The sequence below is a fragment of the Nostoc sp. NMS2 genome, assembly GCF_017115105.1.
Taxonomy (GTDB): domain Bacteria; phylum Cyanobacteriota; class Cyanobacteriia; order Cyanobacteriales; family Nostocaceae; genus Nostoc.
Map to the genome: position 1 here is coordinate 1 of NZ_JABXKH010000131.1, position 56,284 is coordinate 56,284.

The 56,284-nt window shown below is 41.9% G+C and carries 64 protein-coding genes and 2 pseudogenes (1 of these 66 cut by a window edge); 37 read left to right on the forward strand and 29 right to left on the reverse strand.

All coding sequences use genetic code 11. The features are described from left to right. Positions 1-417: 417 nt before the first annotated feature. Entirely contained in the window at positions 418-1,254 is an 837-nt protein-coding gene (locus HWQ36_RS22815) for an SPFH domain-containing protein (protein WP_292706702.1), read from the forward strand. 168 nt (positions 1,255-1,422) lie between these two features. Here the strand turns inward: HWQ36_RS22815 and folP are convergent, their stop codons facing one another. Next, positions 1,423-2,283, reverse strand: coding sequence for a dihydropteroate synthase (folP, locus tag HWQ36_RS22820; protein WP_292706704.1), 861 nt, complete (start codon positions 2,281-2,283; stop codon positions 1,423-1,425). Between the two features lie 177 nt (positions 2,284-2,460). Next, positions 2,461-3,192: a triose-phosphate isomerase gene (tpiA, locus tag HWQ36_RS22825; RefSeq protein ID WP_292706931.1), complete on the reverse strand. Its 732-nt coding sequence runs from the start codon at positions 3,190-3,192 to the stop codon at positions 2,461-2,463. Positions 3,193-3,446: 254 nt separating this feature from the next. On the opposite strand from tpiA, the gene HWQ36_RS22830 reads away from it, so the two are divergent. From HWQ36_RS22830 to HWQ36_RS22845, 4 genes are all read left to right on the forward strand, one after another. Next, entirely contained in the window at positions 3,447-4,928 is a 1,482-nt protein-coding gene (locus HWQ36_RS22830; protein WP_292706706.1) for a GTP-binding protein, read from the forward strand. Between the two features lie 154 nt (positions 4,929-5,082). After that, positions 5,083-5,424 (forward strand): photosystem II reaction center protein Psb28, encoded by a 342-nt coding sequence (gene psb28 / locus HWQ36_RS22835; RefSeq protein WP_292706708.1) that lies wholly within the window; start codon positions 5,083-5,085, stop codon positions 5,422-5,424. A gap of 282 nt (positions 5,425-5,706) precedes the next feature. Then, positions 5,707-6,219 carry a molybdenum cofactor biosynthesis protein B gene (locus HWQ36_RS22840; protein WP_292706710.1) on the forward strand — a complete coding sequence of 171 codons (513 nt, stop codon included), beginning with the start codon at positions 5,707-5,709 and terminating at the stop codon, positions 6,217-6,219. A 122-nt stretch (positions 6,220-6,341) separates the two neighbouring features. Further along, on the forward strand, positions 6,342-8,093 hold the full coding sequence (locus HWQ36_RS22845) for a diguanylate cyclase (RefSeq protein WP_292706712.1): 1,752 nt from the start codon (positions 6,342-6,344) through the stop codon (positions 8,091-8,093). Between the two features lie 513 nt (positions 8,094-8,606). On the opposite strand, the gene mraY is transcribed toward HWQ36_RS22845, so the two are convergent. Then, positions 8,607-9,710: a phospho-N-acetylmuramoyl-pentapeptide-transferase gene (gene mraY / locus HWQ36_RS22850; protein WP_292706714.1), complete on the reverse strand. Its 1,104-nt coding sequence runs from the start codon at positions 9,708-9,710 to the stop codon at positions 8,607-8,609. Between the two features lie 80 nt (positions 9,711-9,790). Next, the gene (locus HWQ36_RS22855; RefSeq protein ID WP_179074097.1) at positions 9,791-10,027 is read right to left on the reverse strand and encodes a DUF3134 domain-containing protein; all 237 of its coding nucleotides are present in this window, start codon (positions 10,025-10,027) and stop codon (positions 9,791-9,793) included. Between the two features lie 242 nt (positions 10,028-10,269). On the opposite strand from HWQ36_RS22855, the gene HWQ36_RS22860 reads away from it, so the two are divergent. From HWQ36_RS22860 to mdh, 5 genes are all read left to right on the forward strand, one after another. Then, positions 10,270-10,854: a PAP/fibrillin family protein gene (locus HWQ36_RS22860; protein ID WP_163930107.1), complete on the forward strand. Its 585-nt coding sequence runs from the start codon at positions 10,270-10,272 to the stop codon at positions 10,852-10,854. Positions 10,855-11,167: 313 nt separating this feature from the next. After that, a complete protein-coding gene (locus HWQ36_RS22865) occupies positions 11,168-11,383 on the forward strand; it encodes a photosystem I reaction center subunit IV (RefSeq protein WP_292706717.1) in 216 nt (71 codons plus the stop codon). 250 nt (positions 11,384-11,633) lie between these two features. After that, complete coding sequence (locus HWQ36_RS22870) at positions 11,634-12,500, forward strand: DNA-formamidopyrimidine glycosylase (RefSeq protein WP_292706718.1); 867 nt, start codon at positions 11,634-11,636, stop codon at positions 12,498-12,500. A gap of 248 nt (positions 12,501-12,748) precedes the next feature. Beyond that, positions 12,749-12,964 carry an NAD(P)H-quinone oxidoreductase subunit O gene (locus HWQ36_RS22875; RefSeq protein ID WP_292706719.1) on the forward strand — a complete coding sequence of 72 codons (216 nt, stop codon included), beginning with the start codon at positions 12,749-12,751 and terminating at the stop codon, positions 12,962-12,964. 79 nt (positions 12,965-13,043) lie between these two features. Beyond that, a complete protein-coding gene (mdh, locus tag HWQ36_RS22880; protein ID WP_292706721.1) occupies positions 13,044-14,018 on the forward strand; it encodes a malate dehydrogenase in 975 nt (324 codons plus the stop codon). 151 nt (positions 14,019-14,169) lie between these two features. Here the strand turns inward: mdh and HWQ36_RS22885 are convergent, their stop codons facing one another. Together HWQ36_RS22885 and HWQ36_RS22890 are read right to left on the reverse strand one after the other, a co-directional pair. Next, positions 14,170-14,502: a translation initiation factor gene (locus HWQ36_RS22885; protein ID WP_292706723.1), complete on the reverse strand. Its 333-nt coding sequence runs from the start codon at positions 14,500-14,502 to the stop codon at positions 14,170-14,172. 94 nt (positions 14,503-14,596) lie between these two features. Beyond that, entirely contained in the window at positions 14,597-15,091 is a 495-nt protein-coding gene (locus HWQ36_RS22890) for a hypothetical protein (RefSeq protein ID WP_292706725.1), read from the reverse strand. A gap of 338 nt (positions 15,092-15,429) precedes the next feature. Here HWQ36_RS22890 and HWQ36_RS22895 point away from each other — a divergent pair, with 338 nt between their 5' ends. Genes HWQ36_RS22895 through HWQ36_RS22905 form a run of 3 tightly spaced genes read left to right on the forward strand, consistent with a single transcriptional unit; the run spans position 15,430 to position 19,459 of the window. Next, positions 15,430-16,077: a hypothetical protein gene (locus tag HWQ36_RS22895; protein WP_292706727.1), complete on the forward strand. Its 648-nt coding sequence runs from the start codon at positions 15,430-15,432 to the stop codon at positions 16,075-16,077. Between the two features lie 39 nt (positions 16,078-16,116). Further along, positions 16,117-18,033, forward strand: coding sequence for a hypothetical protein (locus HWQ36_RS22900; RefSeq protein ID WP_292706729.1), 1,917 nt, complete (start codon positions 16,117-16,119; stop codon positions 18,031-18,033). A gap of 10 nt (positions 18,034-18,043) precedes the next feature. After that, the gene (locus HWQ36_RS22905; protein WP_292706731.1) at positions 18,044-19,459 is read left to right on the forward strand and encodes a DUF1802 family protein; all 1,416 of its coding nucleotides are present in this window, start codon (positions 18,044-18,046) and stop codon (positions 19,457-19,459) included. 106 nt (positions 19,460-19,565) lie between these two features. On the opposite strand, the gene HWQ36_RS22910 is transcribed toward HWQ36_RS22905, so the two are convergent. After that, positions 19,566-19,928, reverse strand: coding sequence for an aspartyl protease (locus HWQ36_RS22910; RefSeq protein WP_292706733.1), 363 nt, complete (start codon positions 19,926-19,928; stop codon positions 19,566-19,568). Further along, a complete protein-coding gene (locus HWQ36_RS22915) occupies positions 19,925-20,242 on the reverse strand; it encodes a hypothetical protein (RefSeq protein ID WP_292706734.1) in 318 nt (105 codons plus the stop codon). The genes HWQ36_RS22910 and HWQ36_RS22915 overlap by 4 nt, the downstream gene beginning before the upstream one ends. A 272-nt stretch (positions 20,243-20,514) precedes the next feature. On the opposite strand from HWQ36_RS22915, the gene HWQ36_RS22920 reads away from it, so the two are divergent. Next, positions 20,515-21,177, forward strand: a complete 663-nt coding sequence (locus HWQ36_RS22920) for a Nif11-like leader peptide family natural product precursor (protein WP_292706736.1) — start codon at positions 20,515-20,517, stop codon at positions 21,175-21,177. 267 nt (positions 21,178-21,444) lie between these two features. On the opposite strand, the gene HWQ36_RS22925 is transcribed toward HWQ36_RS22920, so the two are convergent. From HWQ36_RS22925 to HWQ36_RS22935, 3 genes are all read right to left on the reverse strand, one after another. Next, entirely contained in the window at positions 21,445-23,031 is a 1,587-nt protein-coding gene (locus HWQ36_RS22925) for a glucose-6-phosphate isomerase (protein WP_292706737.1), read from the reverse strand. Positions 23,032-23,308: 277 nt separating this feature from the next. Continuing rightward, entirely contained in the window at positions 23,309-23,566 is a 258-nt protein-coding gene (locus HWQ36_RS22930; RefSeq protein WP_292706738.1) for a cytotoxic translational repressor of toxin-antitoxin stability system, read from the reverse strand. 161 nt (positions 23,567-23,727) lie between these two features. Beyond that, positions 23,728-23,925 (reverse strand): hypothetical protein, encoded by a 198-nt coding sequence (locus HWQ36_RS22935; protein WP_292706739.1) that lies wholly within the window; start codon positions 23,923-23,925, stop codon positions 23,728-23,730. Between the two features lie 205 nt (positions 23,926-24,130). Between HWQ36_RS22935 and HWQ36_RS22940 the strand changes: the two genes are divergently transcribed. The 5 genes and pseudogenes from HWQ36_RS22940 to HWQ36_RS22960 form a co-directional block, all read left to right on the forward strand. After that, positions 24,131-25,264 (forward strand): branched-chain amino acid ABC transporter permease, encoded by a 1,134-nt coding sequence (locus HWQ36_RS22940; protein WP_292706740.1) that lies wholly within the window; start codon positions 24,131-24,133, stop codon positions 25,262-25,264. Then, a complete protein-coding gene (locus HWQ36_RS22945; protein WP_292706742.1) occupies positions 25,254-26,036 on the forward strand; it encodes an ABC transporter ATP-binding protein in 783 nt (260 codons plus the stop codon). Before HWQ36_RS22940 ends, HWQ36_RS22945 begins: the two co-directional genes overlap by 11 nt. Before the next feature lie 11 nt (positions 26,037-26,047). Next, positions 26,048-26,279 (forward strand): annotated as a pseudogene (locus HWQ36_RS22950) (type II toxin-antitoxin system HicA family toxin). Further along, a complete protein-coding gene (locus tag HWQ36_RS22955) occupies positions 26,276-26,500 on the forward strand; it encodes a type II toxin-antitoxin system HicB family antitoxin (RefSeq protein WP_292706743.1) in 225 nt (74 codons plus the stop codon). The pseudogene HWQ36_RS22950 and the gene HWQ36_RS22955 overlap by 4 nt, the downstream one beginning before the upstream one ends. After that, positions 26,500-26,635 (forward strand): annotated as a pseudogene (locus HWQ36_RS22960) (ABC transporter ATP-binding protein); the annotation flags it as partial. The gene HWQ36_RS22955 and the pseudogene HWQ36_RS22960, both read left to right, overlap by 1 nt. A 173-nt stretch (positions 26,636-26,808) precedes the next feature. On the opposite strand, the gene HWQ36_RS22965 reads toward HWQ36_RS22960, so the two are convergent. From HWQ36_RS22965 to glpX, 4 genes are all read right to left on the reverse strand, one after another. Continuing rightward, entirely contained in the window at positions 26,809-27,399 is a 591-nt protein-coding gene (locus HWQ36_RS22965; RefSeq protein WP_292706745.1) for a Uma2 family endonuclease, read from the reverse strand. 43 nt (positions 27,400-27,442) lie between these two features. Then, on the reverse strand, positions 27,443-28,003 hold the full coding sequence (locus tag HWQ36_RS22970) for a metalloregulator ArsR/SmtB family transcription factor (RefSeq protein WP_292706746.1): 561 nt from the start codon (positions 28,001-28,003) through the stop codon (positions 27,443-27,445). 101 nt (positions 28,004-28,104) lie between these two features. Next, complete coding sequence (locus tag HWQ36_RS22975; RefSeq protein ID WP_292706747.1) at positions 28,105-29,391, reverse strand: glutamyl-tRNA reductase; 1,287 nt, start codon at positions 29,389-29,391, stop codon at positions 28,105-28,107. Between the two features lie 240 nt (positions 29,392-29,631). Next, a complete protein-coding gene (glpX, locus tag HWQ36_RS22980) occupies positions 29,632-30,669 on the reverse strand; it encodes a class II fructose-bisphosphatase (RefSeq protein WP_292706749.1) in 1,038 nt (345 codons plus the stop codon). Between the two features lie 354 nt (positions 30,670-31,023). Here glpX and HWQ36_RS22985 point away from each other — a divergent pair, with 354 nt between their 5' ends. From HWQ36_RS22985 to grxD, 8 genes are all read left to right on the forward strand, one after another. Beyond that, positions 31,024-31,596 carry a DUF981 family protein gene (locus HWQ36_RS22985; protein ID WP_292706750.1) on the forward strand — a complete coding sequence of 191 codons (573 nt, stop codon included), beginning with the start codon at positions 31,024-31,026 and terminating at the stop codon, positions 31,594-31,596. Positions 31,597-31,644: 48 nt separating this feature from the next. Next, positions 31,645-31,959 carry a glutaredoxin 3 gene (gene grxC / locus HWQ36_RS22990; RefSeq protein ID WP_099102680.1) on the forward strand — a complete coding sequence of 105 codons (315 nt, stop codon included), beginning with the start codon at positions 31,645-31,647 and terminating at the stop codon, positions 31,957-31,959. 232 nt (positions 31,960-32,191) lie between these two features. Next, a complete protein-coding gene (locus HWQ36_RS22995) occupies positions 32,192-32,377 on the forward strand; it encodes a hypothetical protein (protein ID WP_292706752.1) in 186 nt (61 codons plus the stop codon). Between the two features lie 72 nt (positions 32,378-32,449). Continuing rightward, a complete protein-coding gene (gene tadA / locus HWQ36_RS23000) occupies positions 32,450-32,935 on the forward strand; it encodes a tRNA adenosine(34) deaminase TadA (RefSeq protein ID WP_292706753.1) in 486 nt (161 codons plus the stop codon). 113 nt (positions 32,936-33,048) lie between these two features. Further along, the gene (locus HWQ36_RS23005; protein ID WP_292706754.1) at positions 33,049-33,807 is read left to right on the forward strand and encodes a 1-acyl-sn-glycerol-3-phosphate acyltransferase; all 759 of its coding nucleotides are present in this window, start codon (positions 33,049-33,051) and stop codon (positions 33,805-33,807) included. 558 nt (positions 33,808-34,365) lie between these two features. Further along, positions 34,366-34,974 carry a hypothetical protein gene (locus tag HWQ36_RS23010; RefSeq protein ID WP_094346144.1) on the forward strand — a complete coding sequence of 203 codons (609 nt, stop codon included), beginning with the start codon at positions 34,366-34,368 and terminating at the stop codon, positions 34,972-34,974. A 225-nt stretch (positions 34,975-35,199) separates the two neighbouring features. Further along, positions 35,200-35,457 carry a BolA family protein gene (locus tag HWQ36_RS23015; protein WP_069070136.1) on the forward strand — a complete coding sequence of 86 codons (258 nt, stop codon included), beginning with the start codon at positions 35,200-35,202 and terminating at the stop codon, positions 35,455-35,457. A 108-nt stretch (positions 35,458-35,565) separates the two neighbouring features. Then, positions 35,566-35,889 carry a Grx4 family monothiol glutaredoxin gene (gene grxD / locus HWQ36_RS23020; RefSeq protein WP_012410261.1) on the forward strand — a complete coding sequence of 108 codons (324 nt, stop codon included), beginning with the start codon at positions 35,566-35,568 and terminating at the stop codon, positions 35,887-35,889. A 543-nt stretch (positions 35,890-36,432) separates the two neighbouring features. On the opposite strand, the gene HWQ36_RS23025 is transcribed toward grxD, so the two are convergent. After that, a complete protein-coding gene (locus tag HWQ36_RS23025) occupies positions 36,433-36,681 on the reverse strand; it encodes a DUF6761 family protein (protein WP_012410260.1) in 249 nt (82 codons plus the stop codon). 737 nt (positions 36,682-37,418) lie between these two features. Between HWQ36_RS23025 and HWQ36_RS23030 the strand changes: the two genes are divergently transcribed. Beyond that, positions 37,419-38,192 (forward strand): response regulator transcription factor, encoded by a 774-nt coding sequence (locus HWQ36_RS23030; protein ID WP_012410259.1) that lies wholly within the window; start codon positions 37,419-37,421, stop codon positions 38,190-38,192. A gap of 88 nt (positions 38,193-38,280) precedes the next feature. Here HWQ36_RS23030 and HWQ36_RS23035 read toward each other — a convergent pair whose 3' ends face one another. The 4 genes from HWQ36_RS23035 to HWQ36_RS23050 all read right to left on the reverse strand — a co-directional run bounded on the left by HWQ36_RS23035 (position 38,281) and on the right by HWQ36_RS23050 (position 40,890). Beyond that, on the reverse strand, positions 38,281-39,048 hold the full coding sequence (locus HWQ36_RS23035) for an ATP-binding cassette domain-containing protein (protein WP_292706761.1): 768 nt from the start codon (positions 39,046-39,048) through the stop codon (positions 38,281-38,283). Positions 39,049-39,170: 122 nt separating this feature from the next. Then, positions 39,171-39,737: a hypothetical protein gene (locus HWQ36_RS23040; RefSeq protein ID WP_292706763.1), complete on the reverse strand. Its 567-nt coding sequence runs from the start codon at positions 39,735-39,737 to the stop codon at positions 39,171-39,173. Positions 39,738-39,854: 117 nt separating this feature from the next. After that, entirely contained in the window at positions 39,855-40,313 is a 459-nt protein-coding gene (locus tag HWQ36_RS23045; RefSeq protein WP_292706765.1) for a DUF4079 domain-containing protein, read from the reverse strand. Between the two features lie 196 nt (positions 40,314-40,509). After that, on the reverse strand, positions 40,510-40,890 hold the full coding sequence (locus tag HWQ36_RS23050) for a DUF1830 domain-containing protein (protein WP_292706767.1): 381 nt from the start codon (positions 40,888-40,890) through the stop codon (positions 40,510-40,512). A 703-nt stretch (positions 40,891-41,593) separates the two neighbouring features. Here HWQ36_RS23050 and HWQ36_RS23055 point away from each other — a divergent pair. The 4 genes from HWQ36_RS23055 (at position 41,594) to HWQ36_RS23070 (ending at position 45,596) form a co-directional block, all read left to right on the forward strand. Beyond that, positions 41,594-43,186, forward strand: a complete 1,593-nt coding sequence (locus tag HWQ36_RS23055) for a photosystem II high light acclimation radical SAM protein (RefSeq protein ID WP_292706769.1) — start codon at positions 41,594-41,596, stop codon at positions 43,184-43,186. 77 nt (positions 43,187-43,263) lie between these two features. Further along, positions 43,264-44,661, forward strand: a complete 1,398-nt coding sequence (locus tag HWQ36_RS23060) for a DICT sensory domain-containing protein (protein ID WP_292706771.1) — start codon at positions 43,264-43,266, stop codon at positions 44,659-44,661. Beyond that, positions 44,658-45,296: a pentapeptide repeat-containing protein gene (locus tag HWQ36_RS23065; RefSeq protein WP_292706773.1), complete on the forward strand. Its 639-nt coding sequence runs from the start codon at positions 44,658-44,660 to the stop codon at positions 45,294-45,296. Before HWQ36_RS23060 ends, HWQ36_RS23065 begins: the two co-directional genes overlap by 4 nt. 57 nt (positions 45,297-45,353) lie before the next feature. Next, a complete protein-coding gene (locus HWQ36_RS23070) occupies positions 45,354-45,596 on the forward strand; it encodes a hypothetical protein (RefSeq protein ID WP_292706775.1) in 243 nt (80 codons plus the stop codon). A 10-nt stretch (positions 45,597-45,606) separates the two neighbouring features. Here the strand turns inward: HWQ36_RS23070 and HWQ36_RS23075 are convergent, their stop codons facing one another. The 8 genes from HWQ36_RS23075 to clpS all read right to left on the reverse strand — a co-directional run bounded on the left by HWQ36_RS23075 (position 45,607) and on the right by clpS (position 49,168). Continuing rightward, the gene (locus tag HWQ36_RS23075) at positions 45,607-46,182 is read right to left on the reverse strand and encodes a Uma2 family endonuclease (RefSeq protein WP_292706777.1); all 576 of its coding nucleotides are present in this window, start codon (positions 46,180-46,182) and stop codon (positions 45,607-45,609) included. Between the two features lie 173 nt (positions 46,183-46,355). Beyond that, positions 46,356-46,739 carry a type II toxin-antitoxin system VapC family toxin gene (locus HWQ36_RS23080; protein WP_292706779.1) on the reverse strand — a complete coding sequence of 128 codons (384 nt, stop codon included), beginning with the start codon at positions 46,737-46,739 and terminating at the stop codon, positions 46,356-46,358. Then, positions 46,736-46,882 carry a DUF2281 domain-containing protein gene (locus HWQ36_RS23085; RefSeq protein ID WP_292706781.1) on the reverse strand — a complete coding sequence of 49 codons (147 nt, stop codon included), beginning with the start codon at positions 46,880-46,882 and terminating at the stop codon, positions 46,736-46,738. Before HWQ36_RS23085 ends, HWQ36_RS23080 begins: the two co-directional genes overlap by 4 nt. A gap of 9 nt (positions 46,883-46,891) precedes the next feature. Beyond that, the gene (locus tag HWQ36_RS23090) at positions 46,892-47,062 is read right to left on the reverse strand and encodes a hypothetical protein (protein ID WP_292706783.1); all 171 of its coding nucleotides are present in this window, start codon (positions 47,060-47,062) and stop codon (positions 46,892-46,894) included. Further along, a complete protein-coding gene (locus tag HWQ36_RS23095; RefSeq protein WP_292706794.1) occupies positions 47,063-47,293 on the reverse strand; it encodes a hypothetical protein in 231 nt (76 codons plus the stop codon). Between the two features lie 3 nt (positions 47,294-47,296). Continuing rightward, complete coding sequence (locus HWQ36_RS23100; protein ID WP_292706796.1) at positions 47,297-47,761, reverse strand: hypothetical protein; 465 nt, start codon at positions 47,759-47,761, stop codon at positions 47,297-47,299. Between the two features lie 145 nt (positions 47,762-47,906). After that, positions 47,907-48,731, reverse strand: a complete 825-nt coding sequence (locus HWQ36_RS23105) for a type II CAAX endopeptidase family protein (RefSeq protein ID WP_292706798.1) — start codon at positions 48,729-48,731, stop codon at positions 47,907-47,909. A 155-nt stretch (positions 48,732-48,886) separates the two neighbouring features. Then, positions 48,887-49,168 carry an ATP-dependent Clp protease adapter ClpS gene (clpS, locus tag HWQ36_RS23110; protein WP_012410249.1) on the reverse strand — a complete coding sequence of 94 codons (282 nt, stop codon included), beginning with the start codon at positions 49,166-49,168 and terminating at the stop codon, positions 48,887-48,889. A gap of 282 nt (positions 49,169-49,450) precedes the next feature. On the opposite strand from clpS, the gene HWQ36_RS23115 reads away from it, so the two are divergent. Beyond that, entirely contained in the window at positions 49,451-49,795 is a 345-nt protein-coding gene (locus HWQ36_RS23115) for a hypothetical protein (RefSeq protein WP_292706802.1), read from the forward strand. Positions 49,796-49,811: 16 nt separating this feature from the next. Further along, positions 49,812-49,961 (forward strand): hypothetical protein, encoded by a 150-nt coding sequence (locus HWQ36_RS23120; protein ID WP_292706804.1) that lies wholly within the window; start codon positions 49,812-49,814, stop codon positions 49,959-49,961. A gap of 451 nt (positions 49,962-50,412) precedes the next feature. Here the strand turns inward: HWQ36_RS23120 and HWQ36_RS23130 are convergent, their stop codons facing one another. Then, positions 50,413-50,616 (reverse strand): hypothetical protein, encoded by a 204-nt coding sequence (locus HWQ36_RS23130; RefSeq protein WP_292706805.1) that lies wholly within the window; start codon positions 50,614-50,616, stop codon positions 50,413-50,415. A gap of 470 nt (positions 50,617-51,086) precedes the next feature. Here HWQ36_RS23130 and HWQ36_RS23135 point away from each other — a divergent pair, with 470 nt between their 5' ends. The 3 genes from HWQ36_RS23135 to HWQ36_RS23145 all read left to right on the forward strand — a co-directional run. Then, positions 51,087-51,416 carry an STAS domain-containing protein gene (locus HWQ36_RS23135; RefSeq protein WP_292706807.1) on the forward strand — a complete coding sequence of 110 codons (330 nt, stop codon included), beginning with the start codon at positions 51,087-51,089 and terminating at the stop codon, positions 51,414-51,416. Positions 51,417-51,565: 149 nt separating this feature from the next. Continuing rightward, positions 51,566-54,313, forward strand: a complete 2,748-nt coding sequence (locus HWQ36_RS23140; RefSeq protein WP_292706809.1) for a TIGR03936 family radical SAM-associated protein — start codon at positions 51,566-51,568, stop codon at positions 54,311-54,313. 853 nt (positions 54,314-55,166) lie between these two features. Next, a protein-coding gene (locus tag HWQ36_RS23145; RefSeq protein ID WP_292706810.1) for an Rne/Rng family ribonuclease crosses the window boundary here: on the forward strand, positions 55,167-56,284 show its 5' portion. 1,045 nt of this gene lie beyond the right edge of the window; the window shows 1,118 of its 2,163 coding nt (coding positions 1-1,118); it begins with the start codon at positions 55,167-55,169; its stop codon lies off the right edge, out of view.

Here is a 56,284-nt window from a genome sequence, read left to right on the forward strand (position 1 = left end):
GGAGTCTTTGAGAAGCCTACACTTACCTGTACTCAGGAAGTGTAGGTACGTCACTGTCTGAAGCCAATTTCAACCCGATTTGTAGTGGAGTTTTTAAATTATTATTAAAATTTTACCTTAAGTTAATTAAACTTAAGTGAATATACTGGATGTCAATCCAGTCAGTCTGAAGATATCAGTACGAGTAATGTTGATTACATAAAGTAGTCCTTGCCAGGGTGCGATCGAGGTGCTTTAATAGCGATCGCATTCCGCAAAATAGTTTTACTTACAAAATATGTACAAGACCCGCAGCAACTCGATATTGCTACTGGTGTTCATAAAATTACAGACTCAAAACATTAAACTCTAAAGATATGACAAGCTAGTAGCATATCTTTGACACTAAATTCTCCCCAAAGCTGAATAGGAGCATACATGGAGCCAATTATTGCTATAGTTTTAGCCCTTATAGGTTATGCATTAGGTTCTGCAAAACTTATTAATCAAGGAAATGAAGCCCTAGTCGAACGCTTGGGACGGTATCATCGGAAACTTAAACCTGGGTTGAACTTTATTGTTCCCCTGGTAGATCAGATTGTGATGGAAGATACTACACGAGAGCAATTTTTAGATATCAAACCTCAGAATGTAATCACCCAAGATAATATTTACGTAGAAGTGGATGCTATTGTTTACTGGCGGATTCGAGATATTGAGAAAAGCTTTTATGCTATTGAGGATCTGCAAGGGGCATTGACACAGGTAACTACAACCACGCTCCGAGAAATCATTGCTCAGAATACTTTAGAGCAGACCAATGTTTCCAGGTCAGAGATGGACACAGCTATCTTAGACCAACTGAATAATATAACGACAGATTGGGGAGTTGATATTCTCCGGTTAGATATTCAGAGTATTACACTACCTGAGAGTGTGCGAAAGTCTAGGGAAGAGGAACAAGCCGCCGTAATCAAAAAACGGGCGCTGATTACCGAAGCAGAAGGGGAAAAGGAAGCTGCTATTAAGAAAGCAGAAGGAACTATGGCTTCAGTGCAAATCATTTCTCAAGCTCTCCGTTCCAATCCAGATAGTCGGGATATTTTGCGGTATCTTGTGGCTCAAGATTACGTAGATGCTAGTCAAAAACTTGGTGAGAGCAGTAATGCCAAAATTGTCTTTGTAGACCCAGCTAACTCAAGTGAAATGTTTCAGGAGTTGATAGCCGAGTCAGTAACTCAAGAAGGTAACGGCAAGAAAAACGAGGAACGGTAATACTTAAGAGTCAAACGATTTTGGATTTTGGATACTTCGACTTACCTCGGCTTCGCCCTTCGGCTACGCTCAGGACAGGCTCGGCACAAGTCGCTCAGTACAAGTTTTGGATTTTGGATTGACCCCATAGATAAATCTAGAATCTGGTTGCTCTGTAACATCAAGGAATTATTGGTAACACTGTGCTGTTTGCCTCAGTATTGTATCGGCTACTAGTGAAACATCGTGCATTTCTTGAACATCGTGAACTCGAAGGATATCAGCACCATTAAAAATAGCAGCACAACAAGCTGCTGCCGTTCCCCAAACTCGTGCTTTGGGATCTGGTTGATTTAAAATGCGACCAATGAAACTTTTACGGGATGCTCCTACTAAGATAGGACAGTTGAGTGTTGTTAGCGATCGCAAACCGCGAAAAATTTCTAAATTTTGCTCATAGTTCTTAGCAAAGCCAACACCAGGATCAATAATAATCTTATCCAGGTCAATACCCGCAGCAGTTGCTAACTCAATTTGTCGAGCCAAAAAACTATAAATCTCTCTGAGCAAATCTTGATAATCAGTTTGTTGTTGCATCGTCTGTGGTGTCCCCCGGATGTGCATCAAAATAATCGGCACACTTAACTCTGCAACTGTCGGCAACATTTCTGAGTCAAAAGTGCCGCCAGAAATATCATTAATAATATCCGCTCCAGCTTTTACAGATGCCCTAGCTACAGCAGCACGGGTTGTATCTACAGAAATCGGGACTGAAATTTCTGGTCTTAGCACCTGTAACACCGATAATACTCGGTCAAGTTCCTGTGCCAGAGTTATTTGCTTTGCCCCTGGCCGAGTTGATTGACCGCCCACATCAATTATGTCAGCACCAGCAGCTACCAGTGCTTGCGCCTGCACTAAAGCGGCAGAGGTAGTGTTAAACTCACCCCCATCACTAAAGCTATCAGGCGTTACATTCAAAATACCCATTAAATAAGTTCGCTGTCCCCACTCAAAACAGCGTCCTCGAATTATTAAGTTGTTTGGCATAAATCTACATTAGGCATTCCCATGCAGAGCATGGGAACGAAAAGAAGGCACATTAGGGAACTCCAATAAATAAATTATCCAATCTTGTGGGGTGGGCAACATGAGCGCCCAGTTTATATGGCGGGCAAGATGCCCACCCCACAATAATTAATTGAATATTTTTTATTTGGAAGTCCCTTACACTAAATGAAAATTCACAATCCGAGCGAAACTTTCAGGTTCTAAACTTGCTCCTCCCACTAAAACGCCATCGATTTCTGGTTGAGCCATGATTTCATCAATATTATTTGGCTTAACTGAGCCACCATATTGAATTGATACATTTGGATTACTCAACTGACTCCGAATTAAGCCAATTATTCGATTAGCTTCCACTGCTTCACAAGTGTCACCAGTGCCAATTGCCCAAATTGGCTCGTAGGCAATCACTAAATTATTCTGGTCTATATCTACCAAACCTTTGTCGAGTTGGAGAGCAATCAGTGATTCAGTTTCTCCGGCATCTCGTTGTTGTTTAGTTTCGCCAACACAGAGAATTGGAGTCAAACCAAACCTTTGAGCAGTTCGGAGGCGCAGATTAACGGTTGCGTCCGTTTCACCAAAGTATTGTCGTCTTTCGCTATGACCGACAATCACAAAACGCACACCACTTTCTGTCAGCATTGGGGCAGAAATCTCACCCGTATAGGCTCCAAATTCTTCCCAATGGACATTTTGTGCCCCCAGTTGGATGAGGCTACCGTGCAAACTCTTGGACAAAACACTCAAATTAGTGAAGGGAGGGCACAATATCACTTCTCGCCCTTGGGGGGTTTCCTCTAATTGGGGCAGAAATCCTTGTAAAAACTCCTGGGTTTCTGCCTGGGTTTTGAACATTTTCCAGTTGCCGGCAATAACGATTTTCCGCACAGGTAATTTAGTCAAGATCCTAACGCGCTATTTAGATGCATTTTTCAGTTTAGGACTTTTTGTTAGTCATTGGTCATTTGTCATTGGTCATTGGTCATTGGTCTATCCCTTCTTACTTCCCACTCAGCACTCAGCACTCCCCACTGATGAGGGTTATTCTCCTTTGAGCTACAAACCCCTGTTAAAAATAACTAGGATAAGAGACGGGGCTAATTTAAAAATCTAAAATTTAAAATCTAAAATCCAAAATTGACATGACTTCGACATTACCCGTGCCTGAACCTCATCAAAGCGATTCCGCTAACACTGACGCAAATTCTCTCAGTTGGGAGGAAGAATTGGATAGTGCTATTTTCAGTTTTGAAGACATTCAGACGGAACTGAACTATAAACAAGCACAAACGGCGCTGCGAAACTTGGTAGCCAATCTCGACCTCACCCCGCAAGAAAAAACTGGATTGGAAACGGAAATTGCTGATTTGGAAACCATGCTGGGGAAGTTAGACCGTATGGTGGTGCAGATTGCAGCTTTTGGTATGGTAGGACGTGGTAAGTCTTCGCTACTCAATTCTTTGATTGGACAAACAGTATTTGAAACAGGGCCGCTGCACGGTGTCACCCAGACTGCACAAACAGTTAATTGGAGTATTAGTGAGGAAGCAATTGGAGAAACTGAACGAGCTTTGCGGGTTACTCTCCCTGGTGTAGGTCAATCGCAGGTGGAATTAATTGACACTCCTGGGTTAGACGAAGTAGATGGTGCAACCCGGGCTGTGTTAGCTGAACAGATTGCAAAACAAGCGGATTTGATTCTGTTTGTGATCTCTGGCGATATGACGAAGCTAGAATACGCCGCTCTTTCTCAGTTGCGAGAAGCAGGTAAACCAATCATTCTGGTGTTTAACAAAGTAGACCAGTATCCCGAAGCTGACCGGATGGCAATTTATCACAAAATTCGGGATGAAAGGGTGCGGGAATTACTTACACCTTTAGAAATTGTCATGGCTGCGGCATCGCCATTGGTGAAAACGGCAATTCGTCGCCCTGATGGTACTAGGGGCATACAGTTGCGTACAGGAAACGCCCAAGTCGAGGAATTGAAGCTGAAAATTTTGGAGATTTTACACCGTGAGGGTAAAGCCTTGGTTGCTCTTAATACCATGCTTTATGCCGACGTTGTAAATGAGCAGTTAATCGAGCGAAAACTGATGATTCGAGAACAGAATGCTAATCGGTTGATTTGGAAGGCTGTGATGACTAAGGCATTAGCGATCGCACTTAATCCTTTAACTGTGGTAGATATTCTTAGTAGTGTGGTCATTGATATTGCTCTGATTTTGGGTTTATCTAAGCTTTATGGCTTCTCTATGACCGAAGCCGGTGCTATACAACTACTACAAAAAATCGCCCTGAGTATGGGCGGAATTGGTGCTAGTGAATTGTTGGCAAACTTAGGCTTAAGTGGATTGAAAACTTTACTTGGTATCTCTGCAACAGCTACGGCTGGTATTGCCCTTGGGCCTTATATATCAGTGGCACTCACCCAAGCGGGAGTCGCAGGTGTTTCTTCTTACGGTATTGGACAAGTGACCAAAGTTTATTTAGCCAATGGCGCGACTTGGGGGCCTGATGGGCCGAAAGCAGTAATTAATCGCATTTTGGCAAACCTGGATGAAACCTCAATTCTCAACCGAATTAAAGATGAATTGCTCCACAAGGTAAAACTCAGAAAGTGATGTAAGAACGCGGCCCTGTGACTTTAATACTGGATCAAGAGGTCGTTTAAGTATATACACTCAAAAAAATAATAACAGGAGCCTATAGACACTGGAGTTCTAATTGATGAGAGAATATTAAATTAACCATCATAAAAGTTTAAATCCATTCATCATGGCGAAAATCCAGTTTTCTAAAGGTCTTGACGAAGTAGTAATTCCAGAGGTGCGGCTGACGCGATCGCGTACTGGTGACAGTGGTACAGCCACGTTTATTTTTACAAATCCGAAGATATTAGATCAAGGTAGCACCGAAGACATTACTGGAATGTACTTGAGTGACGAAGAAGGCGAAATCGTTACCCGTGAAGTTAAGGCTAAATTTGTCAACGGGAAACCAGAAGCATTAGAGGCACTTTACGTGATGAAATCTGCCCAAGAATGGGAGCGCTTTATGCGCTTCATGGAACGGTATGCTGAAGAAAACGATCTTGGACTCAGCAAAGCTGAAAAATAGGGCGAATGGCGAATGGCGAATGGCTTATGTTGTTTTTTCATCACCGAGACAATTTTGGATTTTAGATTTTGGATTTTGGATTAAATCTAAATCTAGAATCCAAAAAACGGTTTCAAGCCCCTGAATTCATTCATAGAGAAACAAAAAACAATTCCTTTTTCAAGCCTCCGACTTCAGTCGTGGGGTCAATCCAAAATCGTCAATCCAAAATCCAAAATCGAGTGACCAATGCGCCATTCTCCGTGCCCAATTGCCCATTATTAAAAGTTAAAAGCTGAACCCATGACACAACAACCACATCCAGATTCGCTTGGGATTACGATAACTTGTGCTGTGGTTACTGTCAGTGATACACGCACGCCCGAAACAGACAAAAGTGGTCAGCTAATTCAGCAGTTACTTGTTGCTGCTAACTATGCTATCGGAGCCTACACGATTATCAAAGATGAACCAACACAGATTCAAGAGCAGATAGAAAATTTGGGTAAAAGCTCAAATTTGGATGCTGTAATTTTTAATGGTGGTACAGGTATTGCGCCAAGAGACACTACTTATGATGCCATTGACAAGTTATTGGAGAAAACTTTGCCGGGATTTGGTGAGTTATTCCGTTTTTTAAGTTATCAAGAAATTGGTTCGCGGGCGATCGCTTCTCGCGCTGTTGCCGGTGTTTATCAAGATAAATTAATCTTCTCGCTTCCTGGTTCCAGTAATGCTGTGCGGCTAGCGATGGAAAAACTGATTGTGCCTGAACTCACTCACTTGGTAAGTCAGCTTTGTAAGGGTTTGAAATAAGCATTTCAGAAAGCTTCCATAAAACTAAAGCATGAAGCACTGAAATCATCCTTTCTCTACTTACATCTTGTAACTACCCAGAATTATAGTGAAACGCATCAAATATTTATATCAGATCAGCAATGCAGCCTATTTACTGGAATTGCATCATTGCTCACGGCATCACTGCATTTTCATACTTTGGCATACCCATATTAACAGGGGTTTTCTTTGCCAAAACCAAGGCTACTATCCCTTCTAAGTTTAGACCAGCCTTTTTTTTGTCAGGTGGATTCGTACTAGTTTGCGGATTTCATCATCTTTTGACGATTTTTGAAACACATTCGGCAGTGTCGCTGTTGCACTTAGTTGTACTTGATGTAATGGCGTTTGTTTCAATATCTGCCTTACTCTACCTAATGCCAACTGCTTATCAAATTTTAGAGGCGATCGCCAAATCTCAAGAAGATACCCGCGAACTTCAACGCAGCCAGCAGATGCAACGGCTATTCCTAGATCAGGGTCCCTTTGCGGCCTATATTAAAGATGAGCAATCTAGAGCGCTTTACTATAACCAGGAAATACAGTCTAGATTTTCGGTAGATTCACAAGAATGGTTAGGGAAAACGGATAGTGAATTCTTGCCAGATCCAGAAGAGGGACGGCGGGTGATGGAAAACGATCGAGTCGTTTTGAAGACTCTACGCCCTTTGAAGCTGATTGAAGAGGTAAAAGTCTCTGGTAACAATCAGCCGTGCTACTGGCTATCCTTTAAGTTTCCATTTAACGATTACGCAACGGGCGATTGCCGCATCGGTGGCATTAGTATCGATATTACAGAATCTATAGAAGCCCAGCGATCGCTCACCGATCTAAATCGGCAACTAGAAGAAAAAACACTGAAATTAGAAGCAAAAAAACGGGAACTTATATATCTCTCAGATATGGCAGATATGCTTTATTGCTGCGAGTCTGAAGATGAGGTGTATCAAGTAGTCGCTTTAACCTGTTCCAAGCTGTTTCCTAATATGAGTGGTTGTATATATATAATTGCTAATTCTAAGAATTATGTTCAGATGAATAGTTTTTGGGGAGATAACAGAAGCAGTAAAGAAATATTTTCACTATCTGATTGTTGGGCATTGCGGAGAGGAAAATTCAACCTTTTATCGTCTTGTAACTCAGGACTAATATGCAACCACTTAATACAGCCTGTTAGCGGCGCACATTTATGTGTTCCATTGTTTGGGCAAGGCGAAGTAGTTGGGATTTTACATATCTATGCCCTTGAAGAAATCAGTCCAGAAGATCAACAAATTACTGAGATTATTGCTAGAACATTAGGCTTTGCACTAAATAATCTATCGATAAAAAAACGTCTAACTCATGATAACTTGCGGGATAGGATGACCCAACTATTCAATCAAAGCTACATGGAAACCATAATGGAACAAAGGTTAGCGGAGGCTGAACGGTCGGGACAACCTCTTAGTGTTATTTTTCTTGATATTGATAACTTCAAATCTTACAACTCGCGTTATGGACATGTGACTGCCAATATTGTGATTCAGGGATTAGCAAAACTGCTGTTAAAATCTATTCGCTCTTTTGATATTCCTTGCAGATGGGGTGGTGAAGAATTTGTGATTGTTATGCCTAATATGACGCTGGAAGCGCTCAGGAAGCGAGTAGAACAATTAAGGGTAGATGTTGAACAAATGCAATTGAAGGACGGCGATCGTATCCTTCAAGGCATCACCGCCTCTTTTGGAATAGCTATATCAGAACCAGGGATTACAGTTAAGGATTTTTTGAATCGGGCAAATCAAGCGATGCTTGAAGCAAAGCGAATAGGGAAAAATCGGGTTATGGAGTATGTAAATAGGTACAATTAAAATAATTCGTAATTCGTAATTCGTAATTCGTAATTTTAGAACTTAGGCAAAACTACACGCGGTAGGGGCAATATCCGGCGGGAAGCGGCTTTGCGTGTACGTGAACATTGGTGTCAACTTAACGTGAAATTCTGGCAATGACGTTATATCAAGCCTACTCAATTACCAATTAAGTCTTCGGAACCCCACCCCGCTTTTGTCTAGCGACAAAATCTCCCCTCCCCGTGAACGGGGAGGGGATTAAGGGGAGCCAGTGCGGGAACAGGGGTTTCCCCCGCCGCAGGATGCGCGTTCGCAAAGCGTCTCGCAGAGAAGCGCTGTAGTGGAGCATCTGGCGTGTGGGGTAAAATGACTGTGGAATGAGCTTTCTGACTTGAGTTGACAGCAATGGTACATGAATTGCCCTTATGTCTCTATAAGGATTATGGATGACGCATTTTCCTTTATAAAAAAACAACTCCCTGAAGAAGTGGGAGTTGTTTTTTATCTTTGACTATTTTCTCAAAACATGATTCAGAATGGAGCGATCGCCAAGCAGGTGGCAGCCAAAATAGCCGCGATAACATAAAATACTCCAACTACTTGCAATTCTGACCAGCCAGTGAGTTCTAAATGATGGTGTAAGGGTGCCATTTTGAAGAGGCGCTTGCCTTTACCATCGGGGCCCTTGGTGGCTTTGTAATAACTTACCTGTGCCATCACCGAAAGGGTTTCTACGAAGAAGATACCACTGAGAATGAACAGTGCCACTAAGGTGTTTGTCAATAGCGCTACAGCAGCTAAAGCTCCTCCCAGTGCGAGGGAACCAGTATCTCCCATGAAAACGCGGGCTGGGTTACGATTATGGGCTAAGAAACCTAAGCAACCACCACTTAAAGCCGCACAGAAAACCATTAACCCTGGTGCTGTAGGCGCAATCAAAGCACCTAATGCTAAAAGTGCGATCGCAACTGTTCCTGCTGCCAAGCCATCAATACCATCTGTTAAATTAGTTGCATTACTTTCTGCAACTAGCACAAAACCGGCTATTGGCCAAAATAGAAATCCTAATGGTAGTGTGAAGCTTACCCAAGGTAAAGCAATATTTGTAATATTAGAAGGTTGATTAAATATCAGCCAGAGACAAAATACTGCCGCAAAACCCACTTGCAAAGCGAGTTTTGTTCGGGGAGATATACCTTTATTTGATTTCCGACGGAGAATTTGCCAATCGTCGAGCCAGCCAATCAATCCGTAGCTGATTGTCAAAGCCGAAACTGCCAAAACATCTGTAGCAAAGTTAGACAATATGCAGGCAATTATCACACCTACAGGGATAAAAAATATACCTCCCATTGTAGGAGTGCCTGCTTTTTTTAGATGGGCTTGGGGGCCATCTTCACGGATTATTTGTCCAGTTTTGAGGGCTTGAAGTAAGGGTATTACCCAAAAGCCAACCCCACCTGAACCCATAGCACACAACAGCAGTGGCAGGGTTAACGACATACTTTGCCAGGGTAGCCTGTTAGCCATCGAATCCAAGAAAAATGCTGTTGTACCTAGCCCAACGGCTAATAAAGAAGCTAGCGCGATTCCAGAAATATTTAATCCTTGCTCAGGAGATAATTTAGCGTCCACAGAAGTTTTCCTTCACTCCACACTTATTAAAATTGAATATCAGTAGCTAGGGATACTACCAAGTCCCTAGCCTGAAAAGGCTAATCCTCGGCGATTCCTATATCGTCATCATCATCAAGGTCGTAGCCAATCCCATCTTCTACACCCATTAAAGAGTCTATTTCTTCTTCGCCATCTTGAAAATCCGGGTCTTGAACGTCACGTGTTATGATCCGACCTTTATTTTCCAACCAATCCAACAAAGAAGACTCTGGCTTTAGGGGGATGACATGGGCTCGTTGGTTACGGGGTTCTTCACGTAATGGAGAGTTCAACATATCAAAGAAGACAAGAAAAGGTTTACGTAAGTTGACATTTAGAGTCTATCACTTGACACGGATTAATTTAGTTATCTTTTCAACCCTTTGATTAATAAATCCGCATTCAGATAGAAATTTTTTATTTAATAGGCATAAGGCTTAAGTCAAGCGATTCTTAGTAATTTTTATGGCTCTACACATAGGTTATGAATATCTTGTTTATGCTGATGGAAAGTGACTGATTTTAGAGGTGACAGGCGATGATGGGAAAAGCGGCTCTCATGGATGCGATCGCTGGTACAAATCGCGGTCTACTGGCGACTGAAGCGCAGAAACAGGCTATCTTAGCAGCGATCGCCAATTTAGAAGACTTTAATCCTACACCCCGTCCGGTAGAAGCTGGTAATTTGCTAGATGGCAATTGGCGATTACTATACACCACTAGCAAGGCTCTTTTAAATTTAGATCGTCTACCTTTTTGTAAACTGGGTCAAATCTATCAGTGTATCCGGGTAGAGACTACCAGTGTTTACAACATAGCTGAGATTTATGGCTTACCTTATTTAGAAGGATTAGTCAGCATTGCTGCTAAATTTGAGCCAGTTTCAGGTCGGCGTGTCCAAGTGAAATTTGAGCGGTCTATTATCGGCTTACAACGTTTAATAGAATACAATTCTCCGGGAACTTTTATCCAACAAATTGAAGAAGGTAGAAAATTTCCGGCGATTGATGTTGCTATAAACAGTGATAAACAGCAAGGCTGGTTAGATATCACTTATATAGATAACGATTTGCGGATCGGCAGAGGTAACGAGGGGAGCGTGTTCATATTGAGTAAAACATAAAGTTTGTACAAAAATACTGTTTGCGAATGAAGATAAGCTATAATGTCAACCTTGTCAAGTAGGTTCTGATACCATTCTTAATTTTGGGGGGAGTGGGAGCAGGGAGCAAGGGAGCAAGGAGCAAGGAGCAAGGGAGAAGAGTTTTCCCCCTGCCCCCCGCCCCTCTGCCTCTTTTCAATGCCCAATTCCCAATTCCCAATTCCCAAATTCAGACAAATAACTTAACAAAGACTCTTGCCGCGACCTTCAGGTTGTAGAGTGAAATCAATTAGCCCTCTAGATTGGCGATTGATAACTAAAAGGGAAAATAATCATGGTTCAACGTGGTTCTAAAGTACGTATTCTCCGCCCTGAATCCTACTGGTTTCAGGATCTAGGAACTGTGGCTTCCATTGACCAAAGCGGCATCAAATACCCTGTAATTGTCCGCTTTGAAAAGCTCAATTACGCTGGTGTCAATACCAACAACTTTGCCCAGGATGAATTGGTAGAAGTTGAAGCACCAAAGGCTAAAGCAGCTAAAAAATAGCAGCAAAGCTACAAGGGGGTTGTTTGATGCGATGATGAAGGGTAGTCTTAAGTCTGAAGGATGAAATCTGAAAATTTCAGTTCATTCATTCTTCACCCTAGCCTACCCTAATCTATGTGAGCCGCCCTGCGGGTATTCACGGTTTATCTTGGGTAATAATACGAGCCTTCTACGGAAGTGTAAGTTACTATCCCATCTCTTCTTTATTGAACCCCCAAGTACATCAAAATTGTCTGCTTAATCAGCTTAAATGCCTGAACTGCCTGAAGTTGAAACAGTCCGAAAGGGTCTAAATCAATTGACCCTTAACCAAGAAATTACGGGTGGAGATGTGTTGCTCAATCGCACCATTGCCTACCCGTTTTCTGTTGGTGAGTTTGTTGATGGAATTGAAAAGAGTGCGATCGCTACTTGGCATCGTCGTGGTAAATATCTCCTAGCTGAACTCACTCCCTCATCACCCTCATCAACCAGTTGGCTAGGGGTTCATCTGCGAATGACCGGTCAATTACTATGGCTGCATCGAGATGAACCATTACATAAGCACACGCGGGTTAGATTATTCTTTGGGGAACACCAAGAATTACGCTTTGTCGATCAGCGCACCTTCGGTAAAATTTGGTGGGTTCCGCCTGGTGTTACTGTAGAAAGTATTATGACTGGTTTGGCAAAACTGGCAGCAGATCCATTTTCGCCAGAATTCACTGTCGAATATCTAGCAAGCAAACTCAAAAACCGCCGTCGTCCGATTAAAACTGCGCTACTCGATCAATCGGTGGTGGCGGGATTAGGGAACATTTATGCCGATGAAGCCCTATTTAAAAGTGGAATTTTACCTGAAACCTTGTGTATAGATTTACAGCTAAAGCAAATTGAACGTTTGCGAACAGCCATCATTCAAGTTTTAGAAACCAGCATTGAAGCTGGCGGTACAACTTTTAGTAATTTCTTAAGTGTTCAGGGTGTCAACGGCAATTATGGTGGTGTTGCCTGGGTTTATAATCGCGCTGGAGAACCCTGTCGAGTTTGTGGTACGCCAATTCAACGGATTAGGCTAGCTGGGCGATCTAGTCACTTTTGCCCACAGTGTCAAACGCTACGGGGAGTTAGGAGCTGACAATTCAGATCATCTGGAAAACCTCTCTTCTATTTCTCTCTCCTAAAAGGAGAGAGACTTTGAATTTCCCCCTTCCCGCGTCGGGAAGGGGGTTAGGGGGTTAGGTTTTTGGTGGATTTTTCCACATAACGTGAAAAGTCAGGAATTAGGAGACGCGATTAATCGAGTCTTTACAAGAGTTAGGAGTTCTAGCTCAGAACTCTCTTAAAATGCAGATAAAAGAAGTTACAAATTTGAGAGGGGAATTCATGGCAGTCAAAAAGGGAGATATGGTTCGCGCTATCCGCGAGAAACTGGAAAACAGTCTAGAAGCAAAAGCCAGTGATGCTCGCTTTCCTTCTTATTTGTTTGAAACCAAGGGCGAAATTGTAGATATCAAAGGTGATTACGCCCTGATTAAGTTCGGGAAAGTACCGACACCAAACGTTTGGTTACGTGTGGATCAACTAGAAGAGTTTAAATAATAAAGAAGAATTCAGGAGTCAGAATTCAGCATTTATTCTGACTCTGGATTTTTGTTGATAAAATCGCACTTTAAGAATTATGTCTTCTTCCCCTAACTCCCCAATTGTGTGTAATTTACCCCGTGTCAGTATTGTGGGTGCGGGTAGGGTTGGTAGTACTTTAGCTCAACGTGTTGCAGAGAAAAATCTGGCAGATGTAGTTTTACTAGATATTATTGCGGGAATGCCTCAAGGTTTGGCGCTGGATTTGATGGAAGCCAGGGGAATTGAAATACATAATCGCCAGATTATCGGCACAAATAATTATGCTGATACATCTGGTTCTCAAATTGTGGTGATTACTGCCGGACTTCCCCGCAAACCAGGGATGAGTCGGGATGATTTATTGAAAACCAATGCCAAGATTGTGGTAGAAGCGGCAAAAAATGCGATCGCTTATTCTCCCAATGCGATTTTTATTGTCGTCACTAATCCGTTGGATGTGATGACTTATTTAGCTTGGCAAGCAACAGGTTTACCACGCGATCGCATAATGGGTATGGCTGGTGTGTTAGATTCCGCCCGTTTTGAAACCTTCATTGCCCTAGAATTGGGCGTTTTACCTGCCGATGTCAAAGCGATGGTATTGGGTAGTCACGGCGATTTAATGGTGCCGTTGTCTCGTTATGCTACCGTTAACGGCATTCCCATCACTGAATTGCTGGATGCAGCCACAATTGAACGCTTGGTAAAAAGAACTCGCAACGGTGGTGCAGAAATTGTGGAATTGATGCAAACTGGTGGTGCTTTTTTTGCTCCGGCATCGGCTACTAGCGTGATGGTAGAATCGATTTTGTTAAATCAGTCGCGGTTGTTGCCTGTGGCGGCGTATCTGCAAGGTGAATACGGTTTAGAAGATGTTGTGATTGGTGTTCCCTGCAGGTTGGGATGTGGTGGAATTGAGAGTGTTTTGGAATTGACACTCAGCGATGAAGAAAGAGAGGGTTTGCATACTTCGGCTCAATCTGTGCGTCAAAATATTGAGCGATCGCAGGAAATAATTCGTAATTCGTAATACTTCGGCTACGCTCAGTACAAGTTCGTAATTCGTAATTTTTAGAAATGGCAGCAAAAATAAAAGGCAGTAGGTTGAAGTTCTACTGCCTTATTTCTTATTGCAAAATTTATCACACTATGAAAAGCAACATCACAAGATTAATTTGGCGTTAACGGCGGGAATCCTGATCTGCGGGGTCGCCGTAGGGGTCTTCGCTAGCTGGGCGGACGTTGCCAAACTCCCCTGTGTCTGCGGGGTCGCCGTAGGGGTCTTCGCTAGCTGGGCGAACGTTGCCGTAAGATGCGATATCTGCGGGGTCGCCATAAGGGTCTTCGCTAGCTGGGCGAACATCGCCGTAAGATGCCGGATCTGCGGGGTCGCCGTAGGGGTCTTCGCTGGCTGGGCGGACATTGCGATCGCGGAATTCGGCATCTCTGTCAGCTTTATCGCTGTCAGATCCCAAAAGCAACTCCTTCGCTTTTCGGAAAAATTCATCTACCATAATCTGTCTCCTGATTTAAGTTCGTGTTTCCGACGTGCGCGATGGCGTTATCCTCCGGGAAACCCGCTTTCTTATTTACACACGCTTCGCTGATCTAGAGTGCCGGTGCTGCGGATGAAGTTATGCCAGTGAGATCGCGACCTGTAGAACTCCGGTTATAGCCTTGGAATTGGCGATATTGTTGTGCTTCAGATTCCGGTACTCGAATTCCTTGTGTGGGTGGAGTTACCCAGTGAGCGCGATGTTCAGCATCGCGGTAGTATACACGCCCATTCTTGGAAAGATAGTACTTACCTTGCGCTCCTTCTTGGGGAGCATTCTTATGCTGGTTGTACATATAGTAAAGTGCCGCAGCGCCTGCCAAAAGTGCCACTTTTTGCCCTGTACCTAATCCCTTCTTGGCTTCGGGTTGGTTTGTAGAGTTGCGATCGCTCACTGTTCTACCAACACTATCATCAACTGGTGGTGGAACTGAAGCGTTTCGGGAACCGCCTCCGCAGCTACTCAGCAAGGGTACCATTAGCAATCCTGAAAGCAGCACTGCAAATAGACGCGAAACTATTTTACGTTCTTTAAATATTGTGTTCATCGGATTTCGTCATCACCTGTATTTGCTAAGAGCCTTGCTGTTGTAAAAACCAAATTGGAATTGCTGTTATTTCACCTGGGATTGAAATAACAGATACCACTCGATTTGTAACTGCACAGCTACAGCGTTTAACTGTCATGATCAGCCATTTTCTCAAGTCTTTCATCCTGCCTTTGAGAGAAACTGCATTCATCCCAAGGAAATATATTGTTGATTTTTGATTAATCTATTTAGCTGAAACGCCGAAATATTCAGCAATTCCTCGGTTATTTTTTTTGGGTAAATAAATTAGAAAGATACAGTTACTATGCTGATCTTTGTCAAAAAGTACACTCAATATGACATCAAAAAATACTAGCACTCGTCTCCTTTTGGCTTTGTGGGATTTGGGAGGAACGCAGCAGGAAGTTAAAAAGGGTCAACTTACCAAGCGAATTGTATCCAAAAGCCAGAAGGTAGCAGATTATCAGGGTTCATTTGAAGAATTGCAGAATCAGGGTGCGATCGCAATCTCCAAAAAGGGATACTCTCTGACATCTCCCAAGGGTTTAGAGGTATTGGGTGAGGGTTTGAGAAGTGGCGATTTTAAATTTGAAGGAACGATTGTCGGAACTTGGGCGGCAAATGCGCTGGTGAAATGGATTAGTCAGATAGATATTGCGGTAGTTAGTGCAGATGTACTGGTTAATGGGAAGGGTGCGATCGGATCTTACGACGAGTTTAAGTCAGTGGCGTTGGAAGTCTACGACAAGCTGAACTATGAGTACAACTTTAATAATCTAGTGCCAATTTACCGCATTAGAAGAGGAATTGGCGATCGGGTTAGTCGTACAGAGTTTAATGACTGGCTATTGGAAATGCAAGCCGACGACATTTTGCAACTGCAAGGCGGGAGTGTAGAAGACAGCGCACCCGACAAAATTGAAGATTCGGTAGCTACAGAATTAGATGGATTACGTTGCTATGCCACACGCCTGAAACCTTAAACCTTATTTGACTCTTCAGATATTAACCTCACAACACTTATGACTGTTACCAAATCTACCATTGATGATCTGATTAGAAATCAAAACCCTTTTGCAGGCCATATTGTGGTCAGACCGCAACAAATCTGGGGTAAAAGTTTTCCTGATATGCCTTCAATTAATGCTCACGCTTCCAATGCAGTTTTTGATGCTGTTGATCAAGTCCGTAAAGGAAAACGTGAAACTGTAGGTATCACAATTACAGCAGAAAAAGGCTTAGGTAAAAGCCATATTATTAGTCGGATTCGCCACCAATTGCAGACAGAAGATAGTAGCTTATTTATCTACATGAGCAAGTATGATAACTTAAATCAAATTAAGTCTCTGTTTCTGCAAAGTGTCGCCTCTAGTCTTAGAGCTTTTGGTAGTCAAAAAATAATGCAATGGCAGGAAATTGCAGCAGCTTTAATTAACGAAGCAAAGCAATGGACTTATACGCCACAACAATATATTAATATGTATCCAGGTTGGTTAAGCCAACACTCAACTAAGGCGATAGCTCATTTGACAACAAGTGTTCTGAAAGTCAAGCCTGAAATAACCAACTCTTATATAGTGACAGCAATTTTGTGGACACTTTCTTCCGATCATATTAATTATGCAAGCTATTGGTTATCTGGTTTGGAATTAGCACAATCACAAGCTGAAGAGATGGGATTACCAAATCCTAAAAATGAGGATAGGGAAGCTGAAGCATTAAGCACTGTTCGTCAAATTCTAGATATCACTAGTAATTATCGAGTTCCAGTGATTTGTTTTGACGAATTAGATATTGCAGATACTGCTGATAACGGATTTTTAGCAGCGCAAGTTATTGCAAGCTTAGTTAAGGATTTATATAACAGTCTTAAACAAGGTGTTTTACTGTTGGCAATGTATCCTCGTACCTGGGAAGACCAAATCAAGGCTTTACCAGAAGCTGAAGCAGTTATAGATAGATTAGTAAGTGATCAAGCTGACAGACAGCCTATAAAATTAAGCTTTCTCAATTCTGATGATATCGTTGCTCTAGTGAGTCAATGGTTACAAGATTTTTATGAAGAACATCAACAAACCCCACCTCATCCTCTCTACCCATTTGATGAAACTAAACTCAGAGAACTTGGTAAGAGTAGACCTACAGTTAGGTCAGTTTTGAAATGGTGTGCAGAGAATTTTGTACCTAATAAGCATATTATTGATGAGCCTATAAATTCCACAAAAAGCACTAGGAATACTACAAGTGCATGGACATCTACAACAATCCATTCAGTTAAAGCATACTTCGATAATGAATTAGCAAATGTTGAGGCTTCTATTAATTCATTAATGGAAGAAGAAGCAACAATTACTGATGCTCTTTTGCTTGCTTTCAATAATTTAATAGGTAAAACTGTAGAGGGAGTAACAATTGAATCAATTGAAGAAGTAGAGCCTAGTGCAGCAAATAATGGCTTTATGGATTTCAAAATTATCGGTAACAAGAGAAAAGTGAGGATTGGAGTAGATGTAGTTCAGCAAGACTACACGGTTATAGGTGCTGCATTGGGAAGACTAATTGATTACAAAACATTTGACCTAACTCGCGGTTGCTTGGTGCGTTCAAAGATAATTAGTCCAAAAGCAATATTAGCTAGAAAGCATTTAAAAATACTGTTGCAGAAAAAGGGTGGAGAATGGGTAAGCTTGCAAAGCCAAGACATTAAACCTCTTTTAGCTATCTGTTTTGTTTGGTATAACAGAGAGAGTTACGAAGTGACAGAAAAACAGATATTTGATTTTATTGAGCAAAAGAAACTAGCAATCAACAATCCTTTGATTCGAGAAATTCTCAGCGCTCCTTCTGGGCAAGAACCTACTAATTTAACTGATGATGGATTACCGATTAGTATTCCTAAAAGTGTTAGTACTGCCGATTACGTCGAACTAAATTTATAGTTAATTAGAAATGAATCAGCAGTTTTCGATTCCAACAGCACTGTGTTTACCCGTCCCTGATATTGAAGCCTTAATACAGGGACGTACAATTGCAGCTTTACCCAGGATGTTTATTCGTCCTGGGCAAAGATTTGCACTTTATCCTGCTGACTCTTCAGTTTCAATTAAAGCTTGGGCTAAATGTGAACTTTGCCAAATTTTAGACGAGACTAAGCCATTAGATATTTTGTCTAAGTTAACAATATGGACACCAAAAGTATTAAAAGAGATACTACAAAAACAACAGTATCTTTTCCTGGCTTACTTGCGTGTCTATCAGTTACCTCTGTTACAAGAAATATCAGTCAATCCCAACATTCACGAAAAGCTAGGAAAATTTGTTAGTTTACCTAATTCTCTAACGGTTTCTGAAGAAAAGCCAGTGTTAACTGATCGCACTTTCGCCCAACGCAAACGCCAATTAGAAAAGCTAGAACCCCCGCTACACCCTGAATTGGAAGAATTGCAGAGTGCGATCGCATCTCTAACCATTAGCCAACCAGCAGCGAAACAATTAGATCATGATATTCAAGTATTTTTCGGTTGGAGTAGTAATCACTCTAATCAAAGATTTGATTCAGATTTAATCTGGATTAAGAAGATTGCTGATGTAGGAAATTCTAGTGATGGTAATGAATTTGAGAGGCTAGTTCGTAGAAGTTTGATAAAACTAGGATTTTCTTGTTCTAACACTAATCCTAAAGCAAACCTAGACCCTGAAAAATTAGGAGGCGCCGGAGGCGTAGATTTTTATTGTGAGTATCCTTATCCAGTAGTAGGAGAATGTAAAGCTACCAAAAGTGAAAATGTTCCCAGTAAAACACCGGGACAATTAATACAACTAGGCAAAAATCATCTTCAAGAAAAATATGATAGTTGTCTCAAGATAATTGTGGCTGCTGGTGAATTAACTCCTGATGCCCTCCTAACTACTATAAATAATCAAATGAATGTAATTCGTCCTGAAACACTGCAAAAACTAGTTGAACTGCAAGCACACTACAAAAATTCTATCAATTTGTTAGAACTAAAAGAGTATTTACAACAAGCTCCTTTTGGTTTAGCTGAAGATAAAATTAATACTTATATTGATAAAGTTGAACAATCTATAAGGTTGCGATCGCAGGTTCTCACAGCAGTCAAAGAACTCTCTGAACAAGATAACGAAACTTCAAAAATGACACATCAGAGTGTCACAGTTACAGAAATTCGTGTTCATTACAATGCTACTCATAACCCGAAGCTAAACCCCATGCTAAATGATGAAGTAGTTCACGATTTACTGATTGAACTTTCCTCACCATTAACAGGCTATTTAGGACGAATAAAAAGCAGTGATTGGAAGAGCGATCGCTTTTACTTTCTCCGCGATTTACCTATTAACTAAAAATAATACAATATATCTCTTTTCTTCCCTCTGTGTTCTCTGCGCCTCTGTGGTTCGTTTAAAAATAACTGAAGTGTGTAGCCGTAGACAGCCGTAGGTATCGCAGTTATCCCAAAGTCAATGTACCAGCTTGATAATTCACCACCAACGGCAAAATTTTTAGCCACTCTGAACCTAACAATACTTCCGTAATTTCATCACCCACATAAACATTAATTTCATACTCATGTTCGTTTAATATCACCGTACCGAAATAAATATCAAATCTTGATTCTCCCTTAGCAGTTTGCAAAGGTTCTTCACCGATGTAAGCCCAATCAAGACATTCTAAATCTTGTTTATTAATAGCCACAAAGCCTGTGAAACCAGTATCTAACATGGCATCCACAGGCAAGTTTAATCCATCAGATGTGATTAAATCAATTTCAAAAAAAAGTTGCCCGCTATCCCCAAAGTTACCCTCAATCATATTGTGCCAGTTGTTCCCGTTTCATTTAGGCAGAATACACAATGTCTACTATTTGGGTATTTTTCAAGGGATTTTTTATGAGCTTGCATTTTATCCGCATCAATTAAGTAATCACCACTATCTGGCTCCACTGCAATATACCAGCCATAATGTTCCTTAATCAAATCAGGACGCACACGCTCAAAAATTGCCCGACAACGCCGATAAAATACTTCATCTTCAGCTTTGCGTCTAGCAAGTTCTTCTGGTGGTAAAGTCCGTTCAGGAAAAATTCTACCCCGACGGGCAGGTTGTTTTGCAGTTGATTCAGTCATAGCATTGATCCTACTTATTGATGCTGCCTTAACTTTATTTTATGGGAAGCAATAAAGAGCGATCGCACAACTCACCCCAGGTATCGCTATTTTACTCAGTATGTTTTATTTATGGTGACAAACTTTACAGAAATTTTATACTTAGCCACTGTGTAACTTCATTTACATGAGATAAGAGATTTAGTACTGTCGAAGAAACACATTATACTTACTACACTGGTATTCATTGATAGCCAATCCGTACCAAGTTTAAGACTTAGGTGAGATGACCCATGTATTATCAAATTTGGAATTTCTTTCTTAAAGAAGATAAATATATTTTTTGGAAAGAAAAAATAAAACTTAACAAAAAATTTGATAAAGTTACATGGCAAAAGATTATTGATTTTTTGTTACTAGTAGAGCAAACTTTCCAATTAAAAAGCCAACTAGCAGAAACCGATAGCCTTGAGCCGTTTCTCAAGTTAGCAACAGAAAATGGTTACAATTTGACGGCAGAAGAACTAGCGTGGTTTCTAGTTACAAGAAGACAGATTTGGGATCTTTTTGATTTTGCACAAAAAACGCCATCTCTCAAAGAAGAATTGCTCATTGCTAAAGATCCGCAGCAGTTCGTTAACATAGCTGCTGATAATGGCTATTCCTTTTCTGTAGAAGAGTTAGCTTGGCTGTTAATTGAAATCAAATCATCGCCAGAAATAGTATCTATCAACAACAGTGTTGGGGAGATTCTCACAGGTTCAAACTATGGCAGAATTGACATAGGCTACTGGATTTGGCTAGCAGAAGACTGGGGAATTGTGCCACCATTTTGTCATCGAGAGAAGCCAGTTAATTTATTATCTGGAGATACCAACAATCCTTTTTTACTCGATCGCTGTTTCCTACCCAAGAGCTATTTTAATCAACGCCTATTAGTAAGTAGTAATTCGTAATTCGTAATTAAGTTTTATAAATGGAATTTAGACGCAGCCACACGCAGAGGCTTAGATCCCCAACTTCTTCAAGAAGTCGGGGATCTTTTTGTTCATAACTCCTGCACAGATTGCTATATACATCATTACGAATTACGAATTACGAATTACGAATTATACAGAAGCATCCTAGACGGAAGATAAAACTTATATCTAGGATGCTTCACAATAAAAAATTGTTGCTGATACAACAATTAGGGACAAAATATGATATGTAGACTAGAGCTATCAGCTAGCAGAAACTGTTAAACTACCGGGTTTCTGAAGATCGCCTTGCAAAACCACGCCTCGCTGATTGGCATAGATATGACGCAAAATCTTATAAATTGCCTCAACTTGCTCTGATGCACCTGCTTTTTCGGCGAGTTCTTCAAGGGAAAGGGGAGTTTTTTCTTTTTGTAGAACTGCTACCACTCGTGTTTGCAAATCGAGAATGGAGGCGGCAGCTTTTTTGCCAGCTTCTACCCCTGGCTGATGGTAGGCATTGACGTTAACTAAGCTAGCGTATAAACCAACAGCACGTTCATACAAAGCTATTAATGCCCCTACAGTTCGGGAGTTAACTTGGGCAATGGTGACTGTAATCGAATCGCGGTGATTTTCATAAAGCGCTTGTCGGGTTCCTTGGAGAAAACCGGAAAGATAATCGCCTGATGTAACTCCCGGATCTATTTCAGTGGATGGGCCCTGACGATCTTCCAACACTTCAACGAAGGTAGCAAAGAAATTTGCTACACCCTCACGCAACTGCTGGACGTAAGCATGTTGATCTGTTGAGCCTTTATTGCCATAAACGGCGATACCTTGATGGACAACGTTACCGTCTAAGTCTTTTTCCTTGCCCAAAGATTCCATCACCAGCTGTTGCAAATAGCGACTGAATAAAAATAAGCTGTCCTTGTAAGGTAGGACAACCATATCTTTTTCACCCTTGCCATTGCCAGCAAAGTACCAAGATAAAGCAAGCATTGCTGCTGGGTTATTTTTCACATCTGGGACGCGGGTAGCGTCATCCATTTCTTTTGCACCATCTAACATGGCGCGGACATCAATGCCCTGTAAAGCGGCTGGTACTAGCCCGACAGCAGACATTTCTGAGGTGCGCCCTCCTACCCAGTCATACATGGGAAATCTGGCTAGCCAACCTTCATCTTTGGCTAGTTTATCGAGGTTGCTGTCAACGCTGGTAATTGCTACTGCATATTGAGCAAATTCCAAATTGTGTCCGGCGTAAGCTTTTTTAACTTCAATCATGCCGTTGCGGGGTTCCGGCGTTCCTCCAGATTTGGAAATCACCAATACCAAAGTGCTGGCGAGGCTATTTCGTAGGTGATTGATGACGTGATCGATACCTGCCGGATCGTTGTTGTCGATAAAGTGAATTTTCAGGGGCGGGAAATCAGGAGCAAGGGCTTCTGCGACGAATTGGGGGCCGAGGGCGGAACCACCAATGCCAATGGAGATAATATCCGTAAAGCGGCTTGCTCTGGGAGGATGAATAGCACCTGTTTGGACTTTTTCCGCAAAAGCTTCGATTTGTTCTAGGGTTTGGACGATTTCTTGTGTAAGTTCTGGAGTTGGCGCTAAATCAGGATTTCGCAGCCAGTAGTGTCCAACCATGCGATTCTCGTCAGGATTTGCGATCGCACCCTTCTCCAGTTCAGCCATATCCGCAAACGCCTTGTCAAACTTCGGCTGCAACGATTCCACGAAGGCATCATCGAACCGCATCCGACTTATGTCTAAGTACAGTCCCAATCCCTCGTGGAAATATAACCAGTTTTGGTATCGTTGCCAAAGTGCCCTAGCATCCATAGGGAAATCTCAAATAAAGTGTTTTTCAAAAACCAGTTTAATGTAAGGTTATAGCGATCCCTGCCTAGCCTTATACAGTTTACAGTTTTAAGTGTTCGGTTAACCCTGCCAATTTTAGATTTTAGATTTTAGATTTTAGATTAAAAATTATTTCGGTTCATGCCTTGCACTTTTCTACAAGATACCGCGAACGTGGGTGGAACAATCCAAAATGCAAAATCCTCAAGCCCCGTACCTTTGTGGTCGGGGTCAATCCAAAATTGGTTAACTCTTCACTTTAAACATCTGGCATAGGAATGACACGCAGAAATTTCACAATTTCACCTCTGATTTCTATACCAATTAGGTAATTATCGAGGGTGAAGCGGTGAAAAATGCCTTCACCATCAAGCTGTCGTAGTTCTCTTAGATCGCTCAGTTGCCACTTTTGGGCTAACTCAATAAAGACAAAATCATGCACCCGCTCGTAAGCAGCAGGTTCTAAATTTTTCAGGTCTAGCAAAAAAGACCTTGCATAGCGCATTTCTAGACTCACTAGGCGTTACCTTAACCAAAACTTGAGGGGCCACTGGCACTAGTACCGCTTCGCGTAATTCGTAATTCGTAATTCGTAATTACCATTGCGTAAGGGTTTTAGACATTTCATAAGAGTGGCCTATTTACGCCAAACTATACTAGCTCGAAAGCGCTGCTGAATCAGAAAAACATCAACAGTCGTACCGCTTCTTCATGGGTTAAGATATCCCACGGTTGCTGCGATCGCTTAACTTGTTGTATCGCTTTAAGCATATAAAAGTCACAATGTAAAGCTTCGAGAACGTCCCAAATTCTTTGCAAATCGTCATCGGCTAACTGCTCGATTAAGTGATGCATTCTCAGTCGCAGCAAATTCATAGGCCAATTTTTACCTACAACCCAACACTAAATAGTATTCCCACAAAATTAGCAAAGGTTAACGGCAATATAGCACTATGCTCAAGCTACGCTAAAATTTATTCGCCAAGCGTTGAGGGCAGAGGGGCAGAGAGCAGGGGGACAAGGAAAATAACCATGCCCAATTCCCAATGCCCCATTCCCAATTCCCAAATAACTATTTAATATGGTTGACTATCTAATTTTCTTAGCAATTTCTACAGCACTTTTTGCTCTATTCGGTTTGGGACTCAATTTACAGTGGGGCTTTACAGGGTTAATTAACTTTGGTCACATTGCTTTCATGACCCTGGGAGCATATACAACCGTATTATTAAGCTTAAAAGGCGTACCCCTATTGATATCAGCAATGGCTGGGGCAATTGTCGCCGCCTTGTTGGGTTTGATAATTGGTTTTGCAACTCTCCGCTTACGGGAAGATTATCTAGGAATTGTCACTATCGGTACGGGTGAATTAATTCGTTTGGTGGTAAATAATCAGGAATTACCTGTGGGTGATACCTGGGTTTCTGGAGCGTTTGGTGTGCAAAGTTATCCTATACCCCTATCCACAGAGCCGAATTTGTTTGTCAGATTACTAATGATTGGGTTGTTAACGCTATTAGCTGCTGTAACTTTCTTTACCTTATGGCAATGGATTCGTACTACTCAAATATCTCGGACTACTGATTTAGGCAAAAGGACAACTAACAAACAAGAATTTGTGTCGCGCTTGGCTGTGGGAATTGTATTAGCAGTTTTGGCAACAGCAATTTATATTTCTGGGGTAATTGGACTGTATAATTACAACCCAAAAGCGGGTTTGATGCTGGTGTTGCTGTTGGTTTTAGCATTTGTATACTGGCGCTTAGAAATTTTGGTGCGATCGCCTTGGGGTAGAATTCTCAAAGCCATCCGTGAAGATGAAGAAATTCCCAAGGCACTGGGAAAAAATGTTTTTTGGTATAAATTACAATCTCTCATGTTAGGGGGTGCGATCGCAGGTATCGCTGGTGCTTTCTTCGCTTGGCAACTCAGCGCTATTTACCCCGATAATTTTCAACCGCAAATCACCTTTGATACTTGGATTATGGTGATTTTAGGCGGTTCTGGAAATAACGTTGGCACAATCTTAGGTGCGGTAATTTTCTTTGCTTACGACGCGCTAACACGAGAAGTCTTACCTAGAATCGTCCCCCTTGATGAAGCCCGTTTGGGTGCATTTCGGATCATGGTAATCGGACTAATTTTGATGGTACTGATGATTTGGCGACCTCAAGGTATTCTAGGGAAAAAGGAGGAACTCACCCTTGGTAAATAACTATTCATCCCCGCTTCCCCTTTTGGTAGCCACTGGACTTTCTAAAAGCTTTGGTGGTGTCAAAGCAGTTAATGAGGCGAAAATCGAAGTTGCAAAAGGCAGCATTACGGGCTTAATTGGCCCCAATGGTGCTGGTAAAACCACTTTATTTAACTTACTCTCAAATTTCATCCGCCCAGATAAAGGACGAGTAATTTTTGATGGTGAACCCATTCACAATTTGCAACCATATCAAATTGCCCAACAGGGAGTAATCCGCACCTTTCAGGTTGCGCGGACTCTCTCGCGGTTGTCGGTGTTAGAAAATATGCTGCTGGCGGCGCAAAAACAAACTGGTGAAAATTTTTGGCAGGTGCAGTTGCAACCGCACGTTGTCGCTAAGGAAGAAAAGCAACTCCAAGAGCGGGCAATGTTCTTATTAGAATCGGTGGGCTTGGCAAAAAAAGCAAACGATTATGCTGGTTGCTTGTCTGGTGGACAACGGAAGCTGCTGGAAATGGGACGGGCGCTGATGACTAATCCCAAGTTAATTTTGTTGGATGAACCAGCTGCTGGGGTGAATCCGAGGTTGATTGATGATATTTGCAATCGCATTATCACTTGGAACCGCCAAGACGGGATGACCTTCTTAATTATCGAACACAATATGGATGTCGTGATGTCCTTGTGCGATCGCGTTTGGGTACTTGCCGAAGGGCAGAATTTAGCTGACGGTACACCCGCAGAAATTCAAACTAATCCCAAAGTTCTAGAAGCTTATTTGGGAAAATAAACTTATATGAAATGCCCAAGAAAATTAGAGAACTGAAAAGTTTATTACTGCGATCGGGGTTTACTTAATAAATCGGCAAAGGGAAGTCATAGCAAATGGATACATCCAAAATTATCTAAAGCTATTATCATTGCTGGTAAAGATGGTAGTGACGCTAAACTATATTTAGAAAAGCAGGTTAATGAAGCACTTGAAGAATTAAATAAGATAGAAACTGACGAACAAGAGGAACCAGAAGCATGAAATATACCATATTAATTCAATGGTCAAATGAAGATGAATGTTATGTAGTTTCATTACCTGATTTCCCAGATATTATGCAGCCTTGTACTGATGGAGACACTTATGAGGAGGCTTTAAAAAATGCTCAGGAAGTTTTAGAAATGTTAATCGAATCGTACTTAGAAGATGGTCAGCCTTTACCAGATCCACAAACATTAGGAAAGTCTTTAAAAGTGGCTTAATTGTCACCTTTAACTACCAAAAACATCTGACATTTCTATATTATGGATGTCATTATATTCTTGTGCGATCGCGTTTGGGTAATTGCCGAAGGACAGAATTTAGCTGACGGTACACCCGCAGAAATTCAAATGTAATCGTCAAGACCGGATGATTATGTCTTTGTATTTACTCTGTGTTCTCTGCGTCTCTGTGGTTAAATTAATTAATTTTTTTAAACCGCAGAGGCACAGAGAACGCTGAGAAAAAACAATCTTATTTTACAAGTCACCTTGAAAAGGCTAGTCCTAATTACGAATTACGAATTATTTTAATCTTCGTTATTTTCTGCAAAATTGACTTGCTCATAAAGGTCGCGCAATTCAATTTGATAATCAACTGTTTGCAGTGATAAAGTTGCAGATTCATGTTCAAGTTCAGTAAATGACCATTGACTTTCCGCAGTTTTTACATACTGCATCACGTGATACTGATATTGGTCAATTAAAATATATTCCTTGAATTCGGGAATAGAGCGATAATAAAGAAACTTATCGCCTTGGTCATAATTTTTAGTCGATTTAGATAAAACTTCAGCAATTAACATCGGGTTCATAACCGTTGTTGTGCTGGTTCCTGTATAAATAGGTTGTCCCTCAATCACCATCACATCAGGATATGTATGCTGCCGATAACGGGGTATCCATAAACGCACATCACCAATATAAACATCATAATTTTTACGCCTTAAAGCAATTTTTAAGGATGCAGCTAAATTCAACGCAATTTTATTATGATTTGTAGTGCCACCCGTCATCGGTACAATTTCTCCATCACGGTATTCGCTTTTATATTCTGCCTTTTCTTCAATTTCTAAATACTCTTCAGGTGTGTAATATAATTTTTGTGTTTCTAATTGCATAAAAATACAACCTATGATTTTGCAGTTTATTCATCCTTCATATCTATGTTGTACGCCAATAAACCCCATTCTCTCGCTGCATTAACTGATAGCCAATTAACTCCCGTCTCAGGGTGGCGCAATCAGGATGGTAGCGTTTGAGAATGTCATTTACTAGGCGTTCAGGATAGTTGACTCCTATATCAAACTGGTTTACCAACCACTTGAGAATAACTAGACGCTTTTTGCGACTAGCGGGAATTTCCTTGAGGTATTCGCCCTCGAAATAGTTTTTCAACACTTTGCTTTCCCAAGCTTCAGTATCTACATCCTCAATCAAAGATGCTATTTTCTCAGGTGTAAAAATTTCCTTGCTAATGCTTTGCAAAGCCTCACTATCCAATTTATATAGACGGCTATTACCTTCAGGGCGCATTGTCACCAAATTTAGCTCTTTAAGTTTCGCTAAATGATGCGATACCGTCGGTTCCTTGAGTTGCAGTAGTACCGCCAATTCTTCGACGCTGCACTCCTGATTTGCTAGGATACCTACAATCTTCAATCGGCTATCATCCGCTAATGCCTTGAAAAAGCGCAGTAAGATGGTAAATTGCTCTGGTTGCATAACTAACTTCTAATTAGACATCTATCTAATTAGAAGTATATCTAATTGAAAAGCTAAGATCCCCGACTTCGTAAAAGTTGTCGGGGATCTTATAGTTCAGTTTAACTAAACTGCTCCCCTGCATCCAGGTTAAATAACATTTGCAGAGTTTGCATACAGCGCCGTCTAGCTTCAACATCTTGCTGCGATCGCAACTGTACCATCGGATCGTGTAAAATTTTATTGACAATTCCCCGTGTTAATGCCTCAATCACCTCTTGATGTTTTTCGGCGAATTCCGAACCCAATCTCGACAAAGCTTTTTCTAGCTCTTGTTCGCGGATGGTTTCAACTTTATTTCGCAGACAGCTAATAGTAGTCACAGTTTCTAAACTGCGCCACCAAATATCAAAAGCTTCCACTTCTTCTTCTAAAAGTCGCTCGGCTTCCTGTGCAATCTTCCGACGGCTTTCGTAGTTTTGCGCCACTACAGCCTTCAAATCATCCACATTAAACGCCTGCACATTTTCTAGTTCATTGACATCCACATGAACATTACGCGGCACAGAAATATCAAATAACATCAGAGAACGCTGAACTTCTAAAACCATTTCCAACTTGGCGCGGTCAAGTATTGGCTCCGTTGCTGAAGTACTTGTAAACACCAAATCACTAGCGGCAATTACAGTCATCATTTCCGATAGCGGATGAATTTGGATCGGTTGTTGAGGGAACTGCTTTGTTAATTCCTCTGCACGTTCACGAGAGCGATTTACAATACTAATTTCCACAGCACCTTTAGAAAGTAGGTGTTGCACCAGGAGCCGTGACATTTTACCAGCACCTAAAATTACCACTCGGCAAGCAGCTAAATTTGCTACTTTTATTTGTGCTAATTCCACAGCTGCCGAACTAATAGAGACAGCGCCAGTACCAATACTAGTTTCAGTGCGAACCCGCTTACCAGCCGTCAACGCTTGTTTAAATAATCGATTCAAAATGGTTTTTATACCGTTATATTGCTGTCCCAGTTTGTGAGTAGTTTTCACCTGAGCCAGAATTTGACCTTCTCCGAGTACCAGACTATCTAAACCACCTGCTACCCGCATGACGTGCATCACTGCATCATCATGTAGCAGCATAAATAGGTGCTGTCGCAGAGAAAGCACGGGTAACTTACTATATTCCGCAAGAAACTGAGTTATTTCTCGGATACCTTGGTCTGCTTCACTGGTAACAATGTAGATTTCTAGGCGGTTACAAGTGCTAAGAATTGCAACTTCATCAATATGAGGATAGCTGGCCAGTTGAGCGATCGCACTTTCAATCTGTGGTTCTGGAATGCTCAGTTTTTCCCGGACTTCTACTGGGGCTGTTTTATGGCTTAACCCCACCACTGCTATATTCATTTGCTAAATCGTAGTTACTAGTTGGTAGTTGAAAATAGGGCATTGAGTCAGAATAGGGAATGGGGAATTTTTGTTTATTGGTTGGTAGTCTTTTCCAGCAACAAACAACAAATAATCACTAACTACTAACTACTAACTACTATAAGAATGAAGCATTTGGGTGAATATTTTTCATTTATATTGAAAGATTTCTTTCCAAACGCTTCGCCCCTATTTTTATCATTCCCCATTCCCTAAAAATTAGTTCAGTTGCAGAGTCTTGGGTTCACCAAACATGTGAATTGTATCAACAAATCGAGCAGTTTTCGATTGGTTGGAAATTACCAAGCTTTGAGTTCTTGCTCCGCCGTTAAAGAAACGCACACCTTCCATCAGATTACCACCGGTAATGCCGCTAGCAGCGAACAGAACAGTTTTACCAGATGCCAGTTCATGAGCATCATAGACCTTATCGGGGTCATTGATATTCATAGACGTTAAACGCTCAATATTGGCTTCTCTGCTTTCTCCAATCAGACCTGTTTTTACTACTGCTGGATCGTAGATCAGTTGACCTTGGAAGTGTCCACCCAAAGCACGCATTGCTGCTGCCGAGATCACACCTTCAGGAGCCGCACCGATACCCATCAGCGCGTGGATATTAGTTCCAGCAAAACCACAGCTGATAGCTGCACCCACATCACCATCTGAAATTAGGGCGACTCTCGCTCCCGCCTCACGGATTTCTTTAATTAAATCGTTGTGGCGTTCGCGCTTCATGACCACGATCACGAGTTCTTCAATAGAGCGTTCTAGACACTCAGCGAGAATCTTCAGGTTTTCTGTTGCTGACTTGTTGATGTCTACCTTGCCCTTAGCTGCGGGAGGTGCTGCTAACTTCTTCATGTAAAAGTCAGGAGCAGCAAATAATCCACCCTTTTCAGAAATTGCCAAGACAGCCATCGAACCAGGTTGTCCATAAGCTACCAAGTTCGTACCTTCACAGGGGTCAACCGCGATATCAATTTCGATTAATTCATCGGGGTTACACAAACTACTAGCATTTGGTTGAGTACAGATACCAACTTCTTCTCCGATGTATAACATCGGAGCGTCATCGCGTTCGCCTTCTCCAATCACAATGCGACCACGCATATAGATTTTATTCATCCGCTCCCGCATAGCTTCCACAGCTACTTGGTCAGCGATGTTTTTTTCGCCTTTACCCATCCACTTTGCGGATGCGATCGCGGCTTGCTCTACTACTTCAATAATCTCTAACCCAAGTGTATTTTCCACAGAGTCTGCCCTCTCAACTGCTTGAATTTGCGCCGCTTTATCTGGCTATTTCAGTCTTCAAGTCTACCAAAGGGCGGATACACGTGGAAGAAAGTTAAGTTTTACTGCTAACTGGTTAGAAAAGTACCAGTTAGCACATCTTAATTTTTCACTCCTACAACTCCAGTATAAAGCGTGTTCAAAAGCAACTAAGTTAAGAACTAGCACAAATCGGTAGCAGTGTATATCTAGAACATTGCTTTTCTTCAGTGTTTATCTTTAGGTATAAAATAATAAAGAAAAAAGCTGATAAATTCACTAAAAACTGAAAAACGAGGCGGAGAGTAAATAGCTTGTCAAATTAAGAGGTTAATCGTGTTTATCGACTACATCACTCTCATGTTAATCAACATGGTAGCTGGATTATTTCTACTAGCTGACTATGTGTATCGCGGTATAGACAGTTACGATCAAAGACCGTGGATTCCAGGATTTGGAATTACAGGTGCGATCGCCCTCACAACTGGTTTACACATGAGTTTCACCTGGCCCGTTATTGGCAGCTTTAACATTGCCTTTGGTGAAACAAGTGTCTTATTTGGAATCTTGTTTATTGCGGCTGCAATCGCACTTGCTCAAGGTTGGGATTTATTGACAATAGCAGTTTACGGCTTCTTTGCTGGTGTAGTTGCGATCGTAGTGGGTATCCGCATCATCAACTTGAATTTGACAAAGCAACCGCTTTTATCGGGAATCGGCTTTATTTTAACTGGCTTAGGTGGTATTTTTGCAGCGCCAACCCTCTATTGGAAAACCAACCGAACCTGGCGGCTAATTGGCGTAGCAGTGCTAATAGTAGCCGCTCTAATTTGGGCATTGACTGGATATTTGTCTTACTGGAATCATTTAGAGAGTTTTCAAAAGTGGGTTCCAGCGCCGATGCGGTAAGCAATGATCTAGGCTAGAGACATAGTTAAAACCTTGCTTAAGAAAACTATGCTGGACTTTCTTAATCCCCTATTAAATCGCCATCCAGAGCGAGTTAAAGCCAACGTCGAACTTTACACGTGGCAAACTTGCCCTTACTGCATTCGTGCCAAAATACTGCTGTGGTGGAAAGGTGTAAATTTTACTGAATATAAAATCGACGGCGATGAAGCAGCCAGAGCTAAAATGGCAGAACGCGCTAACGGACGACGTACCGTACCGCAAATTTTTATTAATAACCAGCACATTGGCGGCTGCGATGACCTCTATCAGCTAGACACACAAAGCCAACTCGATCCCCTTTTAGCCCAAGCCGCTATTTAACAATAAGATTATCCCCTAAGATGAATTTAAACCTCACCGATGTTGAAACCTAGAGTTTTTTAAAAGATATACAGCAGATTGCAAGTAAGTGAGGTACAAAATCTAGGATTGATTTAATCAGATATTAAAGAGTTTCTACCTCTTCCCTCCTGCCTTCTGCCTCCTGCCTCAAAACCCGTAACTTTGTACTTCATGCAAATGAAAACTGCTGTATTTATGTAGGTTGGGTGGAGTGAAACGCAACCCAACATTATCACCAAATTTTATGTTGGGTTACGCGATCGCTGCACCCAACCTACAAAACTACTTTTTTGTAGGAAGGTGTATTAATACGGTTCGGTTAAGGTTTTTTGATGAAAATTCTAGATCGCAAAGACGCGATAAATCGCCGTCAAGACGAAAGACTGAATTATTGTAGAGACGGCGATTCATCGCGTCTCTTGTCTTAATCAAGGCAAGCATAATTTTAAAATTTTATATTGATAAGAAGATGCTAACTAAATACACAGAATATCTTATACATCAACAATGGATGAGTTGTGCCCTAGAATTAGCAAAAGTAGCAGGTGATGCAGGTGAAGTCCCTGTAGGTGCTGTTATCATTGATTCAACAGGCAAATTGCTGGCACAAGGAGAAAACAGAAAAGAACGCGACAAAGATCCTACCGCTCATGCGGAAATTCTCGCTCTCAAAGCAGCTGCAACAACTTTACAAAATTGGCATCTTAATGAATGTACCCTCTACGTAACTCTTGAACCGTGTCCCATGTGTGCAGGTGCTATTTTGCAAGCGCGTGTAGGACAACTTGTATATGGAGTAGACGATACAAAAACTGGCGCAATTCGTACAGTTATTAACATACCCGATAGTGCTGCTTCTAATCACCGTCTCCAGGTCATTGGAGGCATTCTAGAGTCAGCTTGTCGTGAGCAATTACAGGCTTGGTTTACCACTAGGCGGCGTAAGGTAAACTAACGGACAGAGGTAAAACTGTCCATCTAGTACGACACAACTCACGCAAGAGAATCTACGGTGTAACTAATCAGGCTTTTCGTTAAATTTTTACCCGTCAATCAGCTGCATCCGTCATGATGGAATTTTACTCTTCATCCGATCCCCGCCAGCGCCCACCAGCAAATGATCAGGTGGCTGGTACTACCTCAAAGGTTTCCCCTTGGTTAAGTCCTCTGGCATATTTATTAGGCCGTCACTGCCTATTACCATTATTCTTTGGGCAAATTAGAATAACCGGACAAAAAAATATCCCTACAACTGGGCCTATTATCCTCGCACCTACTCATCGGGCGCGTTGGGATGCATTACTTGTACCCTACGCAACTGCTGATTGTCGCAGAGAACAAGACCTCCGGTTTATGGTGACTATTGACGAATGCCAAGGTTTACAAGGCTGGTTTGTCAAACGTTTGGGGGGGTTTGCTGTAAATTCTAAGCATCCGTCAATCCGCACACTGCGACATGGAGTTGAGCTACTTCAACAGAAAAAAACGCTGGTCATCTTTCCAGAAGGTAATATTTTTCGTGATGGTCAAGTTCACCAGTTGAAACCGGGAATTGCTCGTCTTGCTTTGAGTGCTGAATCTAGTCATTCTGGGCTGGGAGTGAAAATTATACCCATAGGTATTAATTACAGCCAACCTTATCCAAATTGGGGTACAGATGTAAGTATTGACATTGGCTCACCAATCAGAGTAGCGGATTACATGAGTGGCTGTATAAAACACGATGCCAAAAGCATCACAACTGATTTAGGAAAGGCACTGCAACAATTAAGCCATCAAGAAACAAAAATTACTAATCACGCATTTGCAGAAATTACTAATTCTTGATCTCGTCAAAGGGCAAGAGTCCCAAGACAGGCTCTTAACCACTGGCCAATGACTGTGCATGATTAAGAAACTGCACGTTTTCAATGTTTGACACTAATTCCTAACTAGCTATATCCATCCTGAATTAAGTCACCAAAGATTTAGTGCTATTTTGCAACCTTTGAGGATGTATACATATATAGATTACTCTCTATTGACAGGATATTTAGCCAAATTGGCATTTTTTTGAGCAAATAGCTAATAATTGTCTGCAAACTACTGAATTGGTCGATAAAAAACATTTTTGCTACTTCAGTTAGATAGTTACAAGGTGGTTGCTAGTAAACCGATGATTGGAAAATCAGAGTAGTTAACGTGTTAACGCAGTCCACCGTAGTATCGCTCATCACGAGGATTTAAGTTAGTTACTATACAAGGGCAATGGGAACTCTATTAAAGCAATTTTCAGTCCTAAATCAGAGATACTTAGGATGTAACTTTGCTTTGTCCAAAACCAAAACAGAGTTAAGATACCCGAAGTTTCCATAACTTAGTATAGTTGTCGCACTAATTGATCCCATGAACACTGCTGCCGCTGTTACCTTGATGCACCGTACCCTTTTATCAGTCATAGCAGTCCTCAGCCTGCTATCACCTGTGAATGCTCAGGTATCACAGTCACCAGGCACTACCAGCCAACCACAACCCATTGACCCCAACGATCCCAATAATCTGCGCCCCATAACCCAAAGTAACAGCCTTTTGAGCATTGAAGGTGGCGATCGCTTAGTAAAAGAGGCAGACCAAGCCGTTTCTGCTCAAAACTACCCCTTAGCTGCTAAAAAACTACAAGAAGCACGTCAGGTTTACAATCAGCTATCTAATTTTTATCAAGAGTTAAATTCTAGCTTTTCGGGAATTGACAATAGAGTTTCTGATTCTCAGCGTCAAAAAGCTCTATTAACAGCCCAAAAGCGAGATGAAGCCACCTTTCAGCTAGCATTGGTACATCGGGCACAAAATCAGCCAGAATTAGCTGTGCCGTTGTTGGTTCAAATAATTAAGAGTCAAAACCCGACACGGGATTTAGGCAAGAAAGCCTATAAACAGTTGTTTGAGTTGGGTTTTGTTGATTCTCCCTATCCTAGAGAAGGTGGTAGTTCATCTTCCTCATCCCCAAAAAAATAAATTAAATTTTTGTTGCCTCTTTTTCCCTACCCTTATTTCCCTAAGCAATCCCTTGGGAATCCCCAGTGCTAGGATAGAGCTATCCGCCGTAGCCAAAACCTGAGCGTTTTCAAAAATACACCTCAGAGGCGGATTTATCTACAGCCTTGCCAAAACCTGAAGTTGGCACAGGCATTTACTCCATATCTGTTAATAATAGAAAAGTAAGTTTTTTCAGGAATTGCGATGATTAGTCCGCAGCAGGTTGAGGCAATGATCAAGGCGGAACTGCCAGACGCACAGGTTCAGGTGCAAGACTTGACTGGTGGCGGCGACCACTATCAAGTGACTGTAGTTTCATCGCACTTTGCAGGTAAAGGACTAGTGCAACAGCACCAGTTAGTTTATGGTGCGTTGGGTCAAGCTATGTCTACTGAAGCGATTCATGCCTTGGCGGTAAAAACATACACTCCCGAAGCTTGGCAAGCAACAGCAAGTTCCTAAAGTTAGGAGAGACGCGAGATTAATCGCGTCTGTACAAGAGTGAGGAGTTATAAAATTTTTAACTCCTCACTCATTATCGTTGAATGCAACATAGGAAACACAAATATCATGACACCAGAACTCAAAGAGAAAATTGATAACTTGCTACAACAGAACAAAATTCTAGTTTTCATGAAGGGAAACAAGTTAATGCCCCAATGTGGTTTTTCCAACAACGTTGTGCAGATTCTCAATACATTGGGAGTTCCCTTCGAGACGGTTGATGTTCTATCAGACTCTGAAATCCGTCAAGGAATTAAAGAATACTCTAACTGGCCGACAATTCCCCAAGTGTATATCAATGGTGAATTCGTTGGCGGTTCTGACATCTTGATTGAACTGTACCAAAAAGGTGAATTGCAGCAAAAGGTAGAAGTAGCACTAGCTTCTTAACTAATTCGTAATTCGTAATTCGTAATTCGTAATTTTTGGGTTGAATTCCCCAAATTTTGGAGAAGCACTCGCGTTCGTCTATAGGAATCCGATTTGATTAATGAACATACTTGTGTAGGGAGGGAATAGGGAACAGAAAAGAAGGGAGTTAGAGGTGTACTAAGTTTTTTCAGAAATCAAATATGAGTCCTATATATGTGATGCTTTTTTTAGTCGGGATCTAAATCCCGTCTGAAACAGTCTTGAAATTACGAATTATTTTAATGTCCTTGAAAGGGGAGAGAAATAGTGTCTCCCCTTTCAAGGGTTTTTTAATAAGTTTTTGACAAAAGTACTTTACCTGTTTTGGGCTTGATTTTATAGCTAGTCAACAATCCCCTCAGCCCTATATTGGCAAGACCAATATAGGGCTGAGGGGATGCGTTTAATCAATACAATATCTCCAAAATCTCACACCACGGCAACCCGTTGACCAATACAGATAATATGCTATAATAATCTGCGGTAATTAACGGTTACTATCAAGAACCAAGTAAATGGTACTTAGTAGTAATCGGGTTGTGGCTGTGGTTGCGGCACTGCAAAGTTTGATCCATCGTACAAGTAGCGGCTGGCTTCCTCTTCTAGGCGATGAATCAGATAAGGTTCAATGACGTTGCTATGTCGCAGTGCGGCTAGATATCCATCCAAATACATCCGCATATCATCCGTGCGATAACCGCGATTCCATAACTCGACGAAGGCGTCGGTGAGTCTTTGGTAATAGCGGATGGTTTGTGTGTCTTGGAGCATAACTGCTGTATTAATCTCTTTGGAATGAGAATTGTAAATGATTCACGCTCAAATGTGAAGTGTAATTTCACTTTGGCATTAATTCAAAGTCAACACATCTACTTTGGGTACTACCCCTAGCAGCTACAAGCTACTTTAATCCTATTCCAGAAAACATCGATTCTAGTTATCTGCTCAGTTATTTGTCTGATTTTCATATTCAATGGCCCAATTGTATTGGTGTTATATTCCTGGATGAGGGCACTAATTTCTGCGGAAAAAATCTACTTTTTCCATCAGGTTGAAAAGCTGTTGTATTAACGTTTAGCTGATTGGGTTATAAGTAAGTTGGTGCGAAAAAAACCAAGTATGTTACGAAACGTGAATAGGCTTAAAACTCTTACTAATGACCAATACATAGACGCGCCATAGGCTTCTTGCAAGGTAGGATAATGACAGCCTTTGCCAGTTAGCTTTAATTGCGCCGACCTAATTAGCTATTTCCCACATTACACCTATCTAAAAGCAGAATGTTAAGATACAAGAATTTTTGATACGTCTAACAATACTGCTGAGAAATTTAATAAAAATTTAATAATATTTCTAATCCCCTATCGGCAAGGCATAAATTAAAGATATTGCCACGCTTTTTATGAGGAAATGTAAAGCTAATAGCAGTTGAAGTAACAAAGGCTACAAAACCTTAGAGATGGGCTTGTTACTTTGAAAGTCATCAGACGCTAAGGGGTCTTGCCGCCGTGGGTTCGGTTTGTATAGAAATCATTGAGGGGAATCCCCATCTGAGGTCGTTGTTGGGTTGGCACTTGCAACAGCTGGAATACCGTGTGCATCAAGCTGCCAGTATTTATCAAGCAAGGGAAGTATTTTTAAGCCATCAACCAACACTGGTAGTATTGGATGCAGACCTGCCTGATGGTGATGGCATTGAATTTTGTCGTTGGTTGCATCGCCAGCAGCAGCCTCTAATCTTAATGCTATCTGCTCGTAATAGTGAAGGTGATATCGTCGCAGGTTTAAAGGCGGGTGCAGATGATTACCTAAGTAAACCTTTTGGAATGCAAGAGTTTTTGGCACGGGTAGAGGCACTAATTCGCCGGAAACGCACACCTACTGCACCAGCTTATTTGGATTATGGCACTTTGCAAATAGATTTAGTCCAGCGCCGTGTCCGCTTCCAGGGGGAGTTTATCGATTTAACGCCCCAAGAATTTAGTTTGCTATACGTTTTGGCACAAGCTGGGGGAGTACCTCTGAGTAGGTCGGAATTGCTGCGTCGTGCTTGGCCTGACGCTATCGATAACCCTCGTACCATTGATACTCACGTTTTATCGCTGCGGAAAAAGGTTGAACTTGACCCTCGCCAACCAAACTTGATTCAAACTATCCGCAATGTAGGATACCGTTTTAACATGGAAATTTTGAATACCAATATTTCACAATCACAAACAACAAAGTTAGCTCGAGAGAGATTTAATAATCAACGTTCAACACTTACTAGTAGTCAAGTTTGATGGGGAATTGGGAATTGGGAATTGGGAAAGTAAGATAACGACTCTTGATTTCTGTCTCCTGACCAATTCAAAATCTAAAATCCAAAATCTAAAATCTAAAATCGTCCTCAGTTTCTGCTTGAATTAAGTTTTCTCGTAATTCAAGCCAGTTTATCTCAGAGACTGTTTGATTTGCGGATAAATGACCTTGTTGTAGGTGTAATAATCGAGTACAAAACATTTGGGCTAGTTCCAGTTGGTGATTTACCATCAGAATCGTAGTTTGATGAGTTTGACTCAACTGGGTTAAGACTTGCATTAGATGAGACGCTGTACCAGCATCAAGGGCAGAGGTTGGCTCGTCTAATAATAGTATTTTAGGCTGGATGAGTAAGGCACGAGCGATCGCTACTAGTTGTCGTTGTCCGGCAGAAAGTTGTACCTCAGTTCGCCCTAACCATTCATTGGGAATGTGCAGTTGTTCTATCCAATAAATGACTCGTTGCTGAATTGTCTGTTTGGGCAAACCACGCAAAACTAAAGGATAAGCCAAGGCTTGCTGAACTGTCATCCCTAACAGCTTTGACTCTTGCAATACAAGTACAACCATCTGGCGTAGCTGGATGACAGGAATTTGGCGATATTCTTGATTTTCTAGATAGATTTTGCCACTAGTGGGTTCAATTAGGCGGTTGATGAGGCGTAATAACGAAGTTTTCCCAGCGCCAACTGGCCCTACAATGGCAATGCGATCGCCCTGAAATACTTCCAATGAAATATCTTGCAATATAGGATATCCTTGCTGATTTCCTGGAAGTTGGGTTTTCAGCTTTGTAAACAGATTAACTTGCTCTAGCCTGAGTGTGACCTTATTCAAGGGGAGTGGGGAGATGAGGGAGATGTGGTTCGACTTCGCTCACCAACCGGGAGATGAGGGAGATGGGGAAGATGAGGGAGATGGGGGAGAAATAACCAATGCCCCATGCCCCATGCCCGATTTTAAGTTAATTGTGTGGTAGTTAAGGCTGTAGCGATCGCCCAGCCATCGACCAATAGTAACAGCAGTGTGAATCCTAGTAAAATCAGGTACATCCACGGCTGTGCTAAAGGGCGAACATCTGTAGTATCAATGCCTGTCTTTGCTTGGACAATTTGCACGAAACGGGCAAATCCAGCTACACGCATTGGGAGTAAATAAGCTTTCTCATCCTGGCTGAGAAAGTAATAAACTAGCCCTCCTTGACCAGTGGTGCGCGGTTTTAACTCTTTCACCTCTGACCAAGGTAAAAACCAGCCTTTACGAAAAAATCGAGGCACCCAGGCAGGGTAAGTAACCTGAATTCCCTGGTCATCTACTATTACTTGTTCTGTCAATACGGCGTACAAGGCAACTAAGCCGATGCTAATCCCTATCCACAAAAATCCTGGGGGTACGGGTGCGGCTGTTACCTGCGATAAAAAAGGTAATGGGACTGTGAGTGCTATATATAGACTCAGCAGCGTTATCCGAATCAAAGGAGACAGACGAAAAATAGAAACTGAGATATTGGCTGAGTTTACTGTCACGGCTCAATTACAATGCTTTTTTTCATTGTAGGGCAGGTCTATGTCTTAGCTGGACTGTTGAAAATAAGGTATGACACTTTAATAATTCGTAATTCGTAATTCGTAATTACTAGTTCTTCAGGGTAAATACTTTTGCACTACAATCCAACCAGTAAGGGATACCCAGGTAAATCCTATAAACAGAATAATATTTACGCCGATGTGTAAGGGTCTAGCCCAAGACCGTCTGGCACTAATTTGAGTGGCACTGAAAGCAGAGAGCAAAACTAATGCTACCACTATCAATCCAGCAACCAAGTGTGACGAGTGACCTAAAGAACCAAAGTGCCCTAAAGTGCCAACAATACCGATCGCTAGCAATAGTAGCACTAAACTTACCATGCTGATCCCCATTAAATAGTGGAGCGATCGCACTTCCCTATTTCCGCCCATAAATGGCGTAAAAGGAAATTGTTGCAAAGTTCTCGCTCGAAACATCCAAACGCCTGTGATTGCTAACATCAGATATGCCAGCAGGGATAAACCCATCGACCAGGCCGCTATTTTCCACAACCAAAGAAATGAAGGCAGATTCATAAGAATGATTGTAGATGAGAGTGGGGAGATGAGGGAGATGAGGGAGATGAGGAGCAGGGAGCAAGGCAGAAGAGTTTTCCCCCTGCCCCCCGCCCCTCTGCCTCTTTTCCATGCCCAATGCCCAATATATAAAAAAAGGGCTGCTGAATTAGCAACCCTGAAATTGAGTCAAATTGTTTTTTTTAATCAATAGCTGCTAAACAGCAACTTGTAAGGGTTTTATACTATCTCCGGTGTTTGTATGAATTTGCTGCAACATTGCTTTGGTATTAATAGGGTCTTTGCCAAATGATGAGTCTGTATCAAACTCATCAGTACTGGGTTCGTCGAGCATCAGGCGATCGCACGGAATCTTATCTGATAAAATTGCACTTGCCATCATCCCTGTATGAATCTCCACTTGGCCTTTTCGCGGAGCTTCAAAAACTAAACGTTGTCCAGGGAAAACTACCCTTTCAAAGTACCAGTTGGGAATATTACAGATGCGAGCTACCTGTATTTTGCTCGTGGCATTAATGTAGCAGCAGAGAATTTTTCCCGATTGCTCTGGTGGTAGAGGATCTAATATTTGAGCCATAACTGCTGAGGAGCTTTACGCCACAATTTTACATTACACTAGCCAAGCCTAGCATTCACTGATCCCCAGTTGCTGTAACTGTGAATACCAACTGAGTCTTTGGAGATTATTTCTTCCTAAAGATATATCTGTAGTTATGAAAATTTTGTAATTATTTGTGGCTTTTTCGGAATTATACACTATGCACAAAAGTTTTTAATATTTTTTATTAATATAAGTAAGCTGGCATAAATAAACCAAATTATGTTACGAAACGTAAATTAGGCTTAAAGTCTTTACTAATGAACAATGACAAAGCACAAATGACAGCCCTTGCCAGTTAGCTTTAATTGCGCCAACCTACTTAAAAGCTTTAATTCTCTTAAGGCAGATCAGACGACGATCCCTTGCTTTTCGCCTAGCGAGGAAGTGAGTTTTGCCGTTTCATCTATCCCAGGATTAATAGGCTGGGATCATCGCTTAATGAATAAACTCAATGTTATGGTAAAGCTATATGAAAAATATCTTCATAAAGCCTATCTATAAATTCTATGTATGTTTTATGCATAGCAATTTTGGCGTTTCCTGCAATTGCTAACAGTAGTTTTCTCATTACCAGCAATCAAATGAAATGTCAAGCGCGATTGTGATAATTAAAACCCAATAAAACAAGCACATACTTTAAAACTGGATGTTTTTCTCGCTTTCTCCAAAGATTGGCAAGATGGAAGTCAAAACACAAATGATGGAAAATCGAATTCTTTACGTTCGCCTTCCTTGTAACCCCATCTTTCCTATTGGGGTTGTCTACTTGAGCGATCATGTCCATAAGCAGTTTCCTAATATTGAACAGCGCATCTTTGATTTAGGAACAGTGCCACCTTTAGACTACAATTCTGCTCTGGATCGCTGTATTGATGAATTTAAACCGACACTGCTAGTATTTTCTTGGCGGGATATTCAAATTTATGCTCCAGTTGGCGGACGTGGTGGAAACCCGCTACAAAACGCCTTTGAATTCTACTACGCCAAAAATCCTCTATTAAAACTACGTGGCGGATTCGGCGGTTTAAGAATCTTCATCGCTTACTATGTAGAGTTATGGCAAAACCAGGGCTTAATCAAACGCGGTTTAAAGCGTGCCAAAAAATATAATTCTAATGCCCGTGTAGTTGTAGGTGGTGGTGCAGTCAGCGTATTTTATGAACAATTGGGTAAAAGTTTACCCAATGGGACAATTATTTCTGTGGGTGAAGGGGAAACCCTGCTGGAAAAACTTTTAAGCGGCAAAGATTTTCAAGATGAACGCTGTTATGTTGCCGGAGAAACTCAACCACGGAAACGGCTGATTCACGAACAACCCACTCCAATAGAAAAAACAGCTTGTAACTACAACTATATCGAAACCATCTGGCCGGAATTTAACTTTTACCTGCAAGAAGAAGACTTTTATATAGGTGTACAAACGAAGCGTGGTTGTCCCCACAACTGTTGTTATTGCGTCTATACAGTTGTTGAAGGCAAACAAGTACGCATCAACCCAGCAGATGAAGTAGTTGCTGAGATGCGCCAATTATACGATCGCGGCATTCGCAATTTCTGGTTTACCGATGCCCAATTCATCCCCGCACGAAAATTTATTGACGATGCCATAGAACTATTGCAAAAAATCGTCGATTCTGGTATGACAGATATCCACTGGGCAGCATATATCAGAGCCGACAATTTGACACCAGAGTTGTGTGACTTGATGGCGAAAACTGGGATGAACTATTTTGAAATCGGGATTACCAGTGGTTCTCAAGAACTCGTGCGGAAAATGCGGATGGGGTATAATCTGCGAACCGTCTTGCAAAACTGCCGTGACTTAAAAGCAGCTGGTTTCAACGACTTAGTTTCCGTCAACTACTCCTTTAACGTTATTGACGAACGTCCCGAAACCATCCGTCAAACCATCGCCTACCACCGCGAACTAGAACGGATTTTTGGTGCTGATAAAGTTGAACCTGCCATCTTCTTTATAGGACTGCAACCCCATACCCATTTAGAAGAATATGCTTTCAAAGAAGGCATCCTCAAACCAGGGTACGATCCAATGAGTTTGATGCCGTGGACAGCTAAAAAACTTCTCTGGAATCCCGAACCCCTTGGTTCATTCTTCGGCGAAGTCTGCTTGCAAGCTTGGCAACAAAACCCCAACGACTTCGGGCGTGAAGTCATGAAAATCTTAGAAGAAAAGCTTGGTTGTGCCGACTTAGAAGCAGCACTTTCCGCACCAATAGAAACGAAAGAAAAACAGTTAGCGGGTATATCCTAAAAAACACTAATTCTAATTTTCTTCCCCTCTCTTTCTCTGTGTCCTCAGCGCCTCTGCGGTTATTTTTACCAAATCCCATGTTAGAAGGTTCAATCTTACAACAGCTAGAAACAGCCCATCGCCACACCACCAGGCCAATTCGATTCGGTGTTTACTACAAAAATACCTTAGTTGCCCTGTGCCACGCTCTCGAAGACCATATCTTAACCGACGACGGTACACCCCTAGTGATCACAGCCTTCCAACAGGGGAAATGGTATCTACAAGAAGCTGAACGATATGCAGACATCGCCCAGCGCAGCCGCCAAATTGCCATCATGGCCGCCTCTGAATCCGGCTTTGGAGAACATCCTACCAGCCTTCTACCCAATGTAGACTTAGTAGGATTAGATGCAGGCGATCCTGTGGCGCAGGAGTGGCACTTAATTATTTTATCGCCTAAATACACAGCAATGGTAATTTGTCAAGAATTATCAGAAGCTGATTATGGTAGCACTGGTATACCGACATCAGACTTAGAGCGCAAATTCTATGGCTTGTGGACATTTGAGCCAGAGTTAGTGCAAGAGACAGCAGAAATAGCGATCGCTCACATCAAAAAATACAACCCAGAACTGGCTAAAAAACTCACAGCCGATAAACAACAAATTGTACCGTCAATGGACAGATCCCAAAATTTAGGTGCAGTTGTTTCCCGTGTAGTAGATTATCTCCAGACTGGGCAAGATAATTTATCCATCCCCACAGCGCCTCAGAAACAAACCCTAGATCGCAACTTGGTTTCTAACGAAATCCAAGCCTTTTTGCGAATGGCGCAACTGATGGATATGGCAGATGTCAACAATCCAATGGCAGCTGCGGAAGTAGTAGTACTTGCTGAAGCGATCGCCCAGCTTTTGGATCTTCCCGCATGGCAGATTAAAAGATTGCGGCTAGCAGCTTTGTTACATCGCATAGATCCATTACAAAAAGCTGAAAGCGTACTCACTGGTGGTATATCCACACGCTACCAAGAAGATGCCCCCAGTTCCCCCTTAACTTGTCCCTTAGTCCCAGGGGCGCAAGTATTGCGAACCATGCCAAGACTGCGAGCAGTTGCCCAAATTATCACTCACCAAAGCGAGTGGTGGAATGGCACAGGAGAACCAGCAGGTTTAGCTGGAGATGAAATTCCTCTAGAGTCGAGGATTTTGGCATTATTGGCAGACTTTCAGTGGCGAGTCAATGAGCGAAAATCGTCAAATCAAAGCCGAGAACAGATATTTACTCAAGCGTTAGATGAGTGCAAACAGCAACAATCTAACCGCTTTGATCCTAAACTTGTAGATACCCTAACTTTATTAGTTATGGGTTTACAACAGGGACTAGACTTACCCATCATGACACCCAAAGTCAGCGCCGGCATCTGGATACTTGATTCCCAATGGGATAGCCAAAGCAAGATAAGTGAAGAGATTGGTAGTTACTTTACATGAATATTGAAGCCATTAGATTAGGAAAACTCAAACAACTTCCAGGGGCAAATTTAGAAGACGAGGAACTCTCCCGACTAGATTTAAGCCGGATTAATCTTGCTGGTGCTACCCTTGTCGGCACTAATTTTGCTGGTTCTAAACTCGAAGGCGGGCATTTGGAGGGAGCAAATTTGATGGGAGCAAACCTCCAAGCAACTGACTTGCGGGCGAATTTGATGGGAGCAAACCTGATGCAAGCAGATTTAACGGGTGCTGACTTGCGGGGTAGTAACTTGCGTGGCGCTAACTTGATGGGAGCAAGACTCAGTGATGTGTCATTGGTGGGTGCTTTCTTGAGTGGTGCTAATTTGATGAACGTCAACTTGCAAGGTGTTGATTTGCGCGGTGCTGACTTGCGCGGCGCAAACCTGACTGGGGCAAATCTCAAAGGTGCAGATTTGAGTCGCGCTGATTTGCAAGGGACGTTATTGAGTGAAGCAAACCTGGAAGAAGCTGACTTGAGAGAGGCGAATTTAGCAGGGGCGAATTTAACAGGAGCAAATTTACTCTGTGCAGAGTTAGAAGGTGCAAATTTGAGCGGCGTTAATTTGAATAAAGCCTGTGTGGTGGGTACAGTGGTTGAGACGCTTGCGTAAAGATTGCACCAAAAAACCACCGATGCCGATTATTTGTATTTTTGAGGACTACTCAGAATGACACCTGTCGCCGCCCAAGTCTCAATCACTGCAATCATTCTCATGTTAACCGCGATCGCAAATCGGCAATGGGAACAGTTCCAAGAACTGGAGGCAAATTTTGTATCCCAGTATGGCGTAGAGGTATGGCAAGAGGTTTTTAATTTCCGTCTAAAGCCAGCATTGGATAAAGATTCTGACAGATGGCTACTGATTCAGTGGTGTGGTGAAGGAATTATCTCAGTCAAAAATGTGGCGTAGGTGCGATCGCTTAATTTAGAATCTGTGCCAAATCCAACACAAACCCAGGTAGCACATCTTCTCCTGACAAACTAGTGGGGGATTGTAAAACCTCAACATCTTTACCTGGACGGTAAATTTCGACTCGCTGGTTTTGGGGGTCAATCAGCCAACCTAGACGTACACCATTATCAATGTACTCTTGCATTTTTTGTTGCACAGTCTTCAAGCTATCGCTAGCAGAGCGTAATTCTACGGCAAAATCAGGAGCCATTGGTAAGAACTTCGCCGGATCTGGGTTGAGGACTGCTAATCTTTTCCGACTTACCCAAGATGCATCAGGCGATCTGTTAGCACCATTGGGAAGCTTAAAACCTGTTGAAGAATCAAAAGCTAGTCCTGTACCATCAGCATCAGCCCAATACTCTACCCTAGCTGTCAGTTTTGAATTGCGATTTCCGCTTTCCCATCCAGTTGGCGGCATAATAATCAGTTCTCCCTCTGCTGTGCGCTCAAGGCGGAGATCACGATTATTCTGGCAGAGTTGGAAGAACTGGTCATCTGTTAGCTCAATGGTAGGACTTAAGTTGAGAATTAAGGCAGTCATAATTGCTTCTCAAGCTTGATAAATGTAGTTTAGCATTTGCTGTTGTAGTTCCTTTGACGACAGATGCGATCGCACGCTCGGTATGGGATACTAGAAAAATTTTTCAGAAGAGACTAATGATAGGTATTAAGATGCGGTTATAAACCAACTAATCTCGATAATTTTGAGATTCATCACCAAACCCACTGAATATTATAGGCATCAAAAACCGAATCACGACTAATCAAAAGAAGGGAATGATTCATCGCCTGTGCCACTAGAATACGATCAAACGGATCTCGATGATGCAGTGGTAAATAACGGAATTGAGCAGTATCGGTAAAGGTAATAGGGAGAATCGTGATACCCGCAGCAATTAGTTTAGGTTCAATCTCTTCAAAAGCACCCTGTAGGGATAGTTTTCCAATGTTGAGTTTAATCGCCATTTCCCAAAGACTTGCAATACTAAAGAAAACAGCCTCAGCAGATTCAATCTTTTCTCTAGTTAATACTGGCAGGGTTGCATCATTCGAGACAAACCAGATAAAAGCATGAGTATCCAATAGTAATCTATTCATTCCACATATTCTTTCATATCTTCAAGCGGCTCATCAAAGTCATTAGGTAATGGTAGAACAAACATTCCTTTCATAGTTCCAGCAACGCGACGCTTGTTTGTCTGCTTTTCTTCGGTAGAGTTTTTAGCGTGCTTCTCTATCAAAAACTCAATCTAATGAAGCACTTCTGTCTGAAGAGACTCAGGGAGTTCTTCTAATTTTTCTAAAATGACTGGCTGTATCATTGTTTTTTCTCCTTGGCAATTTTTATGAAAAACATCACAGCTATATTTGTTTGAAGTGTTTTTAATGCTGTGTGCTGTAGCTGACACCCATGCAGTCATCTAGTACATTTTTGGCGATTTGCGATTATCAATATATTCTTGTGGGAAAATTTGCCTTCCTAATACCAATGCTTCTTGCCTTTCCTCATCTGTCATATAATCATCTCCCTTGAGTCCTTTCGGGGTGCGTTGAGGATTTCCTCCTGCATCTAAATATCGCTGACGTGCGATCGCAAATAATTCTAATATCCTTTGCGCTTGCTGCTGTTTAATGGTGTTAGATTGCTTCATCGTTTAATTAAAGACTTCCCCTAAGTGCGCTCTTAATTTATCGATATTATTATCCCATTCAGACATCAAGCTTGGACTAGACAACAATTTAGCTTTAGTGTCATACCAACCCCAGTTGGCTCTCATTTCCTTCTGATCAAGAGGAATACGGCTGGGATTGTTGAAATCAGCAATCCAATGAACCTTAACCCATCGGAAAATACCCCATGTACCTGTTTCCCATTGAGGTTTATCTTCACTTCCCTCATTAACCAGTTCAACTACGTGCGTCAAGTATCGGTCGTGATACCCATTTGGTTTTTGAGAAAGGATGATAAGAGATCCTTTTGGTAAGTAAAAGGCGTGAGTATCTACACCTATACCCTCTTTAAAGTTTAACTGAAAGTAAGCTCCAACAGGAAAACTTTCATACGCCCAATCTTCATCATCATTGACATTTTTTATATATTCCAAACGAGCTAAATCCATTATTATATAACCCTAAATATTTGTTTGATGTTGAATCTTTAAAAACCTTTTGGCTACACTCTGACACTTTGCCTAAATGGAATATTAATTAATGTAGTTTCTTTTTAGCCGAGATTTTATTTTTGTACAAGTTCATTACCCATTTTTAATTTTTCACTGTTCGCCCTCGTATCCACAAAGCTAGTACACTCATCAACAAAACCCCCATCACTCCTTGCAGAGGATTATTATTCACACCAGTTACCCAATCAGGAACTTGACCAGAATATTTCACTAATTTACCTACATTAATAATGTAGTAACCCCAAACTAAACCACCATGTAAACCAATTGGAAAACCCAAGCGTCCCCTCCGCCAACGCTTTCCCCATACTTGCGTTAACCCCAGCAGTACTAAAGCTGGAAATTGCGGCAGTGTATGAATAATTGCCTCCAAGGGTTTAATAAAGTGCAATGTAGCAAACGCAGTTGCATCTGTCCACAGTGCCACACGCAGACTGTAATCTCGTTGTAATTCATCTAGCAACCAGCCTCGAAATAATAATTCCTCAGCAAAACCGATGCCTAAGCCAACAAGTAAACCCTCTAAAATTACTTTCAGCAAAAAAACTTTCGGTTGTTGCCACACCAACCAACCCAACAAATTTTGTACCCCAAAAAGTATCAGAATATTAATTATCCCTAGAGCCAAGCCACGCAGTAAATCCACACCATTTTGGCGCGTGAATTCTAAGCCATAATATCGCAGAATTTGTGGCTGCTGGTAGACATATTTACCCCATAATTTCAGAAGAAAAATAAATACTGCATATAACAATACCAATGTCAATATACTTTCTAAGTTTGAATCATGTACTAGTAAGTATATTGGTGTAGCCAATGGCAACCATAGCAACAATAAAGTCAAAATAAAAGCACCCAGCCTAATAGGGGCAGGGCGTTCAGCTAAACGGACAGGGTTTTCTTTCATCCTAAATAAGTCAAAATAATTCGTAATTCATAATTACAATCAGTCTTAGCTCTGAACTTTTCACTATCTTGTTGTCCACTAAATTAAAAATTCAGTGCGGGTTGCTGTACTCTTTTGAATTACGAATTACGAATTACGAATTACGAATTATTTGACTATTCGTCAGGTTCAATTGTGCTACTTAAACCGTGACTAATCAAGGTTTCGCAATAGAACTCAGCGTGTTCCAGAGCGCAAGTAATGACTAAAGCTAGCCCGTTAGTATGGGCTTCCATCATGATGCTAACTGCTTGAGGTTGAGTAAGGCTTGGTACAGTGGCTATTAGTGACTGCACAACATGCTCCATAGAGTTGTAATCGTCGTTATGGAGCAAAACGCGATACCGAGGCGCTAGCTTACGGGTTGTGGAAGGCTTTTGAATAGTTTCAACTGACACGGCTCTTTGCTCTTTTCTTGTTGATTCACTACGACAAAATGTCTGTGTAGCGATCGCTTAACAGTTATTTACCTATTCTATAGTATTTCTGTTCAGATACTATGCTAGAAAAACCACTCTACTTAGTTTTGCGTAGCCACTTGTGAGGCAGATGTCTGAGACATAGTTGCCGTGAGAGTGCTACCCTAATCTTACAGAAGCTTCCTCAAACGTAGCGCATTTTCATTTTTTAAATTAAGGAAATTGCAAAATAATCCTTGCCCCTGCCCAAACTCCATAATCATGGACATTAGCTTAGATTTTCTTCAACCAGGACAAATTGTGTCTTTAGAGCATACCGACAGAAATCTGTATGCAGAAGTCATTCAATTTGTAGTTTCCCGCCAGTTGTGCTGGGTGCGTCCTTTATTAATGGTTACTTTGATTCAAGAATCGCCGCTAATTACCGATTTGCGAGATGTATCTGACTTGCTTTGGCCTGCCAAGTTATTTCGGCCAGCATTAGACACAGAAGTAATTACCTTCTTGAGTCAAGTTTTAGCAAAAGAACCAAAAACTGAACCTGACTCAGCCGCCAAGCAGCAACTTAATCAATTTATTCACCAACTGTGGCAAGCATATCAATAGGCATCGGGCAAAGGATATGACCGAAAAGGCAGGGGAGCAGGGGGCAGGGCGAAAGATATTTAGATTACCCTGCCTGACTATCTTTTCAGAGCAAGTAAATTTATTTATGCCCAAAAGTAAAAATATTTATTATGCCTACGGCACGCTGCGCGAACGAGATGTGTAACACGAGAAATAATACTTCCTTAGTTCAGAGCAACTACATTTATGTGTGTGGATTTCCCCCCTACTCCCTTCTCCCTGCCCCTTTTCCTCTTATTGACTAAAAGTTAGTTTATCATGTTTATCTGGAGCGCCAACACCCATATTGATGATATCAACTCCCTTCGCAACGAGTTCATTCTGCTTGTGGACAATTTCAGCAAACAAAAGGGAGGAATTTTTCTCGGCGTTTAGCGAACTACATGGCGATTGACTATGAATACACAATGCAGAGGGTTATTAGCACCGTTTACGCTATTCTAGCTATTTAAATAATCAACCTCATAGAAAAATACAAACAATAATATCGCCCTTATGATCGCACCTGCCTTTACTAAAACTTGTTTTACTAACTCGGAATTTTGATTACTTCAGTATTCATCAAATTCACTTGATATACCTCTATGCGTAAGCAGTTAGGAATATCCGAAGCTAGGAACCAACTTAATTCTACCAGCATCCATCTCGGACATTAATAATTCCAGAGCTTCGTAATCAACATCAGAAATGTAACCAAGTTCCGTCAGTTCTGAGTTGATTTCATTTTCTATCTCAGGAGTTAGTTTCTTAATGTCAAGAGCTTTTTCTACCAATTTCCGAATAGCGTACTGAGTTCTCATAAGTAATAATCCAACTGTAATATGATACTAACTACCCCGGATAACTCTAAGTATAAAAAGCGAGCTAAATACTAATTTCCTTGTGATATAGATCACATTCAATTAGTTAAATAGATAATTCGCTAGGACTCTGGCGTATGCCATCAGCAACGCTAAAGTGGGAGATTTAACTTACCGTTAAGACTTGGCTAAATTAGCTTGAGTTATAGACTAAGCAAGTTTTCTCAGCATAGTTACTGATGATTTGTTTGCTCTATGGCTGTCTATGTTGATTGTTTTTGAACTGAGATAAAAAAAAAGTATATATAAACACATTTTAACCTGGAATTATAACAATCTTTAAACAGAGATACTAAAGAAATAAAGATTCAGCAAAGAGAGCTAAGACGTATGGTCGATGCAACAGAATAGAGTTTATGTTCAAATAATCCTTAGCTTGACGCTTCAATAATTCTCAATAGGATGTAACTATGCAAGCAGTGCTTAACTATCCCAAGATTGCAGTCATTCGCCCCCAAGGGTGTTTGAATGCTACAAACGCCTTGGAATTTGAACGAGATATGACCACAGCGTTGGCACAAAATGATATTTCCATCTTGGTAGTAGACCTCGCCGCAGTAGAATCGTTAGACAGCGCGGGGTTGATGGCATTGTTATCTATACACAAACTAGCTCTTAGTTTAGGAAGGGGTTTCCGACTTTGTGCTGTTGCTCCGTCAATTAGAATTATTTTTGAACTAACGCAACTTGATAGAGTGTTTGAAATATTGGATGGTGAAGTTGAGTTAGCCGCAACATAAACTTTATGCAAAAGCACAAAGGTTCAGTTAAAAAGCGGACTTTATGTAAAGGAGTTATAAGTTACAACGATAAATTATGTTAGAAGACCTAATTAAATGCTAAAGTTTGGTTTGGGTAGCTGTAATTAAGGTGGCTAGAAGATAGCACAGTGGCTGTTGCAGTTGAGAAATTAATAACATCGGATATTTTAAAACCAGGGCGTTACCTTGGTAATGAGCGTTTAGCAGTACACAAAGCTTGGGATAAGGCAGCAATACGCTGGGTCTTAACCTACCCGGAAGTATATGAAGTCGGTGCATCTAATTTAGGGCACGTTATCCTATACAACATCTTGAATGCCCAACCGCGTCAATTGTGCGATCGCGCCTACCTCCCAGGAAAAGACCTGGCGGCCAAACTACGCGAAACTAATACGCCATTGTTTGCGGTAGAGTCAAAGCGATCGCTCACAGAATTCGACATTTTAGGCTTTAGCCTCAGTTACGAACTGGGTGCAACTAATATCCTAGAAATGTTGGATCTGGCTGGAATTCCCTTGACGTGGCAAGAAAGGCAGGGAAGCAGCACTTCGGCTACGCTCAGTGACCGAGGGGCAGAGGAGCAGGGGGGCAGGGGAGAATTTAGCGATACCCAGCCCTCCTATCCGTTGGTTTTTGCTGGTGGGCAAACAGCAACATCGAATCCTGAGCCTTACGCCGACTTTTTCGACTTTATCGCCCTTGGAGATGGAGAGGAACTACTGCCAGAAATTGGTTTGGTATTGGAAGAAGGCAAACAAGCAGAATTGAGTCGGCAAGAGATATTACTGGATTTGGCACAGATACCAGGCGTATATGTCCCTCAGTTTTACGACATGGCAGAGGATGGCTCAGTGCATCCTTGTCGCTCTGACGTACCAAAACGAATTCTGCGACGGGTTGCAACCCCTATACCAGCATATTCTATTGGGTTAGTTCCCTACGTAGAAACGGTACATGACCGCTTGACGATTGAAATTCGGCGCGGTTGCACTCGTGGCTGTCGCTTCTGTCAACCAGGAATGCTGACTCGGCCAGCACGGGATGTGGAACCCGATAAGGTTGTAGAAGCAATTGAACAGGGAATGCGGGCAACTGGTTACAATGAGTTTTCCCTACTATCTCTAAGTTGTTCTGATTATTTGTCCCTACCAGCAGTGGGGATGGAAATCAAAAATCGCTTAAAAAATGAAAACATTTCTCTGACTCTACCAAGCCAACGGGTAGACAGATTTGATGAAAATATTGCTAATATCCTTGGAGGTACGCGGCAAGGTGGATTAACTTTTGCTCCAGAAGCTGGTACTCAGCGGATGCGAGACATCGTAAATAAAGGTTTGACCAATGAAGAATTGTTGCGGGGAGTGAAAACCGCTTGGGAGCAAGGCTGGGATAAAATCAAGTTGTATTTTATGATTGGCTTGCCGGGTGAGACGGATGTTGATGTTTTGGGCATTGCGGAAACAGTCAGCTGGCTACAGCGAGAATGTCGGGGTAAAGGCAGAAAACCCCTAAACTTTAACCTGACAATTTCTAACTTTACGCCCAAGCCCCATACACCATTCCAGTGGCACTCAGTTTCTACCACTGAATTTAAGCGCAAACAAAACCTGTTGCGGCAAGAATTCCGTCGGATGAAGGGAATAAAGGTAAATTTTACCGATGTCCGCATTTCGGCAATGGAAGATTTTGTGGGACGAGGCGATCGCAATTTGAGCAAAGTAGTCCGCCGCGCCTGGGAATTGGGTGCAGGGATGGATTCCTGGTATGAAAATTTAGATCGAGCTTTTAGCGCTTGGGGAGATGCGATCGCTCAAGCCGATCTAGATTGGAAATACCGCCAAGTAGAAAATGGCGAATGGAATTTGTTTCACGCACAAGAGCAGAACAAATCGCCAGATGCGGAAAATACCCCACAGACGCGATTAATCGCGTTCCCAAGTACAGACGCGATTAATCGCATTTCTCCCCACTCCCTCGATACTCCCCTACCTTGGGATCATATTGATACCGGGATTGATAAAAACTGGCTCAAAGAAGACTTGCAACGTGCCTTAGCAGCCGCAATTGTACCCGACTGCTCTTTTGAAGGTTGTTCTCACTGTGGCGTATGTGGAACCGACTTTGGCCATAACGTCGTGATTGCACCACCTGTTATCCCACAATTCGCTGGCGAGTTTGTTCCCAACACAACCAAGGCACAACGACTACGAGTTTGGTTTGGAAAACAAGGTAACATGGCTTTGGTAAGCCACCTAGATTTAATCCGTCTGTTTGACCGAGTTGTGCGGCGAGCAGGCTTGCCAATTGCTTTTACTGGTGGGTTTCATCCAATGCCGCGAATTTCTGTAGCAACTGCATTGGCTCTAGGGGCTACTAGTAGTGGTGAAATTGCGGATTTTGAGTTAACTGTACCAGTGGATATCGATATTTTTCGAGAAGAATTGGTTCGGGAAATGCCCACAGACATACCTATATATAATGTGGAGCAGATAGATTTAAAAACTCCGGCAGCTACTCAACTGTTAGAAACCGCAGAATATTTAATTACCGTAGCAGCACTTGAAGAAACAACACCTATACAATGGCAAAACTGGATTGATACCATCAAAGCAAAAGATGAGCTTTGGTACGAGCATACAACAAAGTCAGGCAAGAGCCAGTTAATAAATCTGCGCGATCGCTTATTTGAACTGGAATTAATAGAAACCCACAAAGGCATTGCAGAATCTATATCTGTTATCCGTTATGTAGGTAGCTATCGCCAAGATGGTTTTCTATTGCGTCCTGAACAAATCCTGTTTATGCTAGGGACAGTGGCTAGTGGAGAATTTCAACTCCTACACATCCACCGCAATCGGCTAATTTTAGCGGTATAATCCCTGTAGGGCAGCTTGCTAGTAGTTGTCCTAACATGATACATCGTCGGAATTGATTTTTAGCAAGGTTGCGTTAGAATGGGGTGAAGAGAATTTTTCTGGCGCTGCATTGAATTAGCTGGTTCACTACCCTGGTGTTCAGGGGGCAAAAGCAAAGATATTAGAGTGCAACTTCTAGGATTTTATCCCAGACAAACTGAGGCAGATTAAAGAACACACTCTCTCTCTATAGCTACCTTGTGAATCAGTAACTAACAGCAGGCTCAGTTAGCTTCTCTAAATCCATACTTTTTCAACAACTGCTGAATGTCTAACCCCCAGTATTGCCCAAGAGCTAGTGCGTTACTCATCTAGAGTTGTTCGCCCTTGTTGTTACCGTAGGGTAAACAACTGCTGTAGGTTAAGCCAATTTGCAGACGTTCACCAGACGCGCAAAGCGCCGCTTAAAAGTAGGGTAGCAGCTGGCGTTGCTGAGTATAACCCTTAAGAATAAATCCAGGGAATGGAAAATAGAAATAGTTTCTTTTTCTTAACGACTTCAGTAGGTTACTCTCAAAAAAAGCTTCCTGAGTTAAAAACTCACTCAGGATTCAGAACTTTCAACTCAGAACTCTCTTCATTGAGAGGATTGCATTGCAAATCAACCATAGACGGTTGATTTAATTGCTTAAACATGCAGCCGTTCTGGAATAATCCGCCGTGAAAACGCTCTTAAGAGCGCCAATAGCTATTTAACTTAGAACATCAGGTTTGCGATTTTTATCATCAGTAGCGCCTTTTGAGGGTTGCAAGGGCAACAAAGGTATAACAAACCCCCAGACCTATTGGTGCTGCCAATTTTTGAGGAAATTGAATGCCAAAACAAATTATCATCGCGGAGCAGCACCAAATTGCTGCTGTCTTTTCCGAAGATCAAATACAGGAACTCGTTGTTGCTACCGGTCATCATCAAATAGGTGATATCTACTTAGGGGTAGTAGAAAACGTACTACCTGGGATAGATGCGGCTTTTGTGAATATTGGCGACCCAGAGCGTAACGGTTTTATTCATGTCACCGACTTGGGGCCATTGAAGCTAAAGCGTACCGCAGCAGCCATTACAGAACTATTAGCACCACAGCAGAAAGTTTTGGTGCAAGTAATGAAAGAGCCAACGGGAACAAAAGGGCCCAGGCTCACGGGTAATATCACCTTACCCGGACGCTACGTAGTACTGATGCCTTATGGTAGAGGGGTAAATTTATCCCGACGAATTAAAAGTGAAAGTGAGCGCAACCGCTTGCGGGCACTAGCGATTTTGGTCAAACCGGCGGGAATGGGTTTGCTCGTGCGTACAGAAGCCGAAGGCAAACCAGAAGAAGCGATTATGGAAGATTTGGAGTTGCTGCAAAAGCAATGGGAGGCGATTCAGCAGGAAGCGCATTCTACCCGTGCCCCAGCACTACTCAACCGAGACGATGACTTTATCCAGCGCGTATTGCGGGATATGTACGGCGCGGATGTCAATCGGATTGTCGTAGATTCCAGTACTGGTTTGAAGCGTGTCAAACAGTACTTGCAGAATTGGAGTGGCGGTCAAACACCGCAAGGATTGTTGATCGATCATCACCGCGATCGCTCCCCAATTTTAGAGTATTTCCGCATCAGTGCTGCCATTCGAGAAGCCCTGAAACCAAGAGTAGACCTACCTTCTGGAGGTTATATCATCATCGAGCCAACGGAGGCACTAACCGTAATCGATGTTAACTCAGGTTCCTTCACGCGATCGGCAACAGCTAGAGAAACAGTTTTGTGGACAAACTGCGAAGCTGCAACCGAAATTGCTCGCCAGTTGCGTCTGCGGAATATCGCCGGAGTGATTGTCGTTGATTTTATTGATATGGAATCACGACGTGACCAACTGCAAGTTCTCGAACACTTTAATAAAGGACTCAAAGCAGACAAAGCTCGTCCCCAGATTGCTCAACTTAC

Bases quoted from the DNA above. Each gene is read 5' to 3' on its own strand.
- HWQ36_RS22815 (WP_292706702.1), top strand. From the start codon at position 418: ATGGAGCCAATTATTGCTATAGTTTTAGCCCTTATAGGTTATGCATTA.
- folP (WP_292706704.1), bottom strand. From the start codon at position 2,283: ATGCCAAACAACTTAATAATTCGAGGACGCTGTTTTGAGTGGGGACAG.
- HWQ36_RS22830 (WP_292706706.1), top strand. From the start codon at position 3,447: ATGACTTCGACATTACCCGTGCCTGAACCTCATCAAAGCGATTCCGCT.
- psb28 (WP_292706708.1), top strand. From the start codon at position 5,083: ATGGCGAAAATCCAGTTTTCTAAAGGTCTTGACGAAGTAGTAATTCCA.
- HWQ36_RS22840 (WP_292706710.1), top strand. From the start codon at position 5,707: ATGACACAACAACCACATCCAGATTCGCTTGGGATTACGATAACTTGT.
- HWQ36_RS22845 (WP_292706712.1), top strand. From the start codon at position 6,342: ATGCAGCCTATTTACTGGAATTGCATCATTGCTCACGGCATCACTGCA.
- HWQ36_RS22855 (WP_179074097.1), bottom strand. From the start codon at position 10,027: ATGTTGAACTCTCCATTACGTGAAGAACCCCGTAACCAACGAGCCCAT.
- HWQ36_RS22860 (WP_163930107.1), top strand. From the start codon at position 10,270: ATGATGGGAAAAGCGGCTCTCATGGATGCGATCGCTGGTACAAATCGC.
- HWQ36_RS22865 (WP_292706717.1), top strand. From the start codon at position 11,168: ATGGTTCAACGTGGTTCTAAAGTACGTATTCTCCGCCCTGAATCCTAC.
- HWQ36_RS22870 (WP_292706718.1), top strand. From the start codon at position 11,634: ATGCCTGAACTGCCTGAAGTTGAAACAGTCCGAAAGGGTCTAAATCAA.
- HWQ36_RS22875 (WP_292706719.1), top strand. From the start codon at position 12,749: ATGGCAGTCAAAAAGGGAGATATGGTTCGCGCTATCCGCGAGAAACTG.
- mdh (WP_292706721.1), top strand. From the start codon at position 13,044: ATGTCTTCTTCCCCTAACTCCCCAATTGTGTGTAATTTACCCCGTGTC.
- HWQ36_RS22885 (WP_292706723.1), bottom strand. From the start codon at position 14,502: ATGGTAGATGAATTTTTCCGAAAAGCGAAGGAGTTGCTTTTGGGATCT.
- HWQ36_RS22890 (WP_292706725.1), bottom strand. From the start codon at position 15,091: ATGAACACAATATTTAAAGAACGTAAAATAGTTTCGCGTCTATTTGCA.
- HWQ36_RS22895 (WP_292706727.1), top strand. From the start codon at position 15,430: ATGACATCAAAAAATACTAGCACTCGTCTCCTTTTGGCTTTGTGGGAT.
- HWQ36_RS22900 (WP_292706729.1), top strand. From the start codon at position 16,117: ATGACTGTTACCAAATCTACCATTGATGATCTGATTAGAAATCAAAAC.
- HWQ36_RS22905 (WP_292706731.1), top strand. From the start codon at position 18,044: ATGAATCAGCAGTTTTCGATTCCAACAGCACTGTGTTTACCCGTCCCT.
- HWQ36_RS22910 (WP_292706733.1), bottom strand. From the start codon at position 19,928: ATGATTGAGGGTAACTTTGGGGATAGCGGGCAACTTTTTTTTGAAATT.
- HWQ36_RS22915 (WP_292706734.1), bottom strand. From the start codon at position 20,242: ATGACTGAATCAACTGCAAAACAACCTGCCCGTCGGGGTAGAATTTTT.
- HWQ36_RS22920 (WP_292706736.1), top strand. From the start codon at position 20,515: ATGTATTATCAAATTTGGAATTTCTTTCTTAAAGAAGATAAATATATT.
- HWQ36_RS22925 (WP_292706737.1), bottom strand. From the start codon at position 23,031: ATGGATGCTAGGGCACTTTGGCAACGATACCAAAACTGGTTATATTTC.
- HWQ36_RS22935 (WP_292706739.1), bottom strand. From the start codon at position 23,925: ATGAATTTGCTGCGACTGAGAATGCATCACTTAATCGAGCAGTTAGCC.
- HWQ36_RS22940 (WP_292706740.1), top strand. From the start codon at position 24,131: ATGGTTGACTATCTAATTTTCTTAGCAATTTCTACAGCACTTTTTGCT.
- HWQ36_RS22955 (WP_292706743.1), top strand. From the start codon at position 26,276: ATGAAATATACCATATTAATTCAATGGTCAAATGAAGATGAATGTTAT.
- HWQ36_RS22965 (WP_292706745.1), bottom strand. From the start codon at position 27,399: ATGCAATTAGAAACACAAAAATTATATTACACACCTGAAGAGTATTTA.
- HWQ36_RS22970 (WP_292706746.1), bottom strand. From the start codon at position 28,003: ATGCAACCAGAGCAATTTACCATCTTACTGCGCTTTTTCAAGGCATTA.
- HWQ36_RS22975 (WP_292706747.1), bottom strand. From the start codon at position 29,391: ATGAATATAGCAGTGGTGGGGTTAAGCCATAAAACAGCCCCAGTAGAA.
- grxC (WP_099102680.1), top strand. From the start codon at position 31,645: ATGCTGGACTTTCTTAATCCCCTATTAAATCGCCATCCAGAGCGAGTT.
- tadA (WP_292706753.1), top strand. From the start codon at position 32,450: ATGCTAACTAAATACACAGAATATCTTATACATCAACAATGGATGAGT.
- HWQ36_RS23005 (WP_292706754.1), top strand. From the start codon at position 33,049: ATGATGGAATTTTACTCTTCATCCGATCCCCGCCAGCGCCCACCAGCA.
- HWQ36_RS23010 (WP_094346144.1), top strand. From the start codon at position 34,366: ATGAACACTGCTGCCGCTGTTACCTTGATGCACCGTACCCTTTTATCA.
- HWQ36_RS23015 (WP_069070136.1), top strand. From the start codon at position 35,200: ATGATTAGTCCGCAGCAGGTTGAGGCAATGATCAAGGCGGAACTGCCA.
- grxD (WP_012410261.1), top strand. From the start codon at position 35,566: ATGACACCAGAACTCAAAGAGAAAATTGATAACTTGCTACAACAGAAC.
- HWQ36_RS23025 (WP_012410260.1), bottom strand. From the start codon at position 36,681: ATGCTCCAAGACACACAAACCATCCGCTATTACCAAAGACTCACCGAC.
- HWQ36_RS23045 (WP_292706765.1), bottom strand. From the start codon at position 40,313: ATGAATCTGCCTTCATTTCTTTGGTTGTGGAAAATAGCGGCCTGGTCG.
- HWQ36_RS23050 (WP_292706767.1), bottom strand. From the start codon at position 40,890: ATGGCTCAAATATTAGATCCTCTACCACCAGAGCAATCGGGAAAAATT.
- HWQ36_RS23055 (WP_292706769.1), top strand. From the start codon at position 41,594: ATGGAAGTCAAAACACAAATGATGGAAAATCGAATTCTTTACGTTCGC.
- HWQ36_RS23060 (WP_292706771.1), top strand. From the start codon at position 43,264: ATGTTAGAAGGTTCAATCTTACAACAGCTAGAAACAGCCCATCGCCAC.
- HWQ36_RS23065 (WP_292706773.1), top strand. From the start codon at position 44,658: ATGAATATTGAAGCCATTAGATTAGGAAAACTCAAACAACTTCCAGGG.
- HWQ36_RS23070 (WP_292706775.1), top strand. From the start codon at position 45,354: ATGACACCTGTCGCCGCCCAAGTCTCAATCACTGCAATCATTCTCATG.
- HWQ36_RS23075 (WP_292706777.1), bottom strand. From the start codon at position 46,182: ATGACTGCCTTAATTCTCAACTTAAGTCCTACCATTGAGCTAACAGAT.
- HWQ36_RS23080 (WP_292706779.1), bottom strand. From the start codon at position 46,739: ATGAATAGATTACTATTGGATACTCATGCTTTTATCTGGTTTGTCTCG.
- HWQ36_RS23090 (WP_292706783.1), bottom strand. From the start codon at position 47,062: ATGACTGCATGGGTGTCAGCTACAGCACACAGCATTAAAAACACTTCA.
- HWQ36_RS23095 (WP_292706794.1), bottom strand. From the start codon at position 47,293: ATGAAGCAATCTAACACCATTAAACAGCAGCAAGCGCAAAGGATATTA.
- HWQ36_RS23100 (WP_292706796.1), bottom strand. From the start codon at position 47,761: ATGGATTTAGCTCGTTTGGAATATATAAAAAATGTCAATGATGATGAA.
- HWQ36_RS23105 (WP_292706798.1), bottom strand. From the start codon at position 48,731: ATGAAAGAAAACCCTGTCCGTTTAGCTGAACGCCCTGCCCCTATTAGG.
- HWQ36_RS23115 (WP_292706802.1), top strand. From the start codon at position 49,451: ATGGACATTAGCTTAGATTTTCTTCAACCAGGACAAATTGTGTCTTTA.
- HWQ36_RS23120 (WP_292706804.1), top strand. From the start codon at position 49,812: ATGACCGAAAAGGCAGGGGAGCAGGGGGCAGGGCGAAAGATATTTAGA.
- HWQ36_RS23130 (WP_292706805.1), bottom strand. From the start codon at position 50,616: ATGAGAACTCAGTACGCTATTCGGAAATTGGTAGAAAAAGCTCTTGAC.
- HWQ36_RS23135 (WP_292706807.1), top strand. From the start codon at position 51,087: ATGCAAGCAGTGCTTAACTATCCCAAGATTGCAGTCATTCGCCCCCAA.